41 protein-coding genes, 6 tRNA genes, 3 rRNA genes and 2 pseudogenes (2 of these 52 running past the window's edge) are annotated in these 57,671 nt (G+C 44.9%); 22 read left to right on the top strand and 30 right to left on the bottom strand.

Annotated elements, in window-relative coordinates; genetic code table 11:
• The 17 genes from BQ5591_RS12135 to dnaB form a co-directional block, all read right to left on the bottom strand.
• On the bottom strand, positions 1-1,169 hold the 5' portion of the coding sequence (locus tag BQ5591_RS12135; protein ID WP_071149572.1) for a xylulokinase. Its footprint begins 349 nt before the window's first position; the window shows 1,169 of its 1,518 coding nt (coding positions 1-1,169); it begins with the start codon at positions 1,167-1,169; the stop codon falls past the left edge of the window.
• A 1-nt stretch (position 1,170) separates the two neighbouring features.
• A complete protein-coding gene (deoC, locus tag BQ5591_RS12130; RefSeq protein WP_083380968.1) occupies positions 1,171-2,028 on the bottom strand; it encodes a deoxyribose-phosphate aldolase in 858 nt (285 codons plus the stop codon).
• Positions 2,029-2,033: 5 nt separating this feature from the next.
• Positions 2,034-2,106: transfer RNA gene (locus tag BQ5591_RS12125), tRNA-Lys, on the bottom strand.
• A 99-nt stretch (positions 2,107-2,205) separates the two neighbouring features.
• Complete coding sequence (locus BQ5591_RS12120) at positions 2,206-3,009, bottom strand: MBL fold metallo-hydrolase (RefSeq protein ID WP_071149571.1); 804 nt, start codon at positions 3,007-3,009, stop codon at positions 2,206-2,208.
• Positions 3,010-3,329: 320 nt separating this feature from the next.
• Complete coding sequence (locus BQ5591_RS12115) at positions 3,330-3,749, bottom strand: hypothetical protein (RefSeq protein WP_022163723.1); 420 nt, start codon at positions 3,747-3,749, stop codon at positions 3,330-3,332.
• A 24-nt stretch (positions 3,750-3,773) separates the two neighbouring features.
• Positions 3,774-5,609, bottom strand: a complete 1,836-nt coding sequence (locus tag BQ5591_RS12110) for a V-type ATP synthase subunit I (protein WP_071149570.1) — start codon at positions 5,607-5,609, stop codon at positions 3,774-3,776.
• Positions 5,606-6,211 carry a V-type ATP synthase subunit D gene (locus BQ5591_RS12105; protein ID WP_071149569.1) on the bottom strand — a complete coding sequence of 202 codons (606 nt, stop codon included), beginning with the start codon at positions 6,209-6,211 and terminating at the stop codon, positions 5,606-5,608. Before BQ5591_RS12105 ends, BQ5591_RS12110 begins: the two co-directional genes overlap by 4 nt.
• 55 nt (positions 6,212-6,266) lie before the next feature.
• Positions 6,267-7,595 carry a V-type ATP synthase subunit B gene (locus BQ5591_RS12100; RefSeq protein ID WP_022163726.1) on the bottom strand — a complete coding sequence of 443 codons (1,329 nt, stop codon included), beginning with the start codon at positions 7,593-7,595 and terminating at the stop codon, positions 6,267-6,269.
• A gap of 78 nt (positions 7,596-7,673) precedes the next feature.
• Complete coding sequence (locus tag BQ5591_RS12095; protein WP_022163727.1) at positions 7,674-9,428, bottom strand: V-type ATP synthase subunit A; 1,755 nt, start codon at positions 9,426-9,428, stop codon at positions 7,674-7,676.
• 18 nt (positions 9,429-9,446) lie between these two features.
• On the bottom strand, positions 9,447-10,289 hold the full coding sequence (locus tag BQ5591_RS12090) for a DUF2764 family protein (protein WP_071149568.1): 843 nt from the start codon (positions 10,287-10,289) through the stop codon (positions 9,447-9,449).
• Between the two features lie 15 nt (positions 10,290-10,304).
• On the bottom strand, positions 10,305-10,895 hold the full coding sequence (locus BQ5591_RS12085; protein WP_071149567.1) for a hypothetical protein: 591 nt from the start codon (positions 10,893-10,895) through the stop codon (positions 10,305-10,307).
• Positions 10,896-11,412: 517 nt separating this feature from the next.
• Positions 11,413-11,523 (bottom strand): 5S ribosomal RNA (rrf, locus tag BQ5591_RS12080).
• A gap of 77 nt (positions 11,524-11,600) precedes the next feature.
• Positions 11,601-14,483, bottom strand: a 23S ribosomal RNA gene (locus BQ5591_RS12075).
• Between the two features lie 141 nt (positions 14,484-14,624).
• A tRNA-Ala gene (locus tag BQ5591_RS12070) sits at positions 14,625-14,698 on the bottom strand.
• A 13-nt stretch (positions 14,699-14,711) separates the two neighbouring features.
• Positions 14,712-14,785 (bottom strand) — tRNA-Ile (locus tag BQ5591_RS12065).
• Between the two features lie 125 nt (positions 14,786-14,910).
• Positions 14,911-16,439: ribosomal RNA gene (locus BQ5591_RS12060) — 16S ribosomal RNA — on the bottom strand.
• Together the 16S, 23S and 5S rRNA genes with 2 tRNA genes alongside form the textbook arrangement of a ribosomal RNA operon.
• Before the next feature lie 625 nt (positions 16,440-17,064).
• Entirely contained in the window at positions 17,065-18,636 is a 1,572-nt protein-coding gene (dnaB, locus tag BQ5591_RS12055; protein ID WP_071149566.1) for a replicative DNA helicase, read from the bottom strand.
• 149 nt (positions 18,637-18,785) lie between these two features.
• Here dnaB and ispE point away from each other — a divergent pair, with 149 nt between their 5' ends.
• Together ispE and BQ5591_RS12045 are read left to right on the top strand one after the other, a co-directional pair.
• Positions 18,786-19,616: a 4-(cytidine 5'-diphospho)-2-C-methyl-D-erythritol kinase gene (gene ispE, locus BQ5591_RS12050; protein WP_071149565.1), complete on the top strand. Its 831-nt coding sequence runs from the start codon at positions 18,786-18,788 to the stop codon at positions 19,614-19,616.
• A gap of 238 nt (positions 19,617-19,854) precedes the next feature.
• Positions 19,855-20,760: an IS982 family transposase gene (locus tag BQ5591_RS12045; protein WP_071149564.1), complete on the top strand. Its 906-nt coding sequence runs from the start codon at positions 19,855-19,857 to the stop codon at positions 20,758-20,760.
• A 120-nt stretch (positions 20,761-20,880) separates the two neighbouring features.
• Here the strand turns inward: BQ5591_RS12045 and BQ5591_RS12040 are convergent, their stop codons facing one another.
• From BQ5591_RS12040 to ettA, 4 genes are all read right to left on the bottom strand, one after another.
• Positions 20,881-21,603: a DUF6064 family protein gene (locus BQ5591_RS12040; protein ID WP_022161709.1), complete on the bottom strand. Its 723-nt coding sequence runs from the start codon at positions 21,601-21,603 to the stop codon at positions 20,881-20,883.
• A gap of 31 nt (positions 21,604-21,634) precedes the next feature.
• Positions 21,635-22,141, bottom strand: coding sequence for a threonine/serine exporter family protein (locus tag BQ5591_RS12035; RefSeq protein WP_022161710.1), 507 nt, complete (start codon positions 22,139-22,141; stop codon positions 21,635-21,637).
• Positions 22,142-22,185: 44 nt separating this feature from the next.
• Positions 22,186-22,953, bottom strand: coding sequence for a threonine/serine exporter family protein (locus tag BQ5591_RS12030; protein ID WP_071149563.1), 768 nt, complete (start codon positions 22,951-22,953; stop codon positions 22,186-22,188).
• Positions 22,954-23,132: 179 nt separating this feature from the next.
• The gene (gene ettA, locus BQ5591_RS12025) at positions 23,133-24,830 is read right to left on the bottom strand and encodes an energy-dependent translational throttle protein EttA (RefSeq protein ID WP_071149562.1); all 1,698 of its coding nucleotides are present in this window, start codon (positions 24,828-24,830) and stop codon (positions 23,133-23,135) included.
• A 320-nt stretch (positions 24,831-25,150) separates the two neighbouring features.
• Here ettA and BQ5591_RS21190 point away from each other — a divergent pair.
• The 6 genes and pseudogenes from BQ5591_RS21190 to BQ5591_RS12000 all read left to right on the top strand — a co-directional run.
• Positions 25,151-25,288 (top strand): annotated as a pseudogene (locus tag BQ5591_RS21190) (IS4 family transposase); the annotation flags it as partial.
• 114 nt (positions 25,289-25,402) lie between these two features.
• Positions 25,403-27,406: a type I restriction-modification system subunit M gene (locus BQ5591_RS12020; protein WP_071149561.1), complete on the top strand. Its 2,004-nt coding sequence runs from the start codon at positions 25,403-25,405 to the stop codon at positions 27,404-27,406.
• A gap of 206 nt (positions 27,407-27,612) precedes the next feature.
• Positions 27,613-27,690 (top strand): annotated as a pseudogene (locus BQ5591_RS22205) (cell filamentation protein Fic); the annotation flags it as partial.
• Between the two features lie 5 nt (positions 27,691-27,695).
• On the top strand, positions 27,696-28,946 hold the full coding sequence (locus tag BQ5591_RS12010) for a restriction endonuclease subunit S (protein ID WP_159434472.1): 1,251 nt from the start codon (positions 27,696-27,698) through the stop codon (positions 28,944-28,946).
• A gap of 3 nt (positions 28,947-28,949) precedes the next feature.
• The gene (locus BQ5591_RS12005) at positions 28,950-30,029 is read left to right on the top strand and encodes a Fic family protein (RefSeq protein ID WP_071149558.1); all 1,080 of its coding nucleotides are present in this window, start codon (positions 28,950-28,952) and stop codon (positions 30,027-30,029) included.
• Positions 30,030-30,043: 14 nt separating this feature from the next.
• Positions 30,044-33,778, top strand: a complete 3,735-nt coding sequence (locus tag BQ5591_RS12000; RefSeq protein ID WP_071149557.1) for a type I restriction endonuclease subunit R — start codon at positions 30,044-30,046, stop codon at positions 33,776-33,778.
• 7 nt (positions 33,779-33,785) lie between these two features.
• Here the strand turns inward: BQ5591_RS12000 and BQ5591_RS11995 are convergent, their stop codons facing one another.
• A complete protein-coding gene (locus tag BQ5591_RS11995; protein WP_071149556.1) occupies positions 33,786-34,016 on the bottom strand; it encodes a hypothetical protein in 231 nt (76 codons plus the stop codon).
• Between the two features lie 328 nt (positions 34,017-34,344).
• Entirely contained in the window at positions 34,345-34,905 is a 561-nt protein-coding gene (fic, locus tag BQ5591_RS11990; protein WP_071149555.1) for a protein adenylyltransferase Fic, read from the bottom strand.
• Positions 34,906-35,555: 650 nt separating this feature from the next.
• Here fic and nagA point away from each other — a divergent pair.
• The 9 genes from nagA to BQ5591_RS11945 all read left to right on the top strand — a co-directional run bounded on the left by nagA (position 35,556) and on the right by BQ5591_RS11945 (position 45,235).
• Positions 35,556-36,710, top strand: a complete 1,155-nt coding sequence (gene nagA / locus BQ5591_RS11985; protein ID WP_071149554.1) for an N-acetylglucosamine-6-phosphate deacetylase — start codon at positions 35,556-35,558, stop codon at positions 36,708-36,710.
• Between the two features lie 167 nt (positions 36,711-36,877).
• On the top strand, positions 36,878-37,552 hold the full coding sequence (locus tag BQ5591_RS11980; protein WP_022161717.1) for an OmpA family protein: 675 nt from the start codon (positions 36,878-36,880) through the stop codon (positions 37,550-37,552).
• Positions 37,549-38,235 (top strand): monofunctional biosynthetic peptidoglycan transglycosylase, encoded by a 687-nt coding sequence (gene mtgA, locus BQ5591_RS11975; protein WP_071149553.1) that lies wholly within the window; start codon positions 37,549-37,551, stop codon positions 38,233-38,235. Before BQ5591_RS11980 ends, mtgA begins: the two co-directional genes overlap by 4 nt.
• 440 nt (positions 38,236-38,675) lie before the next feature.
• A complete protein-coding gene (locus BQ5591_RS11970) occupies positions 38,676-40,079 on the top strand; it encodes a TolC family protein (RefSeq protein ID WP_071150696.1) in 1,404 nt (467 codons plus the stop codon).
• 63 nt (positions 40,080-40,142) lie between these two features.
• Positions 40,143-41,375 carry an efflux RND transporter periplasmic adaptor subunit gene (locus BQ5591_RS11965; RefSeq protein ID WP_071149552.1) on the top strand — a complete coding sequence of 411 codons (1,233 nt, stop codon included), beginning with the start codon at positions 40,143-40,145 and terminating at the stop codon, positions 41,373-41,375.
• Between the two features lie 18 nt (positions 41,376-41,393).
• On the top strand, positions 41,394-42,143 hold the full coding sequence (locus tag BQ5591_RS11960; protein WP_022161721.1) for an ABC transporter ATP-binding protein: 750 nt from the start codon (positions 41,394-41,396) through the stop codon (positions 42,141-42,143).
• Positions 42,144-42,200: 57 nt separating this feature from the next.
• Positions 42,201-43,418 carry an ABC transporter permease gene (locus BQ5591_RS11955; protein WP_071149551.1) on the top strand — a complete coding sequence of 406 codons (1,218 nt, stop codon included), beginning with the start codon at positions 42,201-42,203 and terminating at the stop codon, positions 43,416-43,418.
• 29 nt (positions 43,419-43,447) lie between these two features.
• Entirely contained in the window at positions 43,448-44,515 is a 1,068-nt protein-coding gene (locus BQ5591_RS11950) for a sensor histidine kinase (protein WP_022161723.1), read from the top strand.
• 12 nt (positions 44,516-44,527) lie between these two features.
• Positions 44,528-45,235 (top strand): LytR/AlgR family response regulator transcription factor, encoded by a 708-nt coding sequence (locus tag BQ5591_RS11945; protein WP_022161724.1) that lies wholly within the window; start codon positions 44,528-44,530, stop codon positions 45,233-45,235.
• 17 nt (positions 45,236-45,252) lie between these two features.
• Here BQ5591_RS11945 and rhuM read toward each other — a convergent pair whose 3' ends face one another.
• Positions 45,253-46,257, bottom strand: a complete 1,005-nt coding sequence (gene rhuM / locus BQ5591_RS11940) for a virulence RhuM family protein/type II toxin-antitoxin system death-on-curing family toxin (protein WP_071149550.1) — start codon at positions 46,255-46,257, stop codon at positions 45,253-45,255.
• A 464-nt stretch (positions 46,258-46,721) separates the two neighbouring features.
• Between rhuM and BQ5591_RS11935 the strand changes: the two genes are divergently transcribed.
• The 3 genes from BQ5591_RS11935 to BQ5591_RS11925 all read left to right on the top strand — a co-directional run bounded on the left by BQ5591_RS11935 (position 46,722) and on the right by BQ5591_RS11925 (position 50,722).
• Positions 46,722-47,477 carry a NigD1/NigD2 family lipoprotein gene (locus BQ5591_RS11935; RefSeq protein WP_022161727.1) on the top strand — a complete coding sequence of 252 codons (756 nt, stop codon included), beginning with the start codon at positions 46,722-46,724 and terminating at the stop codon, positions 47,475-47,477.
• A gap of 312 nt (positions 47,478-47,789) precedes the next feature.
• Complete coding sequence (locus tag BQ5591_RS11930) at positions 47,790-49,448, top strand: long-chain fatty acid--CoA ligase (RefSeq protein WP_022161728.1); 1,659 nt, start codon at positions 47,790-47,792, stop codon at positions 49,446-49,448.
• Positions 49,449-49,498: 50 nt separating this feature from the next.
• On the top strand, positions 49,499-50,722 hold the full coding sequence (locus tag BQ5591_RS11925; RefSeq protein ID WP_113740877.1) for an LA_2272 family surface repeat-containing protein: 1,224 nt from the start codon (positions 49,499-49,501) through the stop codon (positions 50,720-50,722).
• A 22-nt stretch (positions 50,723-50,744) separates the two neighbouring features.
• Here the strand turns inward: BQ5591_RS11925 and BQ5591_RS11920 are convergent, their stop codons facing one another.
• The 5 genes from BQ5591_RS11920 to BQ5591_RS11900 form a co-directional block, all read right to left on the bottom strand.
• Entirely contained in the window at positions 50,745-52,730 is a 1,986-nt protein-coding gene (locus tag BQ5591_RS11920; protein WP_071149549.1) for a fructose-bisphosphatase class III, read from the bottom strand.
• Positions 52,731-52,753: 23 nt separating this feature from the next.
• Positions 52,754-54,424: a putative transporter gene (locus tag BQ5591_RS11915; protein ID WP_071149548.1), complete on the bottom strand. Its 1,671-nt coding sequence runs from the start codon at positions 54,422-54,424 to the stop codon at positions 52,754-52,756.
• A gap of 138 nt (positions 54,425-54,562) precedes the next feature.
• A tRNA-Glu gene (locus BQ5591_RS11910) sits at positions 54,563-54,634 on the bottom strand.
• Between the two features lie 14 nt (positions 54,635-54,648).
• Positions 54,649-54,721: transfer RNA gene (locus BQ5591_RS11905), tRNA-Lys, on the bottom strand.
• A gap of 6 nt (positions 54,722-54,727) precedes the next feature.
• Positions 54,728-54,814: transfer RNA gene (locus BQ5591_RS11900), tRNA-Ser, on the bottom strand.
• 312 nt (positions 54,815-55,126) lie between these two features.
• On the opposite strand from BQ5591_RS11900, the gene BQ5591_RS11895 reads away from it, so the two are divergent.
• Both BQ5591_RS11895 and BQ5591_RS11890 read left to right on the top strand, forming a co-directional pair.
• Positions 55,127-56,473: an MATE family efflux transporter gene (locus BQ5591_RS11895; RefSeq protein WP_071150694.1), complete on the top strand. Its 1,347-nt coding sequence runs from the start codon at positions 55,127-55,129 to the stop codon at positions 56,471-56,473.
• 117 nt (positions 56,474-56,590) lie between these two features.
• Entirely contained in the window at positions 56,591-57,172 is a 582-nt protein-coding gene (locus BQ5591_RS11890) for a Crp/Fnr family transcriptional regulator (protein ID WP_022163170.1), read from the top strand.
• On the opposite strand, the gene BQ5591_RS11885 is transcribed toward BQ5591_RS11890, so the two are convergent.
• Positions 57,121-57,671: the 3' portion of a hypothetical protein gene (locus BQ5591_RS11885; protein WP_071149547.1), read on the bottom strand. Its footprint extends 4 nt past the window's final position; 551 of the gene's 555 nt are visible here — the last part of the coding sequence; its start codon lies off the right edge, out of view; it ends in the stop codon at positions 57,121-57,123. The genes BQ5591_RS11890 and BQ5591_RS11885 overlap by 52 nt on opposite strands.

Below are 57,671 nucleotides of genomic sequence, written 5' to 3'. Positions count from 1 at the left end.
ATACCTTCTTGAACAGCACGCAATACGTCTGCACGTGTATGCTCCAGTTTCAATCCGAAAAAAGCACCTGCCATACGAGGAGTCGGTTCCATCATAGACCCTCCTGCCATACTTGGGTTAAACAGTATCCCATTAGCACCAGGCACAGAACTCTCAACCAAACGGTTTATCACCTCATAAGCATTGGCTTTTCCCTGCTTTTCCTGTTCTACCAGATCGGCACAAAATGTATTTCGTACCCATTGCTGGCTCAAACCGGCAGAAAAAATGCAAGTTGCCGAAGCATACATTCCTCTGATAACATGAGCAAAGACATAAGGCTTATAGGTAAAATCAAGAACCGGATGAGTCGAAACTAAAGCAATCCAAGCAGAAGATCCCAATGAGGTATACATTCTGCCCTCAGCTGTTCCCTTAGCTCCCAAGGCCATGCACGAATTATCGACGCCACCACATACCACCTTTACACCTACAGGAAGACCGGTCGCTTCGGAAGCCTCTCGGGTAATCTCTCCGACTATGCCGTCGGAAGGAATGATTTCCGGAAAAACAGTAGGCGAAATTCCTGCCATCTTCATGTAATCTTCCCGATATTGCCATGTCGACAGCGAAAAGGCTCCACTTCCTGATGCATAAGAATAGTCTGTACATAAACGACCTGTTAACCTAAAATTACAATAATCCTTAGTACCGATCACTTTATGGATCTTTTCATATACTTCCGGCTCATGGCGTTTATACCATACAATTTTAAACAGAGGATAACATGCCGAAGGAAAACCGTTGCCTGTCGCTTCATACCACTCCTGATAATCGACCTGTCTGAAGAATTCTTCTGCTTCATCAGCTGCACGCATGTCCGACCAGATAGGAGTTTTCTTACGCAACAAAGTACCATCCCTTCCTATTGGAACAACTCCCAAGCTATGACCGGATATGGCAACCGCACGTATCGACTCAGGCGGAACCTCTTTTTTATTCAAAAGCCGGTGCGTCGATTCTATCAAAGCATCCCACCATTCTTCCGGTGCCTGTTCCTGCCAGCCTCCTGCCGAATAATATGTTTGATATGACACAAAAGCCGAACAGAGAATTTCACCATCCGCACTTACAACAGACGATTTTATTCCACCTGTACCCAAATCATAAGCAATAACGACCTCTCTCATTTCACTCTCTGCTTATGCACTCTTTCATAATATTCAAAGCCGATTTGTAGCCTATTCCAAAACGTGCAACTCCGGCTTCATACATTGCTTCCAGGACCTCCAATGATCGTACCCCTCCTGCTACTTTTAGTTTAATGCGTTCGCCGACTGCATGCTTAATCAGTTTCACATGATGCATGTCAGTAGCTCCTGCCCATCCGGTACCTGTTTTTACAAAATCAGCTCCCGACTCCAATACAATGGAAGCAGCTTTTATTATCTCATCATCATTCAGTAATGGAACCTCTATGATAACCTTTAATGGTAACGGCCGGACTGCTTCCTTTACACATCTTATGTCATGAAGAACATCGTCATACAAACCAGACTTCAATTTGCCTATATTCATCACCATATCGATTTCACGACATCCCTTATTCTTTAAGTCAATAGCTTGCCATACTTTGCACTCTGTAGTATCACCACCCGATGGAAAACCGACAATTCCTCCGACACCGACACTATCTGTTCCTTTCAATCCCGCAAATACATACGGCAACATAGAAGGCATGGAAAAAACACAAATAAAGTTATAAGCTTTGGCACTCTCTATAATCTGATTGACCTCCGCCAAAGTTGACTCTGCCCGTACTGCACTGATATCTATCAGGCGAGCTAATTCCGAAGATTTTAATTTTGCCATAAAAAAGATAATTAATAAACACTGGCAAAATAAGAAGATATAGAAACTAAGAAAATTCAAAATCCTTCCAGAAACCGATAATATTGGATGAAAATCATTTGTCTGTTTGTTGATAAAAAATAAGAAAGGGACATACCCAATCAGATATGTCCCCTTCTTATTTTTAACTAAACTCATTTTTGTACACCCTCAGGGATTCGAACCCTGGACCCACTGATTAAGAGTCAGTTGCTCTACCAACTGAGCTAAGAGTGCATCTCTTTCATTTTTGCGGGTGCAAAGATACGCTTTTTATTCTAAGCTACAAACTTTTTTCGGTATTTTTTCTTCTCCTCATATACTTTTGTCTTTTTCTCACTCAAATTCATAGAGTTCTGAAGGGGTTGTACGCTTCAAGGCACACAGCTGGACATCTTTGCCAACAATGATACCCTTTTCTCTCAGTTTCCATTCTACAGTTTTATACGCAAGTTCCGGATGATTGTTATCCTTGCTCAAATGGCACAGCCATATATATTTCAGCCGATCGCTAATATTTTCCGCCAGGAAACTGGCTGTTTCCATATTGCTCATGTGTCCGGTCCGACTGCTGATGCGTTCCTTCAGGTATTGCGGGTAAGTTCCCATCCGCAACATTTCCTCGTCGTAATTGGCTTCCAATATCAAATAATTAGCTTTCAGAATATAATGTGCGGCGGTCGGAGTTATTTCGCCAAGGTCGGTAAGAAAGGAGAAAACTTTGCCATCAATCTGAACGCAATATCCCACATTATCCGTACCGTCGTGAGGGACTTCAAACGATTCAATACTGAAATCCTCCAATTGCATGGGCTGTTGCTTTTCCAGATAACGGGCAGAAGTGTGAAGTTTCTCCGTCATGCAATAGCTACGATTGATTCCTTCATGAATACGTGCAGTAGTGTAAATGGGGATATTCAGCTTTTCTCCCAAGCCTCCTACGGCTTTGATGTGGTCGGCATGGTCGTGAGTGACAAAAACCGCACGTATCATATCCATTTCAATTCCTACTTCCTTCAGTGTCTTTTTAATGGTACGCACAGCAATACCCGCATCAATCAATATCCCATATTTCTCTGTACCTATATAATAACAATTTCCGCTACTGCCACTTGCCAAACTTATAAATTTTACTTTCATCTTCTCAATATACTTAATAAAGAGCACCTAACAAATGCAGATATTTCAAACTGAATTTGTACAAAACAGCCTGCACAGACTATAGAACAATTTTTTTAAGCTCTATGTTCAATTCCTAAAGTGCCCGACAATAAATCGGGCAAATATACAAAAATATAACATATCCCGTTCTCTGCCTCTTCTCCTTTTTACGAAGGAATACAGCCATGAAAAGGAGATCCGTGAAGAGGAAAGTCTGTCACACACATATATACAACAAGTTACAAAAAAAGCCCGGAAATGTTCCGGGCTCTTTAAATGTTTGAAACGATATGCTAATATTATATCATCAAAGCTGCTACCAGCGCAAGAATGGCGTAGAACTCAGGAAGAGCTGCATAAATCATGGTATTAACCTGCACGTCGTGACCTTGGGAAATACCTACGATACCATTCGCACAAATCTGTCCCTGACGAATAGCAGAGAATAAGCATACCAGACCTACTCCCAGACCAATACCCAACATCAACGGACCTTCTGTAGCAAAGTCTCTACCCATCGACATCAGGAAAGCTACGAAGCCATAAAGACCCTGCGTAGCAGGAAGAGCAGACAAAATCATGTAACTGGCCGACTTGGAAGGATCTTTCTTCAATGCACCTTCTGCCGCATTTCCTGCGATTGTTGTACCAAAGCAGCTACCAATTCCTGCCAGTCCAAACATCAAACCTAAACCGAGATAACCTAAAATTTCATTCATAATGTTTCTAATTTTTATGAGTTTTTAATCTATTTGTTTTTTTATTGTTGTAAAAGGACGGTAAGCTTCTCCCTTGCCGTCATAACCTGAATTCTTGAAATACTCCACGAATGTCAGACGAAGAGGATGCACAAATGCACTTAAACAAGACATCGCAATGTTCAGCACATGGCCAAACACGAGAATCAAGCCGCAGAACAGCCAGCCTAAAGCCGGACCGGCAGCGTCGTTCACCATAAACGCCAGCTGGTTGAATACGCCTCCCAGCATACCGCCTGCCAATCCCAAGGCATAAAGACGGATGTACGACAAAACGTCACCCATCAGACCGGTAGCCATGTTATAAGTATCCCAAACACCGGCTCCGATGTTGACGAAGACATTGCGGTGAATATTATTCAGCAGATAAATGCCTATGGCCGAAATACTGCCGATAATGATAAATGCCCACGTAGAAACGTTCTCGGAAATAACCTCGAAGAAAGATAAGCCACCGGTAAGCACAAATCCGACTACCAGCAGCAGCCATCCCCAGGCACTGAGCGATTCCTTGAATCCGTAACGCACCGTAGAGCATACAGCCTTCACGGTCATTGCAATACAGATGTGAACCACACCGATAATCAAAGCCAGCAGCATCTGCTTGTCGTAAGTAGTCTCGCCTATCTTACCAACAATCATGAACTGCTTCAGACTATCCGGAAGATCCAGATCGAACAGACTGACGCCAAAGAAGGTTCCCAATACAGCACCTATCACAGTGGTAAAGATACCCAACGTGATTACCAGATTCATCATACCGCTGAGCGATTTCGACATCTTCTTTTTCAGTACGAATCCCAAAGCTATCAGCACCAGTCCGTAACCTGCATCGCCCATACAGAAAGCGAAAAACAGCGAAAAGAAAGGTGCCAGAATGGGTGTCGGGTCGAACTCGGCATAATCAGGCATACCATACATCTTGGTCAATACCTCGTACATGCGGGTAAAGGCATTATTCTTCAGCTTAATCGGAGCATTATCCTCCTTGTTCGCATTACGTATCTCATAGTAGACACCACTCGCATCCAGGAATTTCTTGACTTCTTCCTCGTTATCGACCGGTATCCAGCCTTCCAGCAACACAACTGTTCCTTCAGCCATCTGCTGGCTGTTCAGTTTTACTTTCCACAAATCAATCTCACCTTGTAGCAGAAGTTGTCCTTCCTCCAGTGTGTGATAGTGAGTTTTGCAGAAATTCTTCAATTCGGCATTTGCCTGAGCCAATTCCTGCAAAAGGCTTTCTTTTGCAGCATTCAGCTCCGACAAGCTTTGTGAAGGCAAACGGATCGGTTCCATCTCCAGATCAACCGGACCATGATTGACAGTAACAAAATAGAGATGTCCTCCCCTTTCCTGAACTTTGATAGCATTGTACTGCTCTATCCATTCTTCATCAAAATCTTTTTCAGAACACATGAAGAACTGGATATCCCATCCCTGATCTTTCAGGCTGGAAACAACCTTCCAATCAAAATCGCCCCAAACTTCCATTTGGGCTATTTCTTTGTCAAGCTGCGGTACACGCTGATTCAAATCCTGTATCTTATTCTGCAGACCTTCGTAAGTGCTGACTACCTCGTCGGCAGAAACACCGGCATGCACATTGGCATCCACCGTTTTTTCAGCCAGATTATACATACTGGCAAGTGTGTTCTTATAGAGGGTACGTTTCTGCATAAAATTCTGCAACGTATCATCCATCTCCCCACACTGTCTTTCGACAATATGTACAACTCCTAATTCACGAATCTGACTGAGGAATTCCTCGTATTCCTTGTAGTACACAAGAAATGTCAGTTTCTTCATTTTCGTAATCATGCTTCCGCCTCCTTTCTTTTCTCCTGATGAGATTTCATGATCTTCTGCGACGATTTTGAAAGATTTTCTTCATCTTCCATAAACCGTTTGATCTTCCGCAATGCATCCTGATAGCCCGGAATCTGAACTTTCTCAAACAGGTTCACTTTTTGAGTCGTCTTTTTCCGAGCATGTTCAAGCAAGTTCAGCTTGGCAACGACAAATTCGCGTTCGATAGCCGTATGTGCCAGTTCCTTGAGCAAATGCAGTCCGTCCGAATACCATTTAGGAGCATTGAACAGACTATAAGGACGTATTTCGAAATCTACATTTTCAAGTATCGGCACTCGCACTCCCGCGATTTTCTTCACGCCAAGGTGGACATCGCTAACCCTTATCAATGAAGTGTCAAACTCATTCCAAAGGGCAAACATAGTCTCATATGCCTGAATCTTTTTCTCCAGACTTTCATCCAATGCGGCAGCATCCACCTTACAGCGCTTCACTTCCATACGCAAGGCACTCTCCTTATTCTTGATAATAGGCAGAGTACGCATACGTACTTTCAATTGTTTCTCCAATTGCTGAAGAGAAGTTTTATTGTATTGAAACTTTATAGCCACTTTGCAAACTAAAGAATTAAATTAAAATATTCAGAACTATATCAATGCTTGAGCATCAATTACCGGCTTTCGGCCAATACTGATCCACAAGTTCTTTCTTGATATTCACTTCCTCCGGCTTGAAATATTTGCCGAACAGACTCCATGCTACATCCAGCATTTCGGTTGTGTTGAGGTTCACGTCAATCGCCAACAGCTGATTGGAGTAATCCTTGGCAAATGCCAGCGTACGTTCATCGTAATTCGTCAGGTCGAAACCGTTCTCCAGTTTTGTCTTGGCATTAGCAGCATCGGCATACAGACGGACAGCAGCATTCATCACCTGTGGATGGTCCTTACGGGTCTTCTTACCGGTAACAAGCTGTTTCAGACGCGACAAAGAACGGAACGGGTCGACAATAACCTTACCGATATCACTGTCGCGGCGAAGGAACAACTGTCCTTCGGTGATATAACCGGTATTATCAGGTACCGCATGGGTAATGTCACCACCCGACAAGGTAGTCACGGCAATAATGGTGATAGAACCTCCGCTGGGGAACTGTACGGCCTTCTCGTATATTTTAGCCAAATCGGAATACAGCGAACCGGGCATTGAGTCTTTCGAAGGAATCTGGTCCATACGGTTCGACACAATGGCCAGCGCATCGGCATATGAAGTCATATCGGTCAGCAGTACCAGAACTTTTTCATTGTTCTTCACCGCAAAATACTCAGCAGCAGTCAGTGCCATGTCAGGTATCAGCAAACGTTCTACCGGAGGATTCTCGGTCGTATTCATAAAGCAGACAATACGGTCGAGCGCACCTGCATTCGAGAATACGTTTTTGAAGTACAGGTAGTCGTCGTTCGTCATACCCATACCGCCCAGGATAATCTTGTCGGTCTCGGCACGCAATGCCACATTGGCCATTACCTGGTTGAACGGCTGATCCGGGTCTGCAAAGAACGGAATCTTCTGTCCCGAAACCAGTGTATTGTTCAGGTCAATACCTGCTATACCGGTAGCAATCAGTTCCGACGGCTGCTTACGGCGAACCGGGTTCACAGACGGACCACCAATTTCAACTTCTTCTCCTTCTATTTCCGGACCTCCATCAATCGGATCACCAAATGCATTGAAAAAACGTCCGGCAAGCTGTTCGCTCACTTTAATCGTAGGCGCTTTCCCCAGAAAAACAACTTCTGCATTGGTGGGGATACCTTCGGTGCCCTCGAATACCTGCAGGGTAACATCATCTCCTGCAATCTTTACCACCTGGGCCAATTTACCATTAACGGTTGCCAACTCATCATAACCGACCCCAGTTGCCTTCAGCGAACAGGTAGCCTTCGTTATCTGAGTGATCTTGGTATATATTTTTTGAAATGCTTTTGTTGCCATTTTATAAATCTACAATAATTAGCAATTTTATAATTCAGTTTTTCGATACGGTCTATCGATGATTATTAAACCTTTTGTTTAGGCTTTACGTTCTTCAAGCAACTCTTTCAATTGGTTACGGTAATTTTCGTACTGTTCCGACTTAAAGGTTGAGTAGTTCATCTGCTTGCAGATGTTGATCATCTTCTTGAAATAATCCATGACTTCATTGAAATTGTCAAACTCAAAGTCCGTATGACAGATGTCAATTACCATATTCAGGATTTCTTCCTGACGCTCCATCGGAGTGACAGCATCTATCTCATCAAAAGCATCTTGTTGCAGGATAACAAAGTCTATCAGTTCCGATTTCCAGAAGATAACGTGATATTCTACCGGTACACCATCATCACCCAAGATGTTGATCTGCTCTGCAATCTCCTTACCGCGCTGCAAACGGGTCTTTATCTCATTCACCTTGCCAATCCATTCGCCGTTGATACGCTTGGAGATGTAAGCCTCGAATTCAGGATATTCAATGTATTTCGAATAAGAATCGATCGGGTTTACGGCCGGATAACGTTTCTTGTCCGCACGGTCTTGTTCAAGAGCGTAGAAACAACGGGCTACTTTCTTGGTGTTTTCCGTAACAGGCTCCTTCAGGTTACCACCCGCAGGAGATACGGTTCCGATAAATGTAATAGAACCCGTCTCACCGTTATTCAAAACCACATAGCCGGCACGGCCATAGAAGTTGGAGATAATCGAAGACAAGTCCATCGGGAATGCATCCGGACCAGGCAACTCTTCCATACGGTTGGACATTTCGCGAAGCGCCTGTGCCCAACGTGAAGTCGAGTCGGCCATCAGCAATACTTTCAATCCCATGCTGCGATAATACTCGGCAATGGTCATCGCTGTGTAGACAGATGCCTCACGGGCCGCAACCGGCATGTTCGAAGTATTGGCAATAATGATAGTACGCTCCATCAGCTTACGTCCGGTATGCGGGTCTATCAGTTCGGGGAATTCTGTAAAAATCTCCACTACCTCATTGGCACGTTCACCACAGGCTGCAATGATTACGATATCGGCTTCTGCCTGTTTGGAGATGGCATGCTGCAACACCGTCTTGCCCGTACCAAACGGACCGGGAATAAATCCCGTACCACCTTCTACAATCGGGTTAACGGTATCTATCACACGAACACCGGTTTCCAACAGTTTGAAGGGACGCGGCTTTTCCTTGTAATTGGTCATAGCCCGTTTTACCGGCCATTTCTGTATCATGTTGACGGGGACTTCTTTTCCCTCTTCGTCAATCAGCACAGCAATCGTATCTTCAATGTGATAATCGCCTTCTGCCACAACAGATTTAACAGTGGCTTGTCCCTTCATTTCAAAGGGCACCATGATCTTCAGCGGCTGATAGTTCTCTTCTACCTGGCCCAACCAATCGGCTGCACCTACTTTATCGCCAGCTTTTGCCAAAGGTACAAAATGCCATTTCTTTTCTTTATCCAACGGATAGGTATACTGTCCTCGCTTCAAGAAGACACCCTCCATTTTATCAAGGTCGTTCTGCAAACCATCGTAATTCTTCGAAAGCATGCCGGGACCCAATGTCACTTCAAGCATATGACCGGTAAACTCGGCTTCTGCGCCGACCTTCAAGCCACGGGTACTTTCAAAAACTTGTACATATACTTGACTGCCTACAACTTTTATCACTTCCGCCATCAGCCTGTCGTTTCCCAGCAAGATATAGCATATCTCATTCTGTGCCACAGGGCCGTCAACGATAAGAGTTACCATATTGGCAATTACGCCACTAACAGTTCCTTTTGTTGCCATATAATTATGTGATTAATTTTATTTTTTAAACTCTGCAGGTATCTGCACTTCATCCTTTAAAGTCGCAATAATATTACGGAACAATAAATTACCTTTTTCCTTGTCCAGAACCATCCAACGCTCTACCATGTCCAATTGCAACAAAAAGACAAACAGACGTTCGATCGTAAAATAGTCAAAGAAGGTAGCTTCTTCCATCCAGTTCCAGCGAAGCTGGTCTATTTTCTTCTCCCGCTCTACCAGTTCGCTTATTTCACTGATTTTCATCAGCTGCTCCATACAGTCTACCTCACCAGTCAAGCCGAAATCACGGGCATTGGAAGTACGCAAGGCTTCACACACTTCGGTATCTCCCACTATCACTGATGAAAGCTCCATCTTATATTTTCTTGCAGCCAGTGCAACCAAAATATTATTGACTGTCAAATTGAAAGCGAACCACGAAGAGACAAACTTGTTCTTGCATTCCATCGCATAAGCATAATAAAGTGCAGCCAAACGATTCTCAAGCAAAAAGTTCTCTTCTACAGGATTAGTAAAATATTCAGATATAAAAGTGGATAAATATGCAGGGAACATAGAATTCTCTATTCTATCGCCTTCCTTTAATCGCAGAATATATTCGTTGAGTTCTTCAGCAGAAAAGACTCCACGCCCATCAATAGCAGCTTCCTTGTCTTTCAGCAGCTTCAGAACATTTGCATTATCATATTGCAAAAAGAATAAACTTACCAGTTTCTTGTCTGCTACAGTCAAAGCCGGATATATGTCTTCCTTAAAATCCGCGACTGTATAGCTCAGTTTATTGTCCTCCAAAGCAAGTTTAGGCAATCCAGCTACTAAATAATAGTATTTACCCATATCAAGTGATATTTTTTAAAATAACATTTCTAATAATTGCGGGCGGAGGAATTCTTTAAAGTAGTTCATAAACTCTTCTTCACCAAAGTTTATCTTATAAGAACCATTAGCCGGAGAAATAGTAAACAAAGTCTTGATGCCGTTTACCTGTTCTATCTTCACTCCTTTATCTAAAAGGTCCTTTGCCTTTTTCGAAAAATAGGCTTTTAATTCATCTGCATCTGCAGTCGAAATCACAATGGGTTCTGTTACGCTCCATTTGGAAGCTAAAGACAGGATAAAGGCATTCAGAAAATCTTTATTCGCTACAAAAGATTTCACGTCCGCATCTACCAGTTTGTTCGTTACCAGCGTCGCAATCTCCGATTTTAAAGCGTTAGCTGCTTGATTAGCGAACATTTTCAACTCTGATTTGGTATTCTCAGCCATATCGTCAGCCTCCTTACGGGCTGTAGCCAGAATAGTATCAGCCTCCTTACGGGCATCCTCAATTATTTTTTGAGCTGTTTCCTGAGCATTTGCGATAAGCTTCTGGGCTTCTTTATTACCTTTTTCAACCCCTTCGTGATAAATCTTATCAGTTAACTCTTGAATTTTATTCTCCATATTTTCAGGAATTATTATAAGTTAGTTACAAAATATACACCCTTATACGCAGTTTTTCCCTGCGTATCAGATTTGCGCCAAATTTACTAAAATCCCTATGATAATAAAAGAGAAAGGGGAAAAGAAAGATTATTTCTCAGAAAAAAAGACAAAGAAATTTCTTCTCTATGAAAATAACAATAAATAATGCCTTCCACTGCTCCTACTATTCCATACAAACTCCCCAGTTATCCCCAGCGAGTGCAGCAGTTATTGCACTCACAGTGCAGTAGTCAGTGCACTCGCAGTGCAACAGTTGGTGCACTAACAGTGCAGTAACTGTTGCACTGGAACGGCACAATTAGCGTATTTAGAAGGAACAATTCAAAAGAATAACATGCGGGATTATCGCTTTCAGGTGCGGCCTTCCCCGTGGCTTTCCGTGGCATCCGTGCCTGAAGAAAAAGGAAAGTTCCTGTGTGTATGCGGATAGAAAACAAAAAAGCCCCTCCGGAGTGTTCCGAAGGGGCTTCTACTAAAACGGCGACTACCTACTCTCCCACTGTTACGCAGTACCATCGGCGTGACCGGGCTTAACTTCTCTGTTCGGAATGGGAAGAGGTGGAACCCCGATGCTATAGTCACCTTAATAAGGTCGACATGATGTCTGAAAGTAAAACCATCAATTCTGAACGTATATAACGACTAACCTGTATCCTCTTTGAGACCTAAAAGTGAACGGGCAATTAGTAATGCTCGGCTTTGGTGTCGCCACCTTTACACCTGCATCCTATCAACGTCATCGTCTTTGACGACCCTAAGAAATCTAATCTTGTGGCTGGCTTCGTACTTAGATGCTTTCAGCACTTATCCAATCCCGACTTAGATACCCGGCAATGCACCTGGCGGCACAACCGGTAAACCAGAGGTCAGTCCAACACGGTCCTCTCGTACTAGTGTCAGAGCCACGCAAATTTCATACGCCCACGATAGATAGAGACCGAACTGTCTCACGACGTTCTGAACCCAGCTCGCGTGCCACTTTAATGGGCGAACAGCCCAACCCTTGGGACCTTCTCCAGCCCCAGGATGTGACGAGCCGACATCGAGGTGCCAAACCCCTCCGTCGATATGAGCTCTTGGGAGGGATCAGCCTGTTATCCCCGGAGTACCTTTTATCCTTTGAGCGATGTCCTTTCCATACAGAAACACCGGATCACTATGCTCTAGTTTCCTACCTGATCGACTTGTATGTCTCCCAGTCAAGCGCCCTTATGCCATTACACTCTGCGGACGGTTACCAATCGTCCTGAGGGCACCTTTAGAAGCCTCCGTTACGCTTTTGGAGGCGACCACCCCAGTCAAACTACCCACCAAACAGTGTCCTCCATCCAGGAGTTAGAACTCAAACAACCAAAGGGCCGTATTTCAACAGCGGCTCCACGATGACTGGCGTCACCGCTTCGATGCCTCCGGCCTATCCTACACATCAGTTGCCCAAATTCAATGTTAAGCTATAGTAAAGGTTCACGGGGTCTTTTCGTCCCATCGCGGGTAATCGGCATCTTCACCGATACTACAATTTCACTGAGCTCACGGTTGAGACAGCGTCCGGATCATTACACCATTCGTGCAGGTCGGAACTTACCCGACAAGGAATTTCGCTACCTTAGGACCGTTATAGTTACGGCCGCCGTTTACTGGGGCTTCAATTCAACGCTTCTCTTGCGATGACGTCTCCTCTTAACCTTCCAGCACCGGGCAGGTGTCAGGCTGTATACTTCATCTTTCAATTTTGCACAGCCCTGTGTTTTTGTTAAACAGTTGCCTGGACCTATTCTCTGCGCCTCAACTTGCATTGAGGACCCTTTATCCCGAAGTTACAGGGTCAGTTTGCCTAGTTCCTTAACCGTGATTCACTCAAGCGCCTTAGTATATTCAACCCGACTACGTGTGTCCGTTTGCGGTACGGGTACCATACAAGTTATGTTTAGCGGATTTTCTCGGCAGTATGTTTACCCACACTATTGACTTGTCCCGAAGGACGCGTCATACTTTCAGGTTCGATTCTTTCCGTGGATTTGCCTGCGGAAATCAACATCTACTCCCTTAAACCGGCTATTCCGTCAGCCGGCGGTGGTGTCACTCCTGCGTCCCCGCGTCACCCTGCATGGTAGTAACGGAATATTAACCGTTTCTGCCATCGGCGTCGCCGTTCGGCTGAGCCTTAGGACCCGACTTACCCTGATCCGATTAGCGTTGATCAGGAAACCTTAGTCTTTCGGCGGGCAGGTTTCTCGCCTGCCTTATCGTTACTTATACCTACATTTGCTTTTCCACACGCTCCAGAATACCTCACGGTACGCCTTCAACGCTGAGTGGAATGCTCCCCTACCGATGTATAAACATCCCAGAGCTTCGGTAGAATACTTATGCCCGATTATTATCCACGCCAAACTCCTCGACTAGTGAGCTGTTACGCACTCTTTAAATGAATGGCTGCTTCCAAGCCAACATCCTAGCTGTCTTAGCAATCTGACTTCGTTAGTTCAACTCAGTATTCATTTCGGGACCTTAGCTGCTGGTCCGGATTGTTCTCCTTTAGGACATGGACCTTAGCACCCATGCCCTCACTCCCGACATAGAACTGGCACGCATTCGGAGTTTGTCAAGACTTGATAGGCGGTGAAGCCCTCGCATCTTATCAGTCGCTCTACCTCATGCCAGTATAAGTCGAGGCTGCACCTAAATGCATTTCGGGGAGTACGAGCTATCTCCAAGTTTGATTAGCCTTTCACCCCCACCCTCAGTTCATCCAGAAGCTTTTCAACGCTTATTGGTGCGGTCCTCCAGCTGGTGTTACCCAGCCTTCAACCTGACCAAGGGTAGATCACTTGGTTTCGCGTCTGTTCCTTCCGACTATCCGCCCTGTTCAGACTCGCTTTCGCTTCGGCTGCAGGCCTCAAGGCCCTTAACCTTGCCGGAAATAACAACTCGTAGGTTCATTATGCAAAAGGCACGCCGTCACACCGAAAGGTGCTCCGACCGCTTGTAGGCGCACGGTTTCAGGAACTATTTCACTCTTCTGTTCGAAGTGCTTTTCACCTTTCCCTCACGGTACTGGTTCGCTATCGGTCTCTCGGGAGTATTTAGCCTTACCGGATGGTCCCGGCTGATTCACGCAGAATTCCTCGTGCTCCGCGCTACTCAGGATACCACTATGCTTCGTCTGACTTCATGTACGGGACTGTCACCGTCTGCGGTGCTACTTTCCAGAAGCTTCCATTCGTCAGATTTCTTGCAACGACGTGGTCCTACAACCCCTGTCATGCCGTAACATGGCAGGTTTGGGCTATTCCCCGTTCGCTCGCCACTACTTGGGGAATCATTATTTATTTTCTTTTCCTGCAGGTACTAAGATGTTTCAGTTCCCTGCGTTGGCCTCCACCATAAGGATGGATGGTATTCCTTCAGAATACCGGGTTGTCCCATTCGGAAATCCGCGGATCAAAGGTCATTTGCACCTACCCGCGGCTTATCGCAGCTTATCACGTCCTTCATCGCCTCCGAGAGCCAAGGCATCCGCCATGCGCCCTTGCTTACTTTTTTGTCTTATCGACACAGCAGTCGATATATACTTTCAGCTTTCAACTTTTACTTTCATTTTGTACATCATGTCATAGATCGTCGTGAATGAAGAATGAAGAATTATGAATGAAGAATCAAAATTCAGGCATCCCATCACATAAGTGGAGAATAACGGATTCGAACCGTTGACCCCCTGCTTGCAAAGCAGGTGCTCTAGCCAGCTGAGCTAATCCCCCAGATATTTTCAGGTAGTCCCAGGCAGAGTTGAACTGCCGACCTCTACATTATCAGTGTAGCGCTCTAACCAACTGAGCTATAGGACTGTCAGTCTAACCCTCGCCTTTCGGCTCGGCTTCTACTTTTCTCGCAATATCGTAAAACAATCACGCAGGTACAAGAGAACGGTAAGAGAACCATCCGAACTTCATCATTTCGGACGTCACTCCAGAAAGGAGGTGTTCCAGCCGCACCTTCCGGTACGGCTACCTTGTTACGACTTAGCCCCAATCACCGGTTTTACCCTAGGGCGCTCCTTGCGGTTACGCACTTCAGGTACCCCCGGCTTTCATGGCTTGACGGGCGGTGTGTACAAGGCCCGGGAACGTATTCACCGCGCCGTGGCTGATGCGCGATTACTAGCGAATCCAGCTTCGTGGAGTCGGGTTGCAGACTCCAGTCCGAACTGAGAGGGGTTTTGGAGATTGGCATCCTGTCGCCAGGTAGCGGCCTGCTGTACCCCCCATTGTAACACGTGTGTAGCCCCGGACGTAAGGGCCGTGCTGATTTGACGTCATCCCCTCCTTCCTCACATCTTACGACGGCAGTCTATCCAGAGTCCCCAGCATGACCTGATGGTAACTGGATATAAGGGTTGCGCTCGTTATGGCACTTAAGCCGACACCTCACGGCACGAGCTGACGACAACCATGCAGCACCTCCACAGCGGCGATTGCTCGCTTATCCGTTTCCGGATAATTCCGCTGCAGTTCAAGCCCGGGTAAGGTTCCTCGCGTATCATCGAATTAAACCACATGTTCCTCCGCTTGTGCGGGCCCCCGTCAATTCCTTTGAGTTTCACCGTTGCCGGCGTACTCCCCAGGTGGGACACTTAACGCTTTCGCTAAGCCGCTGACCGTATATCGCCAACAGCGAGTGTCCATCGTTTACTGTGTGGACTACCAGGGTATCTAATCCTGTTTGATACCCACACTTTCGAGCATCAGCGTCAGTTACAGTCCAGCAAGCTGCCTTCGCAATCGGAGTTCTTCGTGATATCTAAGCATTTCACCGCTACACCACGAATTCCGCCTGCCTCTACTGTACTCAAGGCTTCCAGTATCAACTGCAATTTTACGGTTGAGCCGCAAACTTTCACAACTGACTTAAAAGCCCGCCTACGCTCCCTTTAAACCCAATAAATCCGGATAACGCTCGGATCCTCCGTATTACCGCGGCTGCTGGCACGGAGTTAGCCGATCCTTATTCATACGGTACATACAAACATCCACACGTGGATGACTTTATTCCCGTATAAAAGAAGTTTACAACCCATAGGGCAGTCTTCCTTCACGCTACTTGGCTGGTTCAGGCTCTCGCCCATTGACCAATATTCCTCACTGCTGCCTCCCGTAGGAGTTTGGACCGTGTCTCAGTTCCAATGTGGGGGACCTTCCTCTCAGAACCCCTATCCATCGTCGACTTGGTGGGCCGTTACCCCGCCAACTATCTAATGGAACGCATCCCCATCGCTGACCGGAATCCTTTAAAAGGATATCCATGCGGAAATCCTTTGCTATCGGGTATTAATCTTTCTTTCGAAAGGCTATCCCCGAGTCAGCGGAAGGTTGGATACGTGTTACTCACCCGTGCGCCGGTCGCCATCAATTGAAGCAAGCTTCAATCATGCTGCCCCTCGACTTGCATGTGTTAGGCCTGTAGCTAGCGTTCATCCTGAGCCAGGATCAAACTCTTCATTGTAAGAATATCTTTTGCGACAGTTGCCTGTCGGCATTTGCTCTGTTCAGGACGACCGATTGATTTACCGAAGTTCTCAATTCTTCTCTTTCTTTATATATATAAGGAAAGAGCATTGACGGTTCTTCTTTACCCGGAGAAATCTGATTTTTTCAATCTTCATTTCTCCGCTCTTGTACTACGTATTGTTTATGTAACCTCTTCATAGATCGCTTCTTCTTGACGAAGGCTTTTCTTTCGGAAAGCGGATGCAAAGATAAGAACTTTATTTCATATCTTCCAAATTTTTTCGAAGTTTTTTTTTCGTTTTTCTTTTTCAGGGGCTCTTTGTGAAGCGTTGCTTGACAAAGATTACCTTCCGACCTACTTCCCTTACAGAATGTAAGCAGAAAAAGATCTAAAACTGCGAATCGTTCGTTCCGCGTATCTCAGAATGTCATTTCGTCGCTGCTCTCGTTCTCGAAAGCGGGTGCAAAAGTAGTGGGTTTTTAATTATGCTCCAAATATATTCCACACTTTTTTTCATCTTTTTGATGAAGTTTTTGCTAAAGCTCTAATTTATAGCAAAATACAAAAACCTGTCCAAACAGACAATTTACTCCACCCAATCCGTATATACATTATTATATTAAAATGGCAAGGGTCCATCCCCTCCCATTCCTCCAAACGGATTTTCGTTTTGAGGCATAAAATCCGCAGCAGATGGGGGCGGCGGAGTAGAAGGACTGCCAATCGGCGTATTCATTCGCGAACCAAATGTCGCTCCGCCACCTTCTGCAGGAGGTGGAATTACCATATCGTCCTCCGGATTCTGGAAACGCGTATACTGACCGATAAATCGTAGACGGACATCACCCACCGCACCATTACGATGCTTGGCTATAATTATTTCGGCCATACCACGCAAATCCGTTCCATCGGCCGACGTATATATCTTATAATATTCCGGTCGGTGAATAAAACAAACCATATCGGCATCCTGCTCGATGGCTCCCGATTCACGCAAGTCGCTCAGCTGCGGACGTTTACCCTCTTCTCCTTCACGGTTCTCCACTCCACGGTTCAACTGAGACAAAGCAATTATAGGAATATTCAGCTCTTTCGCCAATCCTTTCAGCGAACGGGAGATTGTACTTACCTCTTCCTGACGGCTTCCAAACGACATACCACTTGCATTCATCAGCTGAAGGTAGTCGATAATAATCAGCTTCACTCCGTGCTCACGTACCAGGCGTCTCGCCTTCGTACGCAGCTCAAACACCGACAACGAAGGAGTGTCGTCCACATACAAGGGGGCATCAAGCAAATCACGCAGTTTATAATCCAGTTGCTGCCATTCATAATCGGCCAACTGACCACTTTTGATTTTTTCACTTGGAATCTCGCAAACATTCGAAATCAAACGGTTTACCAGTTGGACGTTACTCATTTCAAGCGAAAACAAAGCAACCGGATTGCGATAATTCACCGCTATATTCTTCGCCATCGAAAGCACAAAGGCCGTTTTTCCCATGGCCGGACGAGCCGCAATAATAATCAAGTCCGAATTCTGCCATCCCGAAGTCATCTTGTCCAGCTTGGTGAATCCGCTCTCCAATCCACTCAAACCATCTGTTCGGGCCGCAGCTTTTTGAATCAGCTGATAAGCCTCGGCAATAACCGGATTAATCTGCGTATAATCCTTCTTCATGTTTTGCTGGGATATCTCGAAAAGCTTACCTTCCGCCTCCTGCATCAGGTCGTCCACATCCAGCGTTTCGTCAAAAGCCTTGGCCTGAATATTACTGGTAAACGTAATCAGCTCCCGAGCCAGCGCTTTTTGGGCGATGATACGTGCATGATATTCGATATGTGCCGAAGAAGCCACCTTACTGCTCAGCTGCGTGATGTAGAAAGGACCTCCGACTTCCTCCAGCTCACCTCTCTTCGCCAACTGCTCCTTCACAGTCAGGATATCAACTGGCTTCTGATTGACGGCCAAGTCTGTAATTGCAGAATATATCAACTGATGCCGGTGCTCATAGAATGATTCCGGCCTTAATATCTCGCTGACCAAAGAATAGGCATCCTTTTCAATCATCAACGCTCCCAGTACAGCCTCCTCCAGCTCCGGTGCCTGAGGCTGAATGCGCCCGTAGTCATTTACAGGCTGAGGAGCTTTTCCTCTCGAACTGCGTATTGTCTTTTTCTGTTCTGCCACAATATAAAACTCCTATTTCTAAATTTATAATCGGACAACAAAGATAACTTATTTTCCGTTTTCCACATACACTAAAACCTATATTGTTATCAACTTGTATCCACAGATTTTATTAACTTTGCAGACATATTTATAAAAATATTGCTTATATGCTTACTTTTCCAAATGCTAAAATCAATCTGGGGCTGAACATCATTGAGAAACGCCCCGACGGATACCATAATCTTGAAACCGTATTTTATCCTGTTCCGATAGAAGACGCGTTAGAAATCAATCTCTCGGACGATAAAACGGCTAAATACCGCCTGTATCAAAGCGGGCTTAAAATAGACGGAGATATCGAAAACAATCTGGTTGTAAAGGCATATAAGCTGCTGGATGCAGATTTTAATCTGCCTGCCATCGACATTCATTTATTCAAACATATTCCTTTTGGAGCCGGTCTTGGGGGCGGTTCGTCCGACGCAGCATTCATGCTACTTCTCCTTAACAATACGTTTAAGCTGAACCTGACAACCCAACAGCTGGAAGACTACGCCGCCCGATTAGGTGCCGATTGTGCCTTTTTCATTCAGAACAAGCCGACGTATGCCGAGGGCATCGGAAACATTTTTTCTTCTATCGATTTGTCCTTGAAAGACTACCGCATCGTTTTAGTGAAACCCGACATATTTGTATCTACACGAGACGCTTTTGCTAAAATCAAGCCTTACCGCCCACAGCATTCCCTAAAGGAAATCATAAAACTTCCGGTCGAAGAATGGAAACAATACATGGTAAATGATTTCGAAGCAAGCGTTTTCTCCAAGTTTCCCGCCATCGGAGACATCAAACAACAGTTATACCAATGCGGAGCCCTATACGCATCCATGAGCGGATCGGGTTCGTCTGTTTTCGGTCTGTTCCGTCCCGACGCAAACATTCCGGAAGAAACAGATTTCGGAAAAGGAGCATTTGTCTATCAAGGTCTATTGCGATAGAGCCTGCGGATATCTCTGGGGAGTAATTAAAGAGGGAAAGCAAGGCAAACCCTATGTTATTTTCAGGCATGCATTATATGGATAACCCGTGCCTAAAAGAAAAAAGGCTGTATCAAAACTAAGTAATGGTAACGTGAGTTCGATATAAGCAAATAAATATTTCACTGAAAATTAGGAACATAGCGATAAAAGTATTAAATTTATAGTGAACAATTATAACATTTAAACGATTATCACTATGTTTCCAGAGTCTAAAGTTACAGAGATTTATTGTATGGCCGATGATTTTTGCAAGGAATTTACATTTCAACAGGAAAAATATATGATTGATGATAAGAAGACCAAGCATCGCAATAAACCCAACCGTATGAGTGATGCTGAGATTATAGTTATTCTTATCCTGTTTCACTCCGGTGGTTTTCGCTGTTTCAAGCATTACTACAAGGAGTATGTCTGTAAACATCTGAAACACCTTTTTCCGCGCCAAGTTTCCTATAACCGTTTTGTAGAATTGGAAAAGGAAGTACTACTTCCCCTGACCATCTTTATCAAAAAAGTACTGCTGGGAACCTGTACCGGCATCAGTTTTGTGGACTCCACTCCCTTACGTGTATGCCGTAACCAAAGAATCCTTATTCATAAGACATTTGAAGGACTTGCCGAGCGTGGAAAATGTTCAATGGGATGGTTCTTCGGATTCAAGTTGCATCTGATAATCAATGACAAAGGGGAAATTCTCAATTTCATGTTTACTCCCGGAAACGTGGATGACCGGGAGCCTTTGAAGCTGGGCAAGTTCCTGAAGAACATTAAAGGAAAACTATGTGCAGACAAAGGATATATTGGTCAGGCCCTGTTCGAGAATCTTTTTCTTAATGGCATACAACTTGTCACCAAGGTCAAGAACAATATGAAGAACTCACTGATGAGTATTGCCGACAAGATCTTGCTCAGAAAAAGAGCCCTGATCGAAACGGTCAATGACGAATTGAAGAACATTGCACAGATAGAGCACTCCAGACATCGTTCATTCAATAACTTTATAGCTAACTCTTTGTCGGCTATCGCAGCATACTGCTTTTTTGAAAAGAAGCCAGCTATTGATATAAATTTTGTCAATGACAGACAACTTTCTTTTTTTTGATTTTATATCGAACTCACGTTAATGGTATCTGACTCCCCTCCTTCTGGAAGGAGGAGAATTTCAGATACTTTTGTTTTGACACATCCTCCCTTCTTCCGACATTCCCTCTTACGAAAAGAATCAGTTTGTCAAACCCTGATACAGGGTAATACTAAGGAAAATACCGATAATAATGCAAATAATAATCAGAAAGCAATTCATAAACCGTGCACTTGGTTTAGTCTCTTTATGCAGGTTCTGATCGAAATAGTTTTTAAAGAACAGGTAAATAGCCGGTACGGTCGCACTTGCCAGCAACAAATCTTCCGGAATCTTGTAGACATACACCTTGGAAAAGGCAATAAGTGCCCAATGACACAAAAACAAGATGACCAACAGATTGACCTTCTTCGAAAAAGACAATAACAGGCCAATGGTAAATACCGCAACCGAACAAGGCATGATAGTCGTAGTCATCGCCGGAAACTCCATACCACGCGCCCACGATAATACCGGATAAAGAAAAGGCATCAGATACAGCAGTGCTACCAGATATCGATAACGCGGATTGCGTTCGAAGGGAGTATAGTCCGTAAGCAGATCCCATAACCACAGCAAGGCCATAACTCCCCAAAAAATAGCAAGTATATAGTTATAACTTCTGGTGGAGCAGTACATCATGTAATAGACCACAGAGATCCATGAATTCAAGAACACCATGTAAATCTTTACAGAACGTTTGACCCAAAGAGTCGGTTTATGATACAGCAAAGCCGTCAGTATGATACCGACAAATGTAATTACAATCTGTGCTACCCACGTATTTTCGTTATAATGCGCAATTGTATTCCAAAAAACTTCCATTCGTTATACTTTAATAATATCATTAATAATTTCAGGACTTCTCCGCTTGATCTTTATGCCTGGTCATCGAAAAAGCACGGTTAATGAACAAGAACAAAGGCATCGTTGCCCCCACCGCAAGCATGAAAATGACGCTGCATGTCACAATCGTATTCGTAAACAAATCGAGCAAATACTTATGCTGCAACACAGGATCTTGCAGGTTCTGCATGAACATGATCAGCGAGAAGACAATTTTATAGGCATACATACCAGGAATCATCGGCAGCAAGGCCGGTATATACAACACTGTCATCGGACAATAAATCCGCTTGCCCAGCAACAAACTACCCATACCAATACTGAAAGACGCGCACAAAGAGGCCGTAGCAATATCCACTCCACAATAGGTCATCAGGCTGAAACGCAAAGCATGTCCTATGGCAGCAAGCAACGCAATGGAAGGGAAAGCACGCAAAGGAGGATCGGAGATGGCACCAAAGCCTATTGCAGCAACCGCCGCAAACATTCCATCTGTCAGAATATCCAATAGTATCATTTCCTTGAATTTATTATAACTCTACAAATCAATTATTTATGCCGTTACAACAGACTGTTCCTGATCATCATCAGCGTACACGACAGGCCGACCGCAATACACAGAACCAGCAACAAAGCCTGAATCAGGCGGCTGCATCCTGTCAGCACATGGCCTTCGACAATATCGATAACTCCATTCAGCAGCGGCACACCCGGTACAAGATACAGCACACTGGTAGCAATGGCCACCTCGGAAGTAGTATCAAGCGTAAGAGCCGACGAAGCCACCAGCGAAGCGACAAATGCCGAAACCACAAAAATGATGTAATGATTGATATGCTTCTTTTGCATGATCTGCTTCACATAAAATCCGATCAGAGTAGCCGAAAAGACTATGCCACGCGCTGTCCAGTCGCCCCCGAACAAAGCACAGAAAGAAGCATTGGCAAAACCTACCAGGAACAATGTACAAAGCGGATCCATTTTAGGATTGGAGATAATCTTGTTATATTTCTCCCACAGCACGTTCAGCGGCAAATGCTTATCGAAGGCTTCCCAGCTCAGCGCACTAAGCTCTGCATTCAGTTCAAAACTGATCGGGAAACTCGGAATAACCGAAACTTCATTATAAACTTCCTGATTTTCCTTATCGCACACGCTGACAACCATGGTGCGCTGAAGAATACTCATTTTTACGTCCACATTCAACGACTCTCCTATCCGACGTGTGTTCCGGACAACACGCGATGTATGCACGCCAGATCCCATTAAGCGGTTGGCATATTCCAACAAAAACCGGGTTATCTCTTTTAACTCGTTTGATGAATACATATTCAATAAGACATTATCAACTGAAAAACGCCGCAAAGTTACCGATTTTCCAGAAGATAACAGGGAAAAACACGATAGTTTTTTTAATCTTACATAACAAATAGTTGTTTTTCTAAAAAGAAAGAGAATGAGCCGCAACAGCCCATTCTCTTTCTGCTTTATCCATTCAGATCATCAGATCAATCGTTCATCAGCTTTCTGTAGCGCACACGGGTCGGCTCTTCCTTGCCCAGACGCTTCAGCTTGTTCTCTTCGTATTCCGAATAAGAACCTTCAAAGAAGAACACGTTCGAATTGCCTTCAAACGCCAGGATGTGTGTACAAATACGGTCCAGGAACCAACGGTCGTGACTGATGACTACCGCGCATCCCGCAAAGTCTTCCAGACCTTCTTCAAGTGCACGCAGCGTATTGACGTCGATATCATTGGTCGGCTCGTCCAGCAGCAGCACGTTGCCTTCTTCTTTCAGCGCCATGGCCAGATGCAGACGGTTGCGCTCACCACCCGAAAGCACGCCACACAGTTTTTCCTGATCGGCTCCCGAGAAATTGAAACGCGACAGATAAGCACGGGCATTTACATCCCGTCCTCCCATACGAATCAGCTCATTGCCACCCGAAATCACCTGATATACACTCTTGTTCGGGTCGATATCCTTATGCTGCTGGTCGACGTAGGCCACTTTCACTGTTTCGCCCACTTCAAACTCTCCCTTATCAGCCTTTTCCAATCCCATGATCAGGCGGAAAAGTGTCGTCTTTCCGGCACCGTTCGGTCCGATGATACCTACAATACCATTAGGCGGAAGCATGAAATTCAGGTCGTCAAACAAAAGCTTGTCTCCATAAGCCTTGGCTACGTGTTTTGCCTCGATTACCTTATTACCCAGACGCGGTCCGTTCGGAATAAAGATTTCCAGCTTTTCTTCCTTCTCCTTCACATCCTCGTTCAGCAACTTGTCGTACGAGTTCAAACGAGCCTTTCCTTTGGCCTGACGGGCTTTGGGTGCCATACGTACCCACTCCAACTCTCGTTCCAACGTCTTCCGGCGTTTGCTGGCAGTCTTCTCTTCCATTTCCATGCGCTTCGTCTTCTGCTCCAGCCAGCTCGAATAGTTACCCTTCCAGGGAATACCCTCGCCACGGTCCAGTTCAAGAATCCATCCGGCCACATGATCCAGGAAGTATCGGTCGTGCGTCACAGCAATCACCGTACCTTCGTATTGCTGCAAGTGTTGCTCCAACCAGTCTATCGACTCTGCATCCAGGTGGTTAGTGGGCTCGTCCAGCAACAGCACATCCGGTTTCTGCAACAGCAGACGACACAGAGCCACACGGCGACGTTCACCTCCAGACAGGAATTCTACCGACTGATCTTCGGGCGGACAACGCAATGCGTCCATGGCCCGTTCCAGCTTGCTGTCCAGATTCCAGGCATCGGTTGCATCAATAATATCCTGCAACTCGGCCTGTCGGGTAAACAGCTTGTCCATTTTGTCCTGATCCTCGTAATACTCCGGCAGTCCAAATTTCTGGTTGATTTCTTCGTATTCGTTCAGCGCATCTACAATGGGCTGCACGCCTTCCATTACAACCTCTTTCACTGTTTTCGTCGGATCGAGATAAGGCTCCTGTGCCAGATACCCGACCGAATATCCCGGCGAGAACACCACTTCGCCCTGATATGACTTGTCCAATCCGGCGATAATCTTCAGCAAAGTAGATTTACCCGAACCATTCAGACCGATGATACCGATTTTGGCTCCATAAAAGAACGACAAATAGATATTCTTCAATACCTGCTTGTTGTTTTGCTGAATGGTCTTGTTCAGCCCTACCATCGAGAAAATAATTTTTTTATCGTCAACTGTTGCCATAAAAATTTCGTTAACAACCTGCCGCTGAGATCTATTCAGCGCATATTCAAGCCTCACCGGCAGATTCTTTCAAACTCAATTAATTAAATAAAACAAGGATTGTGCGCCGATCTTTCCGATGCTCCGGGTAAGCAATCCTCCTCTGCCATCCAGACTCCGCCAGGCATCCGCCCGCGTTCCTCCATTTGCGTATGGCAGTTCAAGTTACAAAGATACGGTATTATTTTTTAGATACAAGAATTTTGCCCACTCGTTGATCAACGTTCGTTACTTATTTCGCAAAATTGAATGCCGCTTATGAACCAAGATAAATACGTATTCGCTCAACTTATGAAGTTTTGCAGATTCTAAGCATCTCTCTAACGGACAAAACTAATTTACGTGACCTGTTCAATAAGACTGATTTCAACGATGTCAAAGAACTCGATTATCCCCTTTTTGAAGGACTATTTGATTAATTTTTTAACTCGTCCATTTTTATTGGATACTAATGATATTGAATTTTTATAAATCAAGTGCAGTTCTACTGCACAATAAATTTGTATCTTTGACAAGTAATTAAAAACAGAAATATGAGCGGAGAAGACTTACAGAGACAGACCTCTATAAATATACAGGAAAAAGCAAACCTAATCTGGGCCATTGCCGATAAATTAGTAGGATTATACAAACCTCACGAATACGGAAAGGTTATCCTGCCTATGTGTGTAATAAAACGTTTTGAAGATACCCTTGCACCAACAAAAGACGCTGTTATCAAGATGAACGAAGAGCTTGAAGCAAAAGGTATAGCCGTAAAGAAAGGTTTCCTTGAAACTGCAGCCAAGCAGAAGTTCTACAATACCAGCAAATTTACTTTCGATATATTGCTTGCCGATGCTGATAACATCAAAGACAACTTCGAGAATTACCTCAACCATTTCTCTGAGAATGTGATTGACATAATAAACCGCATGGACTTCTACAACGAAATCAAGAAGATGGATGATAACAACCGTATCTACCTAGTTATCAAGGAGTTCTGCTCTGCCAAGGCTTATCTTGGCGCGGATGTAGTTTCTGCTGTAGATATGGGATACATCTTTGAAGAATTAGTCAGAAAGTTTTCCGAATCATATAACGACCAGGCAGGAGCACATTTTACCGCACGCGACATCATCTATCTGATGAGCGAACTACTTGTAGGAGACGATGAACAAAAAATGGAAGATGAAGGCATTGTGGCATCTATATACGATATGGCAATGGGAACCAGCCAGATGCTTGCCTGTCTTGACGAGAGATTCCGCAAGATAGACCCCGAAGCCGAAATCACATGCTACGGTCAGGAACTCAATCCGCAGACGTATGGTATTGCCAAAGCCGATATGCTTATCAAAGGCGGTAATGCCGACAATATGCGCTTGGGCGATACACTGGGCGATGACCAGTTCAAAGGCTATCAGTTCGATTACATCATATCAAATCCGCCTTTCGGTATCGACTGGGAAGCATCAGAAAAACGTGTGAAAGCCGAAAACGAGATGGGCGAAGCAGGGCGTTTTGCTCCGGGACTGCCGGCAAAGGGAGACGGACAGATGTTGTTTATGCTCAACGGTGTGGCAAAACTGAAAGAAGAAGGACGTATGGCTATTATACAAAATGGGTCTCCTTTGTTCAAAGGCGATGCAGGAAGCGGCGAAAGCGAAATCAGAGGTTATCTGCTTGAACACGACTGGCTGGAGGCAATCGTGCAGTTGCCTAACGACTTGTTCTATAATACAGGTATCGCCACCTATATATGGGTAGTGAGCAAAAACAAATCGGAAGAACGTACAGGAAAGGTTCAGCTTATCGACGCAAGCAAATGTTTCGAGAAACTGCGCAAGCCCCTCGGTAACAAGCGTGTGGAAATCACCACAGTCTGCCGCAAACTTATCATGCAGGCTTATCACGATTTTACTGATTGGGAATATACTTCCGAGCTTAACCCGGAACTGAAAGTGGAAAGCAAGGTGAAAGACGCAGAGGATTTCAAGTTTACGAAACTCACCATCAACCGTCCTTTGCGCTTAGAGTATAAGGACATTCATTTTGACGCAGCCACTGCTGAAAACTATAAAGAAACCGACAGAACTTTATTGAAAGAAGTTGCTACATATTGGGAAAACAATATGCCTAACCATGTGGGATTCCCGGACATAACTTTCTTCCTCCAACTGAAGAAGGCAAAAATCAAAGTACCTCAGGGAAAGGTTGCCTTATTGAGAAACTATTTCGGAAAGCGTAACCCAAATATGATGGAGTCATACATAAAACCTATAGACCAGGAAAGCGGATTTGCACCCGACCCTGAACTGAAGGATAGCGAGATTATTCCTTGGAAAGAGGATATTACGGAATACCTGGAAAAGAATGTTCGTCCGTATGCTCCCGATTTCTGGTACAACGAATCCGAAAGCAAGATTGGTTATGAGATACCTCTCACCCGCGAGTTCTATAAATACACTCCGCTAACACCAAGTTCAGAAATATTTGACGAACTGAAAAAGTTGGAAGAAAAAGAATCGGAACTGATGTCTAAGATATTAGGATAATTATGACTAAGATAAATAAAATATCCATCCGGTTCTTTGACGACAGAGAAGTACAAGTGGTTAGTGTCACTAACCAGTTGAAACTAACTGCGCCTGACGGCAAGAAAAGACTTACAGATGTCCTTGATAACACAGGAGTCCTTTCTCTTGCGGCATGTTTCCCTAATACCAAAGCTGCACGGTTTGTGGAGCACTTCTACACCCCACTTGCCGACAAAATTAATGACCGGGAAACCTTTATGAAAGGTATTGATTACTCATATTATTACGAACAGGAAGATTGATGGGTATGGAAAATAGATATGATAAATATAAAGATAGTGGGATTGTTTGGATTGGGGAGATTCCGGAGCATTGGGAAAAAATATGTTTAAAGCGCCTAAGTAATATTAATACAGGTAACCAAGATACACAAGACAGTGTTCCTGATGGGAAATATCCATTTTTTGTGCGCTCCCCCAAAGTAGAAAAAAGTAACAAATATACTTTTGAAGGTGCATCTATATTAATGGCAGGTGATGGAGTTGGAGCAGGAAAAGTTTTTCATCTTGCTGATGATAAATTTGCTTGTCACCAACGAGTATATTGTATTAATCAGTTTAAAAATATAAATAGGATATATTTATTTTATTATTTAAGTTCATTATTCTATCATGTAATAGAAAGTGCAAACTCTAAATCCACTGTGGATTCAGTAAGATTACCAATGTTAGCCGAATTCACTGTATTCATGCCTTTAGATTTTGAACAACAATCCATCGCCACCTACCTTGACCAAAAATGTAGCGAAATAGACGAACTGATAACTTTGCAAGAGGAAATGATAACCAAACTACAAAGCTACAAGCAATCCGTCATTACCGAAGCTGTAACCAAAGGTTTGGATAAAAATGTTCCTCTAAAAGATAGCGGTATTGAATGGATTGGGGAGATTCCGGAGCATTGGATATGTACTGTGTTTAAAAAGTTTTTGTCAGAGCCAATGCAATATGGTGCAAATGAACCAGCTGAAGAATGTAATTATAATGACCCAAGATATATAAGAATAACTGATATAAAGGATGATGGAACTTTAAGAGATGATACTTTTAAATCTTTGCCTTTAGAAAAAGCTAAAGAATATATGTTAACTAAAGGTGATTTGTTATTTGCAAGAAGTGGTGCAACAGTTGGAAAGACTTTCTTATACAAAGAAGATTATGCTGCTTGTTTCGCAGGCTATCTAATAAAAGCCAGATGCAATAAAAATGAGCTTCTACCTAATTTTGTATTTTATTACACACTATCGAATGTATATCAAAATTGGAAAAACAGCATATTTATTCAATCAACAATCCAAAATATTGGTGCAGACAAATATTCTGTTATGCCTATTATTGTTCCTCCTCTCTCCGAGCAACAATCCATCGCCACCTACCTCGACCAGAAATGCTTCGAGATAGACGAACTCATCTCCATCAAGCAACAGAAGATAGAGAAGCTGAAAGACTACAAGAAATCATTGATTTTCGAGTGTGTAACCGGAAAAAGAAAAGTATAAGCCATGACTGAATTCGACAAATATATCCGACAGGGAGAACCCGACCAGAAAGAGAAAGCAGCCGCATGGCAAGTCGCCATAGGCTTGCAGGATGTGGACGGACTGAAACCGTCTGAGTATCTTATTCAGACGGCACAGCAACATATAGAGGGAGACATTTCCATTGATGAAGTGAAACATCTGATTGATACATATTATCAGTCGAAATCATCACGTGAGGAAATAGAAGATGAACGGACGGAAGAAGCAGACAAGGTATCAGCACGTATCACCGAACTGCTTTCGGAAAAGACTTTCTCGTTTACACCGGACTATCTCCTGTATATTCATAAACGCCTGTTTGAAGGTCTGTACAAGCATGCTGGGCAGATACGCAACTATAATATCACAAAGAAAGAATGGGTACTCGATGGAGATACGGTTATCTACTCGGATTATGAAATGATTCGCCCTACTCTGGAATACGATTTTGCACAGGAAAAAAGTACTGATTATCCCGCAATGAATGCCGAACAGGCTTTACAGAGAATCGGTAAATTTATTTCAGGTATTTGGCAGATACATGCTTTCGGAGAAGGTAATACCAGAACCATAGCTGTATTCCTTATGAAATACCTGAAGACTTTCGGATTTAAGGTGGACAATGATATATTCAAGAAACATTCGTGGTATTTCAGAAATACTCTGGTACGTGCCAACTACAATAATTATATAAAGGGGGTTTCTGCTAATACAAAGTACCTGGAAATGTTCCTGAGAAATATGTTGTTTGGGGAAGAGAACAACCTCAGCAATAGAGAAATGAACATAAACTTTTCTCAAAGTGCCAAAGAAGAGGAGTCAAAGAGCCAAAATGGCACTTTGGATGGCACTTTGAACTGTACGCTGGATGAAATGGCATTACTTAATTTCTTGAAAGAAAATCCAAAAGCTACACAAGCCGACATAGCGGAACATATTGGAAAATCGGAAAGAACCGTAAAACGTATGACTCCTTCACTCATAGAAAGAGGATTGCTGGAACGTATAAACGGAAAAGGTGATAAAGGAAGCTGGGTCGTAAAAATTGTAGATAAAGATTAAAGAAAGATATAACCATGAATACCACAGACTTAAAGGAAAAGAACTTTGAAGCCGACATAGAACGATACCTTATCACAGAGGGTGGATATATAAAAGGCAATCAGGATACATACGACAAGGACAGGGCTATTGACATGCCTGTACTTATCTCCTTCATAGAAAAGACACAGCCTAAGCAGTGGAAACGATATGTGACCAAGTATGGCGACAAGGCCGAGAAACAACTGTACCGCGTGTTTCAGGACGATGTGTCACGCTACGGACTGATTTATGTTCTGCGCAAAGGTATAAGCGACGTGGGTATAAATATCAAGTTCTGCTATTTTGCTCCGGCTTCAATGCTGAACGATGAGCTTGTGGCGAATTATGATGCGAACATTCTCACAGTGACTCGCCAGTTTGCCTATTCCAAACTGAATAAGAATACCATCGACATGGTACTTTCGTTGAACGGTATTCCGGTGGTAGCACTCGAACTGAAAAACCAGATTACGGGTCAGAATGTGGAGGACTCAAAACGTCAGTGGCGCACAGACAGAGACCCGAAAGAACCGCTGTTTCATTTCAACAACCGTATATTGGCATACTTCGGAGTTGACTTGTATGAAGTGGCTCTTACTACCGAACTGAAAAAGGAAAAGACTTTCTTTATTCCTTTCAATCAGGGCTCAAACGGAGCAGGTGAAGTGGGAGGAGCTGGAAATCCGGAACGTGAGGACGGCGGATATGTAACTGCCTATCTGTGGGAAAAGGTATTGCGCAGGGATATGCTGCTTTCCATTCTTCAGCGTTATATCTCGCGCCAGGAGGAAGAAAAGCTAAAGATTATAATAGACAAGCATGGCAGGGAGAAAGAGGTTACGGAAACTTCGGTAAAGATAATCTTCCCTCGTTATCATCAGTTGGATGTGGTGGAAAAGTTAGTGGCCGACACTTATTTTGCAAACGTTTTGCAAAGCCGTTGCAAAGAAGAAGCAAGATATGATATGGCTGCGGACGAAAAGACGAAATATCGTGTCTTGAAGAAGCCGCATGGGAACAATTATCTTATCCAGCACTCGGCAGGTTCGGGAAAATCGAACTCTATCGCATGGCTCACTTATCGCCTTGCAGGACTCCAGAATGCAGAGATGAAGAATATGTTCAACAGTGTGTTTGTCATCACCGACAGACGTGTGCTGAACAAGCAGCTGCAGAGTACAATCCTCGGATTCGACCATATAGACGGGCAGATAGAAACCATTACCGATGCTGACAACTCGGAGAAACTGGCCAGAATCATTAACGACGACAATACAAGGATTGTTATCACTACCCTACACCGTTTTCCGGTTATCTATAAGGAACTGACAAGTCGCAGCGGCAAGAGATATGCCATAATAGTGGACGAGGCTCATTCTTCACAGTCAGGCAAGAGTGCGGAGAAGCTGAAGGCTGCACTTGCGGATACAGACGAGGCATTGCGCGAATATGCGGAAATAGAAGAGATTGAGGCAGAAGAACTGGAAAAGAAGAAGGATGCCCTGATGGAGGATCTGTTAGCTCAGGGACAGCACAGCAATCTGTACTTCTATGCATTTACGGCAACTCCAAAGCCAAAGACTCTACAGACTTTCGGTGAACTGGCAGAGGAAGGTGATAATCCGGAAGACAACAAATATGTGGCTTATCATAACTATTCGATGCTGCAGGCTATAGAGGAGGGATTCATCAAGGACGTACTGAAATATTATACCACGTATGACACTACTTACGAAATTGCAAAGCGTATAGAGTCTGATCCTTCGTATGAGGAAACTCCTGCCACACGAGCCATAAAGGCCTTCCATGATAACCATCAGCATGTGATAGCCCAGAAAACGGCTATCATCGTGGAGAAATTCAGGGAAGTGACACTCAATGCCATGCTTGGAAAGGCAAAAGCTATGGTGGTATGTTCCTCGCGTGCTCATGCGGTACGTTATTTCCTGGAGATCAAGAGGTATTGTCAGGAAAACAATATCACTGATGTAAATCCTATGGTGGCTTTCTCCGGTACGGTATCGTATGAGGGAGTGGAATATACAGAAACGAAGTTGAACTCCATTGACGCACGGAACATTTCGGAGGCCAAACTGCCTTTGTATTTCGCTTCGGACTTGTATAATATGCTGGTTGTAGCCGACAAGTATCAGACGGGATTCGATGAACCTTTGCTGCATACCATGTTCGTTGACAAGAAACTGAAGGACGTAAAGGCTGTGCAGACACTCTCGCGCCTGAACAGATGGCAAAAGGACAAGAAAGATACATACGTACTTGACTTCTGCAACAAGCCGGAGGATATTAAGAAATCGTTCGAACCGTTCTATAAAGGTACAGAGCTGATAAAGCCTGTGGACGTGAACTATGTATATACTTTCAGAAAGGACATACAGATGTTCCAGCTCTGGACAGAGGGTGACGAACAGAAATTCTTTGATTTGCTGCAAAATATCAGCAAGCAGAAAGACCGCCTTGGAGCTTTGTCGAATGCGTTCAAGAGTACTATTGACAGATACGGGGCATTGGACGAAGAGAAACAGTTCGAGGTAAGGTCGAAAATCAAGAACTTTGTCCGTTTCTACTCTTATATGGCACAGATAGCAAGAACATACGATAAGGAACTGTACAAAGCATACGTATATGCCGACTATCTGTACAGACTTTTGCCTAAGAACGCCAAGGAAAGAATAGATTTGAACAAACAGATTATGCTGGTGAACTCCAAAATATCTGAAGGAGAAACTGTTTCCATCCGTTTGGGTGATGACAATAAACCGATCAAAGGTGAGAATCCCAAAGCAGGGAAGCCGAAGAACGACAATGAGGACTTGCTGAGCCGTATCATTGATAAGGTGAACATTATGTATCAGGGAGACTTCTCCGAAGCAGACCGTGTTATCGTGGAATCCATCTACGACAAGATGGTTACGACGGCTAAGAAGAAACTGACCAAACAGGCGAACAATACGGACGAAAAACAGTTTGAAGAAAGTATCTTTCCCCAGATATTCGATGAAGTGGCAAGAGGCTGCTATGTGGAGCAAATGGACTCTTTCGCCAAGCTGTTTGAGAACAGTGATTTCTACCGTAATGTCATGACACAGATGGCAAAGGTGATGTATGAAAACTTTAAGAAAAAGGAAGATGAAATACCGTTTATACCAGAACTGTTTAAGCAGAAATTGCTGTTAGATGTAGAATGTGAGTTTGCTGACTTGAAGCAGTTCCTTCCTGACTTCAATTCTGCAGCATCGTGCTTTATTGATGTATTGAAAGTTCAAACTACATCTTCTATCGATGGAGCTAATGAACTTTTACTTGATTCGTTTAACAGACTTTACTGTCTGGAAGGAATGAAACTGGTTGACAAAAGAAGGCATTTCAACACCATTGTGACAAAATATGAAGTGTTCCTGAAAAAAGTATATTATTTGCTGAACGGCAAGGAAATGGTAAATGACAAGGATGAGAACAGTATGCCTACATTTATAAATTGTATATTCTCACTCAGCTGTCTGAGAGGCCTGAAAAACAATACGGATGAAAGGTATCATAAGTTCTATGATTATCTGAAATTAGTAAAGCAATGGAGAAACAATGAATCACACAATGCTCCGGATGCTTCAATGAAAGAGCTCAATTCTGCAATCCACATTGTTTCTACTATGTATCTTTGGGTTATTGCACAGAATATGAAAAATCTGAATGTTACTATAGGCAAATGAATGTGAGTTACTGTTGCAACCCCATCTCCTCCATCCACTCCTGATAGAGAGCTACCGGCCCATAGTGCCAATACTTGGTGGATTCATCAGCCAGAAGCTTGTACGTCTCCGAACGATAGAAACGGCGCATGGCTTCTATGATCGTAACGTGGTGCTCGTGAGCATAGATTTGCGTCACACGACTGACTTTGCAGGGCAGTATCAAATACAGATTCTCTTGGGTAATTTCCAAATTCATGGATAACAAGTAGTTAAAAAACAGCAATATAGTCTTACCCACAAAAAGGAATAAGACGCGGCTTATGTCAGCAAAGATAAGCATAATTCAACCAAAAACGACCGGAAAACAGCCACCAATCCAATTCCCACCATTCACACCACCAACAAAGTCCCTCTTTACCCCCTGCAAAGTTCCTCTTTAGCACCGTAAAGAGGGACTTTAGACTCCTAAAGAGACACTTTAAAAGTAATCATTGAAGTCTTTCCATTTTCAAAGCAAAGTTCTAAAGCTTTGTAAATTATTTATCACTTGACAAATAATTTGGTTGTTTAGAAAATGTAACTTATTAACTCTTACTATATCCTTCATAGTAATACGATTGCTCAATGCCTTTAAAGATAATCTCCCTATCCTCCGTTTTATCCGTCAGGGCAGGCTGAAGCAATACACGCAATTCCAAATCGTTTATAGGGCTCCGCTCCATGGCCTGTAAATACAGGTCTTTGTCCACGTTTTGCCAGTCAACCACTTTCCCTAGGTTCTTTTTCAACATCATATCCAGCCAAATGCGGGTGGCACGCCCATTTCCTTCCATAAACGGATGAGCAATGTTCATCTCCACATACTTGGCAATGATTTCCTCGAAGGTCGTCTCGGGCATTTTTTCGATGACAGGCAGAATAGCCTCCAGATACATGCTGTTGGCAAAACGGAACCCACCTTTGGCTATATTCAGCCCACGCACTTTGCCGGCAAAATCGTAAAGCCCATCAAAAAGATATTGATGAATGTCCTTCAATCCTTTGACAGTACCCACTTCGATCTTATCAATATCACCCGATTCAAACAGGCTTTGAGCTTTTTGCAAGCTCTGTTCGTCTATCTCATGTTGCTTGGTTATTCTCATACTGAAAGTAAAAAGTTATATCACCCATTTTTACTCACCGGATATAAGCCGGGAAGAGAATGGCGTTGCGAAGTTACGAAATCTTCTCTGATTCTAATTCATTTTCCTTGTATCTTTACACAGAAAATTACCATACTATCTTTGCGATCTCTGTTCAGCACTGTAAAGAGACACTTTACGAAAAAGCTTCCAAAGCCTTCTTTTCCCAAGCAAAAAACATTACACTTGACACCCTGACATCTTAAAATACCAACTTTTTCTTCGCGCGCGTGTAGGTGAGGTTTAACACTATTGTGAATAAAAGTTAAGCTTCACCTGCACGCGCGTGAGGAAAAGTTATAATATTGAGGAGCCAGGGTGTCAAGCTCAGGAGAAATGCTAATCCAAAACTTAAGTAAAAACCGGGGGAAAGCTGCGGCAAACAGCCGGACTTCAGATTTTAAACTTTTATAGCAATTTTTTCAGGGAAAACACATCCTCCAATCAGTTAAATTGCGTAACTTTGTCGGAAACCTGTATTACACGATAAGCAATGGCTATACGCTATCTTATCGTCCGATACGCTCTATTGAAAAAACAACCGAGTCAGTTTCCAGAACTATACACGTGGTGTACAGAACCGGAGCGGCTCACAAAAAACTGTAAAAACAATGCTTACTCAAATTATCAACGGACGTATATTTACCCCACAAGGCTGGCTGAACGATGGCTCTGTCCTGATAAGAGACGGGAAAATCCTCGAAGTAACCAATTGCGACCTCGCCATCATCGGTGCCCAAATGATCGACGCCAAAGGCATGTACATTGTACCTGGTTTTGTCTGCATGCACGCCCACGGCGGAGGTGGACACGACTTTACCGAATGTACGGAAGAGGCTTTCCGTACCATCATCGACGCACACCTTCAGCACGGAGCAACCAGTTTCTTCCCTACCCTGTCTTCTTCACCGTTCAGCAAACTGCATCAGGCTACGGAAATCTGCGAACAACTGATGAAAGAGCCCGGAAGCCCGGTTATGGGTCTCCACATCGAAGGACCGTACCTCAATCCGACCATGGCCGGTGAACAGTTTAACGGAATGGTAAAAGCCGTTGATGAAAACGAATACAAGGAGCTTATAGAAAACTCACACTGCATCCGCCGTTGGGATGCATCGCCCGAACTGCCGGGCGCACTCGACTTTGCCCGCTATCTGAAAAAGAAAGGCATCTTGGTAGCCCTGTCGCACACCGAAGCCGAATACGATGGAATAAAATCGGCCTATGAAGCCGGCTTTACCCATGCGGCCCACTTCTACAACGCCATGCCGGGTTTCCACAAGCGTCGTGAATACAAATACGAAGGTACGGTAGAAAGCGTCTACCTGACAGATGACATGACGATCGAACTGATTGCTGACGGCATTCATCTGCCCGCTACCATCCTGCGCCTTGCCTACAAGCTGAAGGGAGTAGAACGGACCTGCCTTGTCACCGATGCCCTTTCGTCGGCAGCCAATGAAGGAAAACCTGTAAACGATCCGCGCATCATCATCGAAGACGGAGTCTGCAAGCTGGCCGACCGCTCGTCACTGGCTGGCAGTATCGCCACCAGCGATACCCTTGTCCGCACCATGGTGAAAGCAGGCATTCCACTGGGCGACGTTCTGCGGATGGCCGCCGAAACTCCGGCCCGCATTATGGGAGTGGACGACCGGAAAGGCTCGCTCCAGAAAGATAAAGATGCCGATATCGTCATCTTGGACAAAGACTTAAACGTCCGTGCCGTATGGCAATATGGAATATGCAAACTGCAAAACATCTGACAGGTTATGTAGCTTGACGCCCTCCAAAGACTGAAAAGAGAATCGTAAAAAAAGTTAATCAATCAAACCTATTCAACGGTTCGGCAGTTTTATGAACGGCAAAAAGTACACAAAAAGCGTAGCAAACGCTTTCCTGCAGATATTTATCAACTTAAAACAGAAAGAACATGAAACAGATGAAAACAACCGCATTCATACTTAGCGGAGCCTTGTTATTAGCAAGCTGTGGCACCATGAACAATACTACCAAAGGTGGTATCATCGGTGGCGGATCGGGAGCAGCAGCCGGAGCAATTATCGGCGGCCTGATCGGTAAAGGTAAAGGTGCAGCCATTGGAGCTGCCGTTGGAGCAGCCGTTGGTACGGGAACAGGTGTAATCATCGGTAAAAAGATGGATAAAAAAGCCGCAGAAGCTGCCCAGATAGAAGGGGCACAGGTCGAAAAGGTTACTGATACGAACGGACTGGCCGCCGTAAAGGTTTCTTTCGATTCGGGCATTCTGTTCGCTTTCAACTCTTCCGCATTAAGCAATACGTCGAAGGCATCATTGCGTGAACTGGCTCAAATTCTAAAAGACGATACGACAACCGACATCGCCATCATCGGGCATACCGACAAAGTAGGAACCTACGAGGCCAATATCAAAGTATCCAAAGACCGCGCCTATGCGGTAGAGAACTATCTGCAGGATTGCGGCGTATCTCCGGCACAGTTCAAGCAAGTGAAGGGTGTAGGTTACGACGAGTACGATGAAAGCCTTTCGGCTGAGCAAAACCGCCGTGTAGAAGTCTACATGTACGCCAGCGAGCAAATGATCAAAGAAGCAGAGGCCCAACAATGACAATGAAAAAAGCTTTGCGGATACTCCGCAACCTGATATTGTTTTTCTTTATAACCACTACCGTCATGGTAGTGGTTTATCGTTTTATGCCGGTATACATCACCCCTCTCATGGTGATACGCAGTGCCCAGCAAATTTTTAAAGGAAATTCTCCGGAATGGCATCATACGTGGGTGCCGCTAAACGAAATATCGCCCCACCTTCCCATGGCCGTCATAGCTTCTGAGGATAACCGTTTTGCTTCGCACAACGGCTTCGACTTCATCGAAATCGAAAAAGCTATCAAGGAGAACAAGACCCGCAAACGGAAACGCGGTGCAAGCACCATCAGCCAGCAGACAGCCAAGAATGTCTTCCTCTGGCCCCAGTCGTCATGGATCAGAAAAGGATTCGAATGTTACTTTACCTGCCTTATCGAACTATGCTGGTCGAAAGAACGGATCATGGAAGTCTATCTGAACTCCATCGAAATGGGTCCCAACATTTATGGTGCCCAGGCGGCTGCCAAGCTGAAGTTCAAGACAACCGCCCGAAAGCTAAGCGCCGGCCAATGCGCACTTATCGCCGCTACCCTGCCCAACCCCATCCGTTTCGACTCGGCACACCCTTCACCCTATATACAGAAAAGGCAGAAACAAATATTAAGGCTCATGAAACTGGTCCCTAAATTTCCGCCTGAATGAATTCCATTTTGATAGGATCTGAAAGTGTGTCAAATTAAGGAACCGTCTCCTTTAGGCACAGATTACACGAAATTTTGCGGATGATGATAATTCTTCTTTTTCTCTACGTTTTTCCGCGTAATCGGTGCCTAGAAATAACAAGATGTCAGTTACTTTTGGTTTCGACACACCCTCATAGGGATGATAAGGGTTACATCTTCAGATAAAATTCAAAGGCACTCGCCAGTCCACCGCAGACTTCTGCCAGTAGCGGAATATCAACCCCGCCAATAGTATCTTCGTAAAGCCCCCATGAAGAGATTCTAAATACTAAACGGCTCTATCGAGAAAAACCTTTTTTTAGGCGGCAAAATCCGAGCAAACATCTATCATTTTTGTCGTTCGTCGGAAACGGACGTACTTTTGTCTACGCAAAAGAACATCAAATAGAAGAATCCGATATGAAAAATGTTAGAAAATTGACGGTAATTACTCTCTGTATGGCCAATAGTGCAATACTTTTAGCGCAAAATGACAGTATCGCACAAACAGCCGTCCAGGCAGATACGGAACAGTCCAGCACTCTGCCTGAGCAGTGGGACTTGCGGACGTGCATAGAATATGCACTTCAGCAAAACATTACAATCCGTAGAAACAAGCTGAGTGCCGAAAGTAGCGAAGTAGATGTCAAGACTGCGAAAGCCTCACTTTTCCCCAGCCTGTCGGCCAGTGTCAGCCAGCGTATTGTAAACCGCCCGAACAGTGAAAACGGTACCATCATCAGTGGAGACAACATTACCAGTAGCCAAAGCAAAACATCGTACAACGGAAGCTATGGCATTGATATGAACTGGACCCTCTACAACGGCAGCAAACGGCTGAACACATTGAAACAGCAACAACTGAACAGCCGCATTGCCGACTTGAACGTAGCGCAAAGCGAAAACACCATCGAAGAAAGTATCACTCAGATTTACATACAGATACTGTACGCCGCCGAATCGGTAAAAGTCAACGAGTCGACTCTGGAACTGAGCAAAGCCCAGTACGAACGCGGTAAATCGCTGTTCGAAGCAGGGAGTATTGCACAAAGCGACTTAGCACAATTAGAAGCACAGGTCAGCACCGACAAATATCAGCTCGTCACAGCACAAGCCACATTACAAGATTATAAGTTACAACTGAAACAACTGCTAGAACTGGACGGTGAAGAGGAAATGAACCTTTATATACCGGCACTCGGCGACGAAAACATACTGACGCCTCTGCCAGCCAAAGCCGATGTATACCGTTCGGCCCTCGCACTGCGTCCGGAAATCGAAGCCGGCAGACTGAACGTGGAAACATCCGACCTGGACATCAAAATAGCTAAAGCAGGCTATATCCCCACTTTAAGCTTAAGTGCAGGTATCGGTAGTACCAATGCCAATGGCAACGACTTCAGCTTCTCCGAACAGATAAAGCAGAACTGGAACAACTCATTGGGATTGACAATCAGTATTCCTATTTTTACCAACCGCCAGACAAAAAGTGCTGTACAGAAGGCTAAAATCCAGAAACAGACCAGCGAACTGGACTTGCTTGACGAACAAAAGAATCTTTATAAAACCATCGAAAGCCTGTGGCTCGAAGCCAACAGTGCCCAGCAGCGCTACGTGGCAGCCGTCGAAAAGCTGAAAAGTACCCAGACAAGCTATAACCTGGTTCAGGAACAGTTCAATTTCGGTATGAAAAATACCGTAGAACTGCTGACCGAGAAAAACAACCTGCTGAGTGCCCAACAGGAAATGCTGCAAGCCAAATACATGGCCATCCTCAATACGCAGTTATTAAAATTCTATCAGGGAGAGCAGATTTCAATCTGACCAACAGAAGAGAAACAGGATTTTTATCCGGACTAACATCTATAATATTTAAAATCACAATATATGAACAAGAAAAAAATCATCCTTCTCATCGCAGTTATCGTTGTGATAGCTGCCATAGGAACCTGGCTGCTGGGAAGTTCGTCGACCAAGCGTAAGGTGACTTATGCCACAGCCACAGTAAGCAAAGGTGAAATCTCCGAATCGGTAACGGCTACCGGAACCATTGAACCGGTGACCGAAGTAGAAGTCGGAACCCAAGTCAGTGGAATTATCGACAAGATTTATGTCGACTACAATTCCGTAGTAACCAAAGGAGAGCTCATAGCCGAAATGGACCGTGTGACTCTGCTGACAGAAGTTGAATCGCAGAAAGCTACATATAACGGAGCTAAAGCCGAATACGAATACCAGAAAAAGAACTACGAACGCAACAAAGGCTTGCACGAGAAACAACTGATAAGCGACACCGATTACGAACTTTCGCTCTATAACTACGAGAAAGCCAAAAGCACCTACGAAAGCTGTAAAGCGACATTGGCCAAGGCCGAACGTAACCTGGCATACGCAACCATCACTTCGCCCATCGACGGAGTAGTAATCAGCAAAGACGTAGAAGAAGGACAGACCGTTGCTTCCGGCTTCGAGACTCCTACCCTGTTTACGATTGCCGCCGACCTGACCCAGATGCAGGTAGTGGCCGATGTAGACGAAGCTGACATAGGCGGTGTAGAGGAAGGCCAACGGGTAACGTTTACAGTTGATGCTTATCCGAATGACGTTTTCGAAGGAAAAGTAACTCAGATCCGTCTGGGAGACGACAGCTCTTCAAGCTCGACCAGCACTACTTCCTCCAGCACGGTTGTGACATACGAGGTTGTCATTTCGGCACCGAATCCGGACCTGAAGCTCAAACCAAGACTGACTGCCAATGTCACCATATACACGCTGGACAGAAAAGACGTACTCTGCGTACCCTCACGTGCTCTGCGCTTTACACCGGAAGCACCGCTTATCAGCGAAGAAGATATTGTCAACGACTGCAACGCAGAACACAAAGTATGGACCCGTGAAGGAAATACATTTACCGCACATCCGGTAGAAGTAGGTATCTCAAACGGCATCTATACTGAAATAACCAGTGGTATCAGCGAAGGTACCACCATCGTTACCGAAGCAACCATAGGCAATCCAAACGGAAACAATGTTCCTTCTGACATGAGCAAAAACGGCAGCAGTGAGAAAAGTCCGTTTATGCCAGGCCCTCCGGGAAATGACAAGAAGAAAAACAAATAATCCATCAATGCAATCATCATGAGTAAAGTCGTTATCGAACTTAAAAATATCAAACGGAACTTCCAGGTAGGAGACGAGACTGTCCACGCATTGCGTGGCGTCTCGTTCACGATCACCGAAGGAGAATTCGTTACCATCATGGGAACATCCGGTTCGGGAAAATCGACCCTGCTGAACACATTAGGATGCCTTGATACCCCCACCAGCGGAGAATATCTGCTGGACGGTATCTCCGTACGTACCATGTCGAAGCCTCAGCGTGCCATACTGCGCAACCGGAAAATCGGCTTTGTATTTCAGAACTACAACCTGCTTCCCAAAACGACATCGGTAGAGAATGTCGAACTGCCACTGATGTACAACTCTGCCGTATCGGCCGCAGAACGGAGAAGAAGGGCAATCGAAGCGCTCAAAGCCGTAGGCCTGGGCGACCGTCTGGAGCATAAATCGAACCAGATGTCGGGCGGACAGATGCAACGTGTGGCCATCGCCCGTGCATTGGTAAACAATCCGGCAGTTATTCTGGCCGACGAAGCAACCGGAAACCTGGATACACGAACCTCGTTCGAGATTCTGGTATTGTTTCAAAAACTGCATGCCGAAGGGCGTACAATCATTTTTGTGACCCACAATCCCGAAATAGCCCAATACAGTAGCCGCAACATTGTGCTTCGCGACGGACAGGTGAAAGAAGATCGGCTGAATGACCATATCCTGGATGCGGCAGAAGCACTGGCAGCGCTTCCCAAACAGGAAGAGGATGACTAATTGTACATAAGAAAATCACCCTTCCGAATCCGAACAATTCATAAAAACAACAATGCAATGAATGGTACTAATCTATTTAAAATAGCTCTTCGCGCACTGGCCAACAACAAGCTGCGTGCCTTCCTGACCATGTTGGGTATCATCATTGGTGTAGCTTCGGTCATCACCATGCTTGCTATCGGACAAGGCTCGAAAAAGAGTATACAGAAACAAATCTCGGAAATGGGATCGAACATGATTATGATACATCCGGGCGCAGATATGCGTGGCGGTGTACGTCAGGATCCCAGTTCGATGCAGACCCTGAAGCTGACCGATTACGAATCGTTGCGCAACGAGACCAACTACATCTCGGCCATCAGTCCCAACGTATCGTCATCCGGCCAACTTATCGCCGGCAATAATAACTACCCGTCTTCGGTAAGCGGTGTAGGTATCGACTATCTCGAAATTCGCCAGCTCAACATCGAAAGCGGCGAAATGTTCACAGAAAGCGACATACAGACTTCTGCCAAGGTGTGCGTCATTGGTAAAACCATAGCCGACAACCTCTTCCCTAACGAAGACCCTATAGGCAGAATCATCCGCTTCAATCAGGTGCCTTTCCGAGTAGTAGGCGTACTGAAATCGAAAGGATACAACTCAATGGGTATGGACCAGGATGATGTAGTGCTGGCTCCCTACACCACCGTTATGAAACGTCTGCTGGCACAAACTTATCTGGAGGGAATCTTTGCTTCGGCCTTGACCGAGGACATGACCGACAATGCGAGCGAAGAAATCACTGAAATCCTGCGCCGTAACCATAAGCTGAAAGAAAGCGACGACGACGATTTCACCATCCGTTCCCAACAGGAGCTGAGCAGCATGCTCAACTCTACCACCGACCTGATGACCACACTGCTGGCATGTATTGCCGGAATCTCACTGGTAGTAGGCGGCATCGGTATTATGAACATCATGTATGTATCGGTTACGGAACGTACACGCGAAATCGGCTTGCGTATGTCTGTCGGCGCACGGGGAATTGATATCTTAAGTCAGTTTCTGATCGAAGCCATACTGATCAGCATTACCGGAGGAATCATCGGGGTCATTATAGGATGCGGAGCTTCATTCATTGTGAAAAACGTAGCCCATTGGCCCATATATATCCAGACGTGGAGCGTGCTCCTTTCGTTTGCAGTATGTACCATTACAGGTGTATTCTTTGGATGGTATCCTGCCAAAAAAGCAGCCGACCTGGATCCTATTGAAGCCATCCGATACGAATAATTCAAATATTTTGCTATCTTTGCAACACCATGAAACAGTTAGAAGCTTCCTCCCGCTACCACATCATCGAAGCCATGATACACATCATTGGCTGGGGAATCGTATTTGCCTTTCCGTTCATCATGATGACACGTAGCGGATTTACAATCAGCTGGCAAGACTACCTGCACCACGGAGGTATAGTACCGGTCACCTTTTTGATCGTATTCTACGTGAACTATTTTATCCTCATCCCCCATTATTTATTTAAAGGACGGACGAAAGAATATTTCATTCTGAATATATTGCTGATACTGTGTACTGCGATTGGAGTACATTTCTGGCAAGACTATATATCGGTACGGTTTCCAAGGAAGGAACATGACCAGGACAAGCCAATGGCTCCCCCCCGCTGGATATTCTTCCTTCGGGATATCTTCTCCATGATCCTGACAGTCGGACTGAGTACAGCCATCCGGTTAAGCGGACGGTGGGGACAGATCGAAGCAGCCCGACGCGAAGCTGAAAAGAGCCGTACGGAAGCCGAGTTGAAGAATCTGCGCAATCAGCTAAATCCGCATTTTCTGCTCAACACGCTCAACAACATTTATGCACTGATAGCTTTTGATACAGACAAGGCACAGGCTGCCGTACAGGAATTAAGCCGTTTGCTGCGTCATGTGCTATATGACAACCAGCAGAATTTTGTTCCCCTGGGAAAGGAAATGGACTTCATACGCAATTATATCGAACTGATGCGTATACGGCTGTCTTCCAATGTAACAGTAGAAACTGCAATCTCTGTCCGACCCGACAGCCGGACAGAGATTGCCCCATTGATATTTATTTCTTTAATAGAAAATGCTTTCAAGCATGGCATCTCACCTACCGAGCCTAGTTATATACGCATTCATTTCTCCGAAAGCGAACAGGAAGTACGCTGCGAAATCTACAACAGCTACCATCCTAAAAACGAAGCGGACAAAAGCGGAAGCGGCATCGGACTGGAACAGGTGCGAAAAAGACTGGAACTCACTTATCCGGGCCGTTACAACTGGGAACACGGAGTCAGTGAAGACAATACCGAATACAGATCTGTTCTTGTAATCAACATATAATAACCAAAGACTATGACTCTGAACTGTGCAATAGTAGATGATGAACCGTTAGCTCTTAACCTTTTGGAGAGCTACGTCAATAAAACCCCGTTTCTTACATTGGCGGGCAAGTATTCCAGCGCTGTGCAAGCCATGAAAGAATTGCCGGGCAAACAGATAGACCTGCTGTTTCTGGACATCCAAATGCCCGAATTAAACGGTTTGGAATTCTCCAAAATGGTCAATTCACATACCCGTATTGTCTTCACTACAGCTTTTGGCCAGTATGCCATCGACGGATATAAAGTCAATGCCTTGGATTATTTGTTGAAACCCATTTCGTATGTCGATTTCCTTCAGGCTGCCAACAAGGCCGTACAATGGTTCGAACTTCTGCAACAGCCCAAAGAAGAGATTGACAGCATCTTCGTCAAGAGTGAGTATAAGCTGGTGCAAATTGAACTGAAAAACATTCTTTATGTTGAAGGACTGAAAGACTACATCAAAATCTACGAAGAAGGCAATTCCAAACCCATCCTCTCGCTAATGAGCATGAAAGCGATGGAAGAAATGCTTCCGGCTTCCCGATTCATGCGGGTACACCGCTCGTATATTGTTCAGAAAGACAAAATCCGCATCATCGACCGCGGACGCATTGTTTTTGGCAAAAACTACATTCCTGTCAGCGACAGCTACAAACAAACCTTCCAAGAGTTTTTGGACAAGCGGACGTTGACATAAAAGAATGGCCCCCCGTCTTACTCATAATTGTTCTTGTTAATCAGGTTGACCACTACTTTCACCATGATATCCTTTTCCTCCGTACGGCTCTCGGCTATCATCAGTGTAAGAGCCACAAGGGTGTTGTCGGCAATGCGTTTGCTCCCATCCGGATTATAAAGAATGCCATTGCCGGCCATAAACCACAGAAAGAGGGTGGCCGCAATGCGTTTGTTTCCATCGCTGAATGAATGGTTTTTCGTCACAAGGTAAAGCAGCATGGCGGCTTTTTCCTCTACAGAAGGATAAAGATCTTGCCCGCCAAAAGTCTGATATATTTGCCCGATGGAACTTTTAAAAGAATCATCCTTCTCGTGGGCGAACCACTGGCTTCCACCGAATTTTTCTTTCAGTTCTGTTATGGCCTGCATGGCTCCTTCGTAAGTAGCATGAAACCTAGCTTCGTTGGTGGTCTGCTCTACCGCCAGTTGCTGATAATCGTACCGGTCCAACGTATCGAGAGCATAAGCGTAATCAGAAACGACCTCCACCAGATTGAGCGCATCATCGGAAGTCAATGTTTCCTGTGCCTTGACTGTACGGCCCAAGACCGTTACCAATTGTTTCAATTCAGTATAACGCTGTTCGGTCAAAGATTTGTTGATGGCATAGCCTTTCACCAGATATTCTTTCAGCACTCTATTGGCCCAAATACGGAATTGCGTACCGCGTTGGCTTTTTACCCGATAGCCTACGGAGATGATGACATCCAAATTATATAATACAATATTCTTGGTTTGCGTAAATCCTTCTCTACGACCATAATTCTTGGTATGTGCAAAATTTGCACATGTGGCCTCACGCTCCAATTCATGTTCCTTATATATGTTGTTAATATGCCGTCCGATGACAGTCCTGTCTTTTTGAAACAGCTCTGCCATCTGTGCCTGTGAAAGCCACACCGTATCCCCATCCATCCTGACATCCACGGTTGTCTGCCCATCTGGGGTACGATAAATTACTATTTTGTCATTCAATTCCATAACTCAACCCTCTAAACAGATTTAACAAAATGATGATACTTGCAAAAGTAACAAATAAATTTAAGGAAACTAAAGTTGAGTATGAAATGTTTATCACGTCTTTTATAATGCGCAAAAGTCTACAGTTAAGGCAAGACTAATACAACAGTTAACCCAAGGTTACTGCATCAGTTAATGCAATACTACTGCAACAGTCAATGCAGCAACACTGCAACAGTTAATGCAGTTTTAATGCCTAACTGCGCATATCTCCAGCAATAACTGTAGACGTCTGAAAGCTCTTCCACTACCCTCTCCCAACGCTTGCCCAGACTTTAACAAGAAGTTTGCCCAAGAAAAACAGGCATCCGGCACTTTATCATTAATTAACTACCCAGTAGATGCAGTATTCCGGGATTTTGGTATTTCTATCTACAGAGAAATGATTTTATCAATACTAATTTTAATAGAAAGAAATACAAACTATGAAAAGATCTTTTAGCATCAAGCATCTGTTTGCTGCCACAGCTATTCTGGCAGGAGCTTTTACCCTTCAGTCGTGTCTGGACGATGATGACAACAATTGTTACAGATACTCACTCCCCAATGCCCTGGTTACCGTAAAACACGCGTCTGACAATCTGCTGTTTCTTCAGTTGGACGACAGCACGACCTTGCTTCCGTGCAACGTCAAGACTTCACCATTCGGAGAAAAGGAGGTCAGAGCACTGGTAAATTACACTCCGGTAGACGAGCCGAGCGGAGAATTCGATCAGGCCATCCACATCAATTGGATAGACAGTATTCTGACCAAACCGATTGCCCCGGACTTGGGTGAGGAAAATGATAAGGTTTACGGTACCGACCCTGTCGAAATCGTTAACGACTGGGTGACTATCGCCGAAGACGGGTACCTGACACTTCGCTTCAGAACACTTTGGGGAGGATATGGCGAAAGACATTTCGTAAATCTGCTCTTGTCGCAAAATCCTGAAAATCCGTACGAAGTGGAATTCCGTCACAACGCTTACGGAGACGTCTACGGAGAACCTGGCGACGGACTGGTAGCTTTCAAGCTGGACGAACTGCCCGACACGGAAGGCAAAACCGTCAAGCTGAAGTTGAAATGGAAATCGTTCAGCGGCGATAAGAGTGCCGAGTTTGACTATTGCACCCGCAAAGCTACCACACCCGAATCGGACGAAATCGCAACCCAAAGAAGCGTTTTGCAATTGCAATAATTTATTAAAAAAAGACAATTCCTGACTTATTGAAGGTGTGTCAAAACTTAAAGTGACTGACATTTTGTTCTTTTCAGATACGGAATTAAGCGGAAAAACTCAGAGAAATAAGAATCATAATCCGCAAACTCCCTGTAATCCGTGCCTAAAGGAAAGCAGTTCCTTAGTTTGACACACCTTCATTTTCTTAAATCAGTTTACTCCCTCCCGATGTTGAACGTACTCTTTCCAGTGTATTCTTTCGCTAAAAAGTTTGCATTCTATAGATAAACCCTTATATTTGCACAAATTAGATATAAATGTGCAATAATTATGGAAAAAAGTTTTATCGCATACATAGAGAACAGCATCAAACAGAACTGGGATTTGGACGCACTGACAGACTACAAAGGCGCTACCCTGCAGTACAAAGACTTAGCCCGCAAAATAGAAAAGCTACACATCATATTCGAAGCCAGCGGCATACAGAAAGGAGACAAAATAGCGGTCTGCGGACGAAACAGTTCGCACTGGGGAGTAACTTTCCTCGCAACCCTGACCTATGGAGCGGTCATCGTACCCATCTTACATGAATTTAAGGCAGACAACATACACAACATCGTAAACCACTCCGAAGCCAAACTTCTATTTGTCGGCGATGTGGTTTGGGAAGCCCTCAACGAGGCTGCCATGCCGTTGCTGGAAGGCATCTTCATGATGACCGATTTTACACTACTGGTTTCGCGAAACGAACGGGTTACGTACGCACGCGAGCATCTGAACGAAATGTTCGGTAAGAAATTCCCAAAAAACTTCCGTAAGGAACACGTTGCCTACCATGTAGACCAGCCCGACGAATTAGCCGTACTCAATTATACTTCGGGAACTACCAGTTATTCAAAAGGAGTCATGCTGCCCTACCGAAGCTTATGGTCGAATACCCGCTTTGCCTTCGAGGTATTACCGCTAAAAGCCGGCGACAAGTTAGTATCCATGCTTCCTATGGCACACATGTACGGTTTGGCTTTTGAATTCCTGTACGAAGTGGCTGCAGGATGCCACATATACTTCCTGACACGAATGCCAAGTCCGAAAATCATCTTCCAGGCATTCGCCGACGTCAAGCCCAATCTGGTTGTCGCCGTCCCTCTTATCATCGAAAAGATCATTAAGAAAAACGTGCTTCCCAAGCTGGAGACTCCAACGATGAAACTGTTGCTGAAAGTCCCCATCATCAATGACAAAATAAAAGCCAGCGTACGCGAACAAGTCATCAAGGCTTTTGGAGGCAACTTCTGCGAAGTCATTATCGGCGGTGCGGCCTTCAACCATGATGTGGAACAGTTCCTTAAAATGATAGACTTCCCTTATACCGTAGGCTACGGAATGACAGAATGCGGACCGATTATCTCGTACGAAGACTGGACACGATTCAAAACCGGTTCGTGCGGAAAAGCAGCCCCACGCATGGAGGTAAAAATACTGTCGCCCGACCCCGAAAACATTCCTGGCGAAATTGTCTGCCGGGGACCTAATGTGATGCTGGGCTATTACAAAAACGAAGAAGCTACTAGACAGACACTTGATAAAGACGGATGGCTGCATACCGGCGACCTGGCTCTGATGGATGCAGAAGGAAACATCACCATCAAAGGACGTAGCAAGAACATGCTGTTAGGGCCAAGCGGACAGAACATTTATCCGGAAGAGATTGAAGATAAACTGAACAACATGCCTTACGTGGCCGAAAGCATCATTGTGCAGCAAAACGAGAAACTGGTAGGACTGGTTTATCCTGATTTTGAAGAAGCTTTTGCCAACGGACTGAAGAATGAAGACATCGAACGGGTGATGGAAGAAAACCGTGTAGCCCTCAATGCCGAACTTCCAGCCTACAGCCAAGTGGCCAAAATGAAAATCTATCCGGAAGAATTTGAAAAGACACCTAAAAAGTCTATCAAACGCTTCCTGTATCAGGAAGCCAAAGGATAGTAAACTGCCTTCTATCCACCAATGACGGATATACAAACATCGTATCAATCATGAACTGTATAAAAAAGACAAGTTTATCTATATGCTCCCTGCTACTGGCAGGGAGTATTTTTAGCCAAACAACTACAACTCCACCCATTGCACACAGCAAGCCCGGAATCAACATTTCCCTATGGAAAAACATTTCCACACAGCACGATGATACAACCCGCAATACGATTTTCAACCTGGGACTGTATTCATCCATCAACCGCCTGAACGGACTCGGCATCAACATTTTGGGAACAACCATACGTCAGGAAGCCAACGGAATGGCTGTCTCGGGAATATTCAACGTAGCCCAAGGCAACGCACGCGGCCTTCAGCTGGCAGGCATCACCAACATCAACGGGAACGATTTTAGCGGTATTTCTGTCTCCGGACTGGTCAACCTAACAAGTTACCAAATGAAAGGACTGTTGTTGTCCGGACTTACCAATATTACAGGCAACTATAGCCGGGGAGCCGTACTGGGAGGATTACTCAACTTCTGCGGAGAGGAAGCGGCCGGGTTCCATTTAGCCGGACTGGCAGACATTTCGAGCACAGACTTTTCCGGGGCAAGTCTTTCCGGCTTCATCAACGTCGCAGGAAACAATCTGCACGGATTGCAAATCGCAGGAATTACTTCCATTGCAGCCAACCACATGACCGGTGTGCAAATTTCCGGATTAGGAAATATTGCCGGAGGAAAGGTATGCGGACTCCAGCTGTCGCCCATTAACATTGCTACCGATGCCAAAGGATTGCAAATCGGCATTGTGAACTATTACAAAAACAACTTTGACGGTCTTCAGCTGGGTCTGGTCAACGCCAATCCCCATACCCGCATCCAGCTGATGCTTTTCGGAGGAAATACGACCAAGCTGAACATGGGCGTACGCTTCAAGAACCAGTTGTTTTACACAATCCTGGGAGGAGGCACACACTATCTGGACTTCAGCGACAAGTTCTCCGCCTCGTGTTTCTATCGTGCCGGTCTTTCCCTCCCCCTGTGCCAACGGTTTTCCATAAGCGGAGATCTGGGCTACCAGCACATCGAAACATTTAAAAACGAAAGCAGTACCGTTCCCGCACGGCTCTATGCACTGCAGGCACGTATCAATCTGGAGTATAACGTAACTGAACGTTTCGGCATCTTTTGCACCGGCGGATACGGCATCAGCCGTCCTTATACGCAAAACAGGAACTTCGACAAAGGCCTCATCTGGGAAGGGGGCATCATTTTATTCTGAAATGCTTGCCCCCAACCTGTTTTTACTCTTTCTCCTTAATGAAGCCTATCCGGTAGGCAACCAATAATTTCTCAAGATCGCGGATCTGCGTGGTCAGTACCTGCCCTTTATCCGTATCTTTCACCATCATTCGCTGAGAATTGAATTCGATGACAAAGGTGGTCGATTTGATATCCAAACCTTCTTCAATAGCTTTCTGACGACTTTGGAACGGTTCGTGCTGTACCAGCTGCAATCCATGCGAATGGTATACCAACGTATATCCGGCAATTCCGGTTTCCGGCTGATAAGCTTTTGAGAAACCACCGTCTATCACAAGCAGTTTACCATCTGCCTTGATCGGTTTCTCGCCCTGAATAGTCTTTACCGGCACATGACCATTAATGATATGCGAATGTGGACCGGGCTCTACTCCAAACTCACGTAAGATATTGTCACAAATATCCGCACGGTTGCGTAAAGTGTAATAATACCCCTTCGTCTCCTTATGCAATTCCTTATCTGCTATGAAATAACGTTCGAATGTAGCCATCTTGTCCTTGTCAAAGGAAGGAGCATCGGGACCGCACCACATGTACCAGACATAGTCCAAAGCAAAGCGTTTTTCTTCACAGTCCTCGTCGAAATAAGCAGTCCGTATCAGCTGATCCGTTTTCAGCAACAGCTTGTGTCCCCAATATTCTTTCTGACCGATGCGGACATGCTTAAAGCTTCCGTCTTCGTTCAAAGGCACCGAAGCATGATACAACAGATTGCTGTTGCACACCAGATACATTCCGCCATAGGTAAAGAGACAGCGCATATGCTTCTTCAGTTTCTCGCTGTTCATAAACGAGGCATGAATCTTGTCTACCAGTTCCCGCTCCTCATCCGTCAAACGATAAGGATCGGCAGGATCGACGGTAGGCAGATTGGTATCGCGCAATGCGTATTCTTTTCCTTCGTACATGAAAACACCCCGTTCAAAATCAATCTTATGCAATAGTTTGCGGTTTTCCATTCCAAACTCCGGTCTGCGGCTGATAATCTCGGCCTCCAGCTTAAGCTGTATGATGGTAATCGCCTTATGCATCTGAGTAATCAGCCTCAACGTCTTCTCATTATACTCTCCATCGGCAAAATTCATTTTAGGAGCGAAAATGGAACAAGGATCATCACCATAAGTATCCATGGCAAAAGTGGCAAGAGGCAGAAGGTTGATGCCATAGCCGTCTTCCAGCGTAGCCAGATTGGCATAACGCATAGACATACGGATTACATTGGCTATACATGCATCATTGCCCGAAGCGGCACCCATCCACAATATATCGTGATTGCCCCACTGGATATCAAAGTTATGATAATCGCAAAGTGTATCCATAATAATATGAGCACCCGGACCACGGTCGTAAATATCACCCACAATATGCAACAGATCGATGGTAAGACGCTGGATAAGATTGCACATGGCTACAATAAAGTCGTCAGCCCGCTTGGTCGAAATGATCGTGCTAATAATGACGTTGATATAAGCATGCTTGTTGGGTTCGATGCTTGACTCGTGCAACAATTCCTGGATGATATACGAGAACTCTTTGGGCAACGACTTACGGACTTTAGAACGTGTATACTTGGACGAAACGTTCTGGCAGACTTTCACAAGCTGGTTCAAGGTGATCTGATACCAGTCCTCCAAATCCTGCTCGCGCTCTTTCACCAGTTGCAGCTTTTCTTCCGGATAGTAAATCAATGTACACAGCTCTTTCTTCTCGCTTTCACGCAAAGTATGGCCAAAGATTTCGTTTACTTTTCGTTTCACGGCTCCCGATCCGTTTTTCAACACATGCTGAAAAGCCTCGTATTCACCATGAATATCGGTCAAGAAATGTTCTGTTCCCTTTGGAAGATTCAGAATAGCTTCCAAATTGATAATTTCGGTACTGGCATCGGCTATCGTAGGAAAACTGCGAGAGAGCAATTGCAGATAGCGCAAATCGCCGACTATACTTTCCGGAGTAATGGTTCCCATAATTCTGTTATCTTATAATATTCTTATCCATGTAAAAAAAACATCAGCAATACCTGAGCAATAATAACCCTGATAAACATACACAACGGATAAACCGTAGCATAAGCGACCGACGGATTATCGCCTGGAATCGTATCGTTTGCATAGTTCAAAGCCATCGGATTGGCCATGCTTCCGCAAAGCATACCCGTCACTGATCCGAAATCGACTTTCGCCCATTTGAATGCCACAACACCGACTATCAAGACCGGAATAACGGTCAGGGCAAATCCGACAGCAATCCACAGCGCTCCTTCGGGTCTGAACACCGTTTCAAAAAAATGAGCACCGGCATCCAACCCCAGACAAGCCAGATAGAGCGACAGGCCTAATGCACGAAGCATCAGGTTGGCACTGCGTGTGGTATATGTTACCATGTGCATACGCGGGCCAAAAGTACCTATCAGGATACCTACAATAATAGGACCACCCGCCAAACCCAATTTTACGGGAGCACTTATACCAGGAATGCTAATGGGAACGGCTCCCAATGCCAATCCTAAAATAATGCCGACAAACACGGCTACCAGATTGGGCTCTTTCAAACTCTTAATAGCATTACCCAGCACTTTCTCAACATTGTGGATGGAAGCGGCCTCGCCTACTACCGTCAGTCTGTCGCCCAACTGCAAGGTCAGTTCGGCTGTAGCCAACAGCTGTACGCCACTACGATAAACACGGCTTATGTTAATTCCATAATGATTCCGCAAATGCAGTGAACCCAACTTTTTACCGTTCAGTTCGGGACGCGTCACAACGATGCGCTGCGAAATCAGTTGGCTGTCAATCGCATTCCAGTCAATATCTTCTTTATTCCAATCCGTATGTTCCTGTTCGCCAAACAATACAGTCAGTGCCGGCGCGTTCTTTTCGGAAGTAATAACCAATAAACGGTCGCCTTCCTTAATGACTTTGTCCGAAGTAGGTATACTGACATTTCCATCACGCCACAATCGGGAAATAACAAACTTCGGATAATTCTTCAATGCCCCGATCTCCTTAATACTCATATTGAAGATGGCAGGATTGTGAACCTGAAAGGCCGCAATATACGTTTTATTCTCATTCTCCTTTTCTTTCACTTCCAGATCTTCTTTCCGAACCATTACCTTACGCATCAGCAATATGGCCAGAATTACGCCCACCACTCCCAACGGATAGGTCACCGCACATCCCAATGCCGGCGTACTTGTCTCCAGGCCCAACTGTTTCAGCGTCTGCTGGGCGGCACCCAACGCCGGAGTATTGGTTGTAGCTCCACAAAGTATACCAACCATATCGGGCAAAGAGATTCCGCAAGCATAACTGCCCAAGACGGCCAATAGAGTGCCTACCAGAACGACACCAATGGCCAGAAGATTCAGCTGGACGCCTCCTTGACGAAAGGAACTGAAGAAACCCGGTCCTACCTGAAGCCCCAGGGCATAGACAAAAAGAACCAGACCGAAGCTTTCGGCATAATTCAGCATTTGCGGGTCGATGGATAGTCCAAAATGCCCCGACAGAATACCGGTAAAAAACACAAAAGTAACTCCAAGAGAGATGCCACAAACCCGCACTCTCCCCAAGCCCAATCCGATGGCGGAAATCAACGAAAGTACGATAACCGCCTGCAAGGCGGAGTGCTCAACGAACAAACTATATAACCAGTCCAAAGCGTTTCTTGATTAAATATACAATTTGACTAATGAAACCATGTCTTATGCAAAGATACACATTCTCTTCGGAGAGTGAAGAGAAAAGCCATAAAAAAAGCGGTTTACCTTTTTAACCGGCAACCGCTTCATTATTTGTAGTGGATACGAGAATCGAACTCGTATTGCATGCGTGAGAGGCATGTGTCCTAACCGTTAGACGAATCCACCGTCCCATCTCATTGTACACCCTCAGGGATTCGAACCCTGGACCCACTGATTAAGAGTCAGTTGCTCTACCAACTGAGCTAAGAGTGCATTAGGCGGAAGCTGGGGGATTCGAACCCCCGGTACGGTAACCCGTACGTCAGTTTAGCAAACTGGTGGTTTCAGCCACTCACCCAAACTTCCTTTAACCTGCATTATCTCTCAAATGCGGTGCAAAGGTATGGGAAACTTTTGGACTGTGCAAGTCTTTTCGATAGTTTTTTTTCGCCACCAGTTGCCAAAAACAGCTAATTGGCTAACATTCAAAACATAAAACATCGAAAAAAAATTCTTGATTTATATCAACACCCTCCTTCCCCCTTTTTCATACCTTTGCGCAATTTTATTTCAATACGCACAGTCCTGCAAAGGACTTGTACAAGATAAAGCACTATATATCTGCAATTTGTATATTAAGAAAGTCTTTTTCCCTATAAAAATTCAATAGGTATGAGTATGATACAACAGGAAAGTTTGAAAAAACGACTGGCCAAACTGGCTGCTCCCATATTTATAGAGACCCTGCTCATTATGATGCTCGGCGCCGTCGACACCATTATGCTAAGCCGGCATTCGGACAACAGCGTTGCTGCCGTAGGAGTAGTCAACCAAATCATCATGCTTACTTTTCTGGTTTTCGAAGTGATCAATCTGGGTACTTCTGTACTTTGCTCCCAATATCTGGGCGCACGCCTGCAAAAAAAGGTTGTTCAGGTAGTCGGCGTATCCATCCTGGTCAATCTTGCAGTAGGCATCACAGTCAGTCTTCTGTTATACCTTGGCGCCAGCCCGATTCTCCGGCTGATGGGGCTTACACCCGAACTGATGAAAGACGGTTTGTCCTACATGCGCATAGTGGGTGCATTCGCATTCTTTCAGGCTCTTTCCCTTACCCTTTCTGCTTCGTTGCGCAGTGCTAACAAGGCTATCTACCCCATGATGGTCACTGTGGTCGTCAACATACTTAACATCATCGGTAACTACTCCCTGATATTCGGCCGTTTCGGCTTTCCGGAACTTGGAGTAGAAGGTGCTGCCATTTCTACAGCTTTCAGCCGTGGTGTGTCCATGATCTTACTCTTTATCATTCTATTCCGCAAACATATCTCACGTTTCCCGCTGGCCTATTTCCGTCCTTTCCCCTGGATCGAACTGAAAAACCTGATGAAAGTAGGATTGCCTTCGGCCGGCGAGCAGTTGTCTTACAGTTCTTCGCAGGTGGTTATCACTTACTTCATCAATATGCTGGGAGTAGAGGCACTTGCCACACGAACCTACTGTGTCAACATCGTTATGTTCGCTTATCTGTTCAGCATATCCATGGCACAAGGGGGAGCCATCTGCATCGGCCATCTAATCGGAGAACGAAAACCTCATGCCGCCTTCCTTATGGGCAAATATGTCATGAAGAAGTCGGTGATGATCACCGTTATTCTTTCTACCATCCTTGCTTTATGCGGACATAGCATCCTGGGATGGCTTACTTCCAACCCCGAAATTATCCGCTTGGGAGTACTTATCCTATTCATAGACATCATTCTCGAAATAGGACGTCCTATCAACATCTTTGCCACAGCAGCCCTTCGGGCAGCAGGCGATGTCAATTATCCCTTCTACGTAGGACTTGTGGTTCAATGGAGCGTAGCTGTCGGATTGGGATATTTCTTCGGCATTCCACTCGGTTGGGGCATCTGCGGCATGTGGACAGCTTTCCTTTTAGACGAAAACATCCGGGGAGGTATTTTTGTACGTCGCTGGTACAGCATGAAATGGGCAAGCAAAAGTTTTGTAAAGAACTCCTAACTGCCCACAGCAAAGGTCACGAGCCAGAAAGGAGGAACATCAAAAACGCACGTTCTTCTTGCTCATTCAGTCTTAATATACTACCTTTGTTGTCGAAACAACAAATTATTGTAGATTATGGACGAGCTTTTAAAACAAACAATCGACCTGGCTGTCAATTCACGTTATCCCGGTATGCTGCCCGAAGCAAAAAGAATGCTCGGAGAGATTCTTATCCGTAAAGAAGTAGCCAAGGGAGAAGTTATGCTCAAGGAAGGCCAAATCAGCCATCACATCATCCTTGTTGGAAAAGGAATGATGCGACAATTCTATTACAAGGGGGGAAAAGACGTCACCGAACACTTTTCGTATGAAGGATGTGTCCTGATGTGCATTGAAAGCACCTTGAAAAAAGAGCCTACCAAATTGATGATTGAAGCTCTGGAAGACTGCATTGTCTATCTGCTACCATACGATAAATTGATGCAACTTACCGAAATATCCTGGGAGATAAACATGTTTTATAGGAAAATTCTGGAATACTCCCTCATCGTATCCCAAGTGAAAGCCGACTCCTGGCGTTTTGAGACCGCACGCGAACGTTACAACTTGTTGTTGAGCACACAACCTGAGGTCATCAAAAGAGCCCCTCTTTCGCATATTGCCTCCTATCTGCTAATGACCCCTGAAACATTAAGTCGGGTACGTTCGAATTCATAAATATATATTTCTTCGCCATAGATGGCATCCAGCATGCGGTTCAGCCCGTCGTAGGTGAATTTGTAGCCGCGGAGCATCGTCTCATTTCCGGCTTTCCAGGTCATGCTGCTGATGTTGCCGTTGTAGCAGGGGGTGCCGTTCCCGGTGTTGTAATACAGGTTCTGCGAGAACTTGCTGCCGCTGATGGCTGTCAGCCAGCCGCGGAGGTTGTAGTCGTAGGTGCTGGCATACAGGCCGTTTCCGAAGGTTTTCTGCTGCATCCGTCCGTAGCTGTCGTAGCTCAGGCGGTAGAGGGCACTGCGTGTGTCGCCATTGAGTGCACAGTCCACGGCCACCAGCCTGTCGTTGGGATCGTACATGTAGAAATACTCGCAGGTGAGGGAACCGGTGTCCGACGCACTGCCCGTGTGGGTGTAGAAGTGCTTCGTCACCTGCCCGGTGAAACTGTTGGCATAGCTGTCCCGGTCGTAGCCGCCTTTCAGGTTCGTCCGTGTCTGCT

The sequence above is a fragment of the Bacteroides ndongoniae genome, assembly GCF_900108345.1.
Classification (GTDB): domain Bacteria; phylum Bacteroidota; class Bacteroidia; order Bacteroidales; family Bacteroidaceae; genus Bacteroides; species Bacteroides ndongoniae.
Note: the sequence above shows the minus strand (reverse complement) of the source record. Positions and strands in the feature narration are given on the sequence as shown.

Bases quoted from the DNA above. Each gene is read 5' to 3' on its own strand.
- BQ5591_RS11930 (WP_022161728.1), top strand. From the start codon at position 47,790: ATGGAAAAAAGTTTTATCGCATACATAGAGAACAGCATCAAACAGAAC.
- BQ5591_RS11920 (WP_071149549.1), bottom strand. From the start codon at position 52,730: ATGGGAACCATTACTCCGGAAAGTATAGTCGGCGATTTGCGCTATCTG.
- BQ5591_RS12110 (WP_071149570.1), bottom strand. From the start codon at position 5,609: ATGATTACGAAAATGAAGAAACTGACATTTCTTGTGTACTACAAGGAA.
- ispE (WP_071149565.1), top strand. From the start codon at position 18,786: ATGCTTACTTTTCCAAATGCTAAAATCAATCTGGGGCTGAACATCATT.
- nagA (WP_071149554.1), top strand. From the start codon at position 35,556: ATGCTTACTCAAATTATCAACGGACGTATATTTACCCCACAAGGCTGG.
- BQ5591_RS12115 (WP_022163723.1), bottom strand. From the start codon at position 3,749: ATGAATGAAATTTTAGGTTATCTCGGTTTAGGTTTGATGTTTGGACTG.
- BQ5591_RS11935 (WP_022161727.1), top strand. From the start codon at position 46,722: ATGAAAAGATCTTTTAGCATCAAGCATCTGTTTGCTGCCACAGCTATT.
- BQ5591_RS12045 (WP_071149564.1), top strand. From the start codon at position 19,855: ATGTTTCCAGAGTCTAAAGTTACAGAGATTTATTGTATGGCCGATGAT.
- BQ5591_RS11955 (WP_071149551.1), top strand. From the start codon at position 42,201: ATGAATGGTACTAATCTATTTAAAATAGCTCTTCGCGCACTGGCCAAC.
- BQ5591_RS11945 (WP_022161724.1), top strand. From the start codon at position 44,528: ATGACTCTGAACTGTGCAATAGTAGATGATGAACCGTTAGCTCTTAAC.
- BQ5591_RS11995 (WP_071149556.1), bottom strand. From the start codon at position 34,016: ATGAATTTGGAAATTACCCAAGAGAATCTGTATTTGATACTGCCCTGC.
- BQ5591_RS12100 (WP_022163726.1), bottom strand. From the start codon at position 7,595: ATGGCAACAAAAGCATTTCAAAAAATATATACCAAGATCACTCAGATA.
- BQ5591_RS12000 (WP_071149557.1), top strand. From the start codon at position 30,044: ATGAATACCACAGACTTAAAGGAAAAGAACTTTGAAGCCGACATAGAA.
- BQ5591_RS12010 (WP_159434472.1), top strand. From the start codon at position 27,696: ATGGAAAATAGATATGATAAATATAAAGATAGTGGGATTGTTTGGATT.
- BQ5591_RS12005 (WP_071149558.1), top strand. From the start codon at position 28,950: ATGACTGAATTCGACAAATATATCCGACAGGGAGAACCCGACCAGAAA.
- BQ5591_RS12095 (WP_022163727.1), bottom strand. From the start codon at position 9,428: ATGGCAACAAAAGGAACTGTTAGTGGCGTAATTGCCAATATGGTAACT.
- BQ5591_RS12090 (WP_071149568.1), bottom strand. From the start codon at position 10,289: ATGGGTAAATACTATTATTTAGTAGCTGGATTGCCTAAACTTGCTTTG.
- BQ5591_RS11965 (WP_071149552.1), top strand. From the start codon at position 40,143: ATGAACAAGAAAAAAATCATCCTTCTCATCGCAGTTATCGTTGTGATA.
- BQ5591_RS12040 (WP_022161709.1), bottom strand. From the start codon at position 21,603: ATGGAAGTTTTTTGGAATACAATTGCGCATTATAACGAAAATACGTGG.
- ettA (WP_071149562.1), bottom strand. From the start codon at position 24,830: ATGGCAACAGTTGACGATAAAAAAATTATTTTCTCGATGGTAGGGCTG.
- BQ5591_RS11980 (WP_022161717.1), top strand. From the start codon at position 36,878: ATGAAACAGATGAAAACAACCGCATTCATACTTAGCGGAGCCTTGTTA.
- BQ5591_RS12030 (WP_071149563.1), bottom strand. From the start codon at position 22,953: ATGTATTCATCAAACGAGTTAAAAGAGATAACCCGGTTTTTGTTGGAA.
- BQ5591_RS11970 (WP_071150696.1), top strand. From the start codon at position 38,676: ATGAAAAATGTTAGAAAATTGACGGTAATTACTCTCTGTATGGCCAAT.
- fic (WP_071149555.1), bottom strand. From the start codon at position 34,905: ATGAGAATAACCAAGCAACATGAGATAGACGAACAGAGCTTGCAAAAA.
- BQ5591_RS11960 (WP_022161721.1), top strand. From the start codon at position 41,394: ATGAGTAAAGTCGTTATCGAACTTAAAAATATCAAACGGAACTTCCAG.
- deoC (WP_083380968.1), bottom strand. From the start codon at position 2,028: ATGAGTTTAGTTAAAAATAAGAAGGGGACATATCTGATTGGGTATGTC.
- BQ5591_RS11895 (WP_071150694.1), top strand. From the start codon at position 55,127: ATGATACAACAGGAAAGTTTGAAAAAACGACTGGCCAAACTGGCTGCT.
- BQ5591_RS12120 (WP_071149571.1), bottom strand. From the start codon at position 3,009: ATGAAAGTAAAATTTATAAGTTTGGCAAGTGGCAGTAGCGGAAATTGT.
- rhuM (WP_071149550.1), bottom strand. From the start codon at position 46,257: ATGGAATTGAATGACAAAATAGTAATTTATCGTACCCCAGATGGGCAG.
- BQ5591_RS11950 (WP_022161723.1), top strand. From the start codon at position 43,448: ATGAAACAGTTAGAAGCTTCCTCCCGCTACCACATCATCGAAGCCATG.
- BQ5591_RS11925 (WP_113740877.1), top strand. From the start codon at position 49,499: ATGAACTGTATAAAAAAGACAAGTTTATCTATATGCTCCCTGCTACTG.
- BQ5591_RS12020 (WP_071149561.1), top strand. From the start codon at position 25,403: ATGAGCGGAGAAGACTTACAGAGACAGACCTCTATAAATATACAGGAA.
- BQ5591_RS12035 (WP_022161710.1), bottom strand. From the start codon at position 22,141: ATGATACTATTGGATATTCTGACAGATGGAATGTTTGCGGCGGTTGCT.
- mtgA (WP_071149553.1), top strand. From the start codon at position 37,549: ATGACAATGAAAAAAGCTTTGCGGATACTCCGCAACCTGATATTGTTT.
- BQ5591_RS11890 (WP_022163170.1), top strand. From the start codon at position 56,591: ATGGACGAGCTTTTAAAACAAACAATCGACCTGGCTGTCAATTCACGT.
- BQ5591_RS12085 (WP_071149567.1), bottom strand. From the start codon at position 10,895: ATGGAGAATAAAATTCAAGAGTTAACTGATAAGATTTATCACGAAGGG.